Genomic DNA, 57,435 nt, shown 5'->3' on the forward strand with positions numbered 1-57,435 from the left:
GCACGGCCTCCTGCTTGAACTCCATCGTGTAGCGCGCCCTCGGCGCCGCCTTCGGCTTCGTCATTCCCACTCTCCTTGCTTGCATTGAATCACTCAGCAAGGGAGACGGTTTTCGGGGGCAAGGTCAGGCTTGGGGTGCTTCCTGAACTGCTCGTTGCGTTCAGCGAAGTACCTGTCGATTGCCACCTTTGCGTCATCCAGCGTGGCGTAGTTGCTGTTGTGAATGATCGCCCTGGACATGCCACTGAAGACGGACTCGATGACGTTCAAGAACTGAGAACTGGCTGGCAACGGAACAAGTTCTAGGCGCGGCGCTTCCGGCTTCTCGTCGTTGTGTTTCGCGATGTACTTCTTTAGTTCCTTTGAGTCATGCCACGACGCTGCGTCCCAGGATAGGTAAAGCACCCTCTTGGTGGCGTAGTCGGCCAGCAAGCGTTCGATGAGCTTCATCATCTCCGCGGTATTCTTGACCGATGAGTGGAAGTGGGTGACTTGGTTGCTGGACAGTTCAAGCGCCGCCGTGACGATGAGCCGGCCGCGCGACTTTTGCCATTGAGGAACCGTCGGCCGGTCGTCCGACGCTGACAGCCTGAGCCCTGGCATCGCCTTCACGGCGAACGGCCCGTACTCATCGATCGAGAAAAAGCACTCGGTCTTCTTCAAATTGCCCAACACCGTCTGCACCCGGTCTAGCTTCTCCTGATTGTTCGGATCGGAACTGGTCAGAACCGTGCGAGCTGCGCGCCATCTGAAGCCTGATTTCGCTATCGCTTCCCGCAGCACTGCTCGGCGACTGGGGTAGCCGCGCTTGTTCATCACCTCGACCAAGTCTGATATCCGCCAACTCGTCCGGTTGAAGCCCGACTGTGAAGGTGGCTCGTGGATGAGCTTGTACAACGCGGCTCGGTATTCGTCATCGTCGGCAACGCGGGCACGGCGCTTCTGGTGGAGCAGGGCCTCTACGCCGCCGTGCTCATAGAGCAGTCGACTGCGACGCACGGTGTTCAACGCCACTCCGAGGTGCTTGGCGATTGTCTTTAGCGAGAAGCCCTCTTCGGTAGCGAGCACCGCCAGCAAGCGCTTGCGAGCAGCGGCGCCATGCCGAGAAAGTTCATCACCGAACGGAGGAAACGCTAGTTCATCCTGCTCCAGCGCATAGATCCACTGCGACCACTGCAAGAGCTCGCGATCATCCGCGGCCAGCCTGTCGATGGGGATTAGCGAAGAGAACAGCGCGAGCCGCGGGTTGTCCTCGCGCCTGTACTTCGGCCGCTGGGTCAAGATCTCGGCTGTCGCCTCGACCGTCAGCGACTCCTGCATGGCTACCTGTTCGATGGTCTTGCCCTCGAGCAGTACTTTGCGTCGCACCCGGCGCCACTGAACGACATCGCAGCTCACCATGTCGCGCCCCTAATGTGGAAAATTTAGGCGAACACGGCATTGGCGCCAACTTCCTCGGTGAGCCGCTGCACGGAATGCAGCCAGCCACAACGGAGGAGATGGGAGGGCCGGGCGCTGCGCGCCCGGCTGAGTCCGTGGACAACGCGTTGCGTTGCCCACCGACAACTATTCATCTAGTCAAACCGCCCCATCTAGACAAATACGCACCAAATCGAGCCATGTGAACAAAGATGACTTTGTTGACGCTGGCCATGACGCTCGCCTGAATTCGATGGGGAAGGGGGCGAATTATGACGGCGGGGCGCCCGCATGGCATGGCCCGGCGGCCGGCCGGCGCACCCCGGTGGCCGCATCCCGCACCCTCGAGGCCGCACTTCGTCTCTCGGCGGGCCGCGGCGCGGGAAGCGCTCCATAAGATGAAGCCATGAACTCCCCCGGCCCCCGCCCCGCCCACCGCCGCGCCAACCGGCGCTTGTGGATGGCCTATGCCGGCGGCTGCGCGCTGGCCTGGTGCCTGTTCGTGCTGGCGGGCAGCGAGTTCGACCGCGGGCTGGATCCGTTCTGGCTGGCCGTCTACCAGGCCACCTCCATGCTCTGGGCGCCGATGCTGCTGGGCATTGCCGTGTGGCCCGTGGCGCGGCGCGTGCACGCCAGCGACGCCGGAACCTCGGCCACCGCGATGGCACACATCCTGGCGGCGGTGGCGTTTTCGGCGCTCTGGCAGGCGGGCGAGTTCACGGTGAACATGGTGTTGTTCGGCGCCGACCATGCCGGCGCCGTGCTGGTAGCCGGGCTGCTGTGGCGCTCCGTCTGGGGTTTCGTGCTGTATGCCGCCATCGTGACGGCGTTCACGGCAGTGCTGCAGTCGCGCGCGGCGCGCGCGGCGGCGGTGGCGGCGGCCCAGGCCGAGAGCGCGCTGGCCCGGGCCGAGCTGTCGGCCATCAGCGGCAAGCTGAACCCGCACTTCCTGTTCAACACGCTGAACACGTTGATCGCGCTGACCCGCAAGGACCCCGCCGGCGCCGAGGCGGCGCTGCTGAAGTTCGCGTCCATGCTGCGCTATGTGCTGGACACGAAGCGCGAGAGCGCGGGCCCGCACGCCCGGGCGCAGGGCCCCCGGGCGGACCGCGTGCTGCTGTCCGACGAGATCGAGTTCCTGCGCGACTACCTGGCGCTGGAGGCGCTGCGCCTGGGCAACCGGCTGCGCGTGGACTGGCAGCTCGAAGACGACGTGCTGGACGACGAACTGCCGCCGCTGACGCTGCAGCCGCTGGTGGAGAACGCCATCCTGCACGCCGTGGCGCCGCGCAAGGGCGGCGGCTGCGTGACCATCATGGCGCGGCGCAACGCGCTCAACGACGGGCTGGACCTGGCCGTGGCCGACGACGGCCCCGGTTGCGAGCCCGCCGCGCTGGAGCCCCAGCCTGGCCAGCGGCGCGGCGTGGGCCTGGCCGCGCTGCGCAAGCGCTTCTCGCTGGACTACGACGGCCGCGCCCGGCTGCGCATCCACACCGCCCCCGGCGCGGGCTTTCGTGTCGACCTGTTCATCCCGCAGGCATGACGGCGCATGAGAGCCCCCCCGGCAGCGGCCTGTACCGACCCCATCAAGAAATCCTGGAGTGTCCTGGCATGAGTGCAACCACCGTCCTGATCGCCGAAGACGAACCGCTGGCCGCTGAAGCGCTGGCCGACTGGGTGAGGGCCACGCCGGGCCTGCGGCTCGTGGCCGTCTGCAGCGACGGCGACGAGGCGCTGGCGCAGGTGCGCGCGCTCAGGCCGGCGCTGGTGCTGACCGACATCCAGATGCCCGGGCTCACCGGCCTGCAGGTCGTGCGCGAGCTCCAGCACGACGCCCACCAGCCGCGCATCATCTTCACGACGGCCTACGATGAGCACGCGCTGACGGCCTTCGAGCTGCACGCGGTGGACTATCTGCTCAAGCCCTTCTCGCGGGAGCGTTTCGACGAGGCCGTGGCCCACGCCCTGCGCGACGCCGGGCCCAGCGCGGCCGACGTGACGCAGGCCCTGGGCGCGCCGGCCGACGCGCCGCTGACGCGATTGCTGGTGCGTGACCAGGGCAAGATCTTCCCGCTGCAGGTGGCCGACATCGAGAGCCTGCGCTCCGACAACAAATACACCGCGCTGACGAGCAAGGGCCGCAGCTTCCTCGTGCGGCTGCCCATCGCCAGCTTCGAGACGCGGCTGGACCCGGCGCGCTTCCTGCGCGTGCAGCGCGGCTGCATCGTCAACCTGGATTTCGTCGACAGCATGAGCCCGGACGAGAACTCGCAACTCGTCGTGCACCTGCGCGACGGCACGCGCATCACGGCCAACCGCGAGGTCTCCAAGATGCTGCGGGAGCAGTCGCTATGAAGACGTTCGCTCTTTCGCTGCTGCTTTCGGCCGGCCTGGCCGCAGCGCAACCCGGCCCGGCACCCCAACCGCAGCCCGCGCCGCAGCCTCAGCCGATGCCCCAGCCCGCACCGCTCGCCAGCCCGGCGGCCCCAGCGGCTCCGGCGCTGCCGGCCCCACCGGCCTTGCCGGCCGGCCCCGGGAAGGTCTACACGCCCGGTGCCTTCGACCGCGTGGAGCTGGCCGGCGCGGCGCGCGTCGTGCTCGTGCAGGGCGAGCGCGACCAGGTGTTCGTTGCTGGCGACGACGAGGCGCAGCGCGGCGTCCAGGTCGACCTGGCCGGCAAGCAGCTCATCGTCCACCCCGCCGGCGGCTGGAAGTTCTGGAACAGCGACAAGCTCTTCGTGCAGGTCGAGGTCCGCGAGCTGCGCCAGCTGTCGGTGTCCGGTGCCAGCGATGTGCAGGTGCCCGGCCCGCTGCGTGTCGACCGGCTGCGGCTGACCATCAGTGGTGCCGCGGTCGTGCGCATGGACCAGCTGCAGGCCCGCGAGCTCACGTTCGGCATCAGCGGCGCCGGCGACGGCCAGCTTGGCGGCCGTGTGGACGACCTGGTGCTGCAGATCTCCGGCAAGGGCAAGGTCGTCGCCGACGGGCTGCAGGCGCGCAAGGCGCGCGTCAACGTCAGCGGCATCGGCAGCGTGCTGCTGTGGGTCACTGACGACCTGACGGCCCACATCTCCGGTGTCGGCTCGGTGGACTATTTCGGCTCGCCATCGGTGCAGCGCTCGATCTCGGGCATGGGGTCGATCTCCAGCAAGGGCGACAAGCGCTGATTTCAGGCCCAATACGGGCATGGACGCCGACCTGCAGACCCTGGAACAACGCATCACCGACCTCGAGATCAAGGCCAGCTTCGCCGAGGACACCGTCGAGCAGCTCAACGCCGTTGTCGTGCGCCAGCAGGCCCAGATCGAACGGCTGATCCGCGAGCTGGTGGAGCTGCGTGACCGGACCTCGGCGGAGCCCGGTGCCGCGCGCACCTTGCGTGACGAGTTGCCGCCGCACTACTGAGCCTGGGCTGATCGGCCGCGGCCGATTGCGACTTCCTGCACACCGGCCCGGGGCGAGGCTGCCCCATGGGCCGGGGCATCGGCCTACGCTGACCGTCAGCGCGCTGGCCGAGCCGACACCGCCGAGCAAGTCCCGCCGCCCGCGCGTTTCAGGGAGCCGATGCTTTCGAGGAGTGCAGCATGGACACCCCGATCCCCGCCCGCCCGGATCTCCCGGACCCGTCCGACCCCGCGCTGCGCCGCCAGCGCGACGACCTGCAGTGGCAGCAGCGCCGCTCGGGCTCGGAGCTGATGCGCGTGAAAGGCGCGTACCGCAACCCCTACGCGCGTGACCGTGCCCGCGTCATGCACAGCCAGAGCTTTCGCCAGCTGCAGGGCAAGCAGCTGCTCGGCGGGCTGGACGATGGCGAGGTGTTCCGCACCCGCTCGACGCTGGCGCACGAGGTGGCGCAGCTGTCGCGCGGCCTGCTGCGCTCGCTGCAGCATCTGCATTCGCCCAGCGCGCCGTGGCTGGCGCTGCTGCCCGAGCCCAACCTCATCGAGGCCATCGCCTTCGGCCGCCAGCTCGGCCACCCGCCGTTTGGCGAAGGCGGCGAGGTGGCGCTGAACGACTGGCTGCACGAAAGCGGCGGCTACGCGGCCACCGCGCAGACCCTGCGCCTGCTGGCCCGCCAGGAGCCCTATGCCGACGCCTTCGGGCTGGACCCGTCGCGCCGCGTGCTGCTGGGCTGCCTGTCGCACCCGGCGCCGCGCCGGCTGGTCTTCAGCGCCAGCGGTGCCGGCCGCGACGACAAGCGCTGCCCGCCGGGTTGCTTCTACGACGCCGACCACGACATCGTCGACTGGCTGTTGCTGCCCGCCAGCAGCAGCGACAGCCATGCCTTCATGCTGCCGTCGGCGCTGCCGCGCGAGGGCCAGCACGGTGCGGCGGGTTGGGGCGGGTTCGACGCCAGCCTGATCGGGCTGGCCGAGCGCATCGCGATGGGCGTGCATGTGCTGGAGGACGGCATCCGGCTGGGCCGTGTGACGGCTGAACACTGGCTGCGTCTCAAGCCCGATCTCGGCTGGGCCGGTGCCGTCGAGCTGGGCAGCCCGACGGAGATGGCGCGCACGCTGTTCGGCCCGTCGGAGCCGGCGCGGCGCCGCACGGTGGGTTCGCTGGTGAATGCCTTCATCGTCTCCGCCGAGGTGGCCGAGCGTGACGATCTCGAGGAACCCCTGCTGCGTTACCGCGTGAGCCTGCTGACCGAGGCCGATGCCTTCCTGACGCAACTGCACCACCTGGTGCAGGAGACGCTGCTTGCCGCGCCTGCCGTGGCGGCCTGCGAGCGGCGGGGCGGGCGCATGTTGCGGGCCGTGGCCGAAACGCTGTGGGACGACCCGCGCCGCCTGCTGCCCGAGCCGCAGCGCCTGGCGCACGAGATGGCGGCCGGGCCGGCCGATCAGCGCCGGCTCATCGCCGACTGGCTGGCCGGCATGAGCGACCAGCGCTTGCTGCGCTGGCACGCGCAGCTGGTGGCGGCTTGACGGTGGTCCGACGGCGGCCTGACGCGCGGCGCCGCCGTCAGGGCTCGCCGTCCCAGTAGTCCAGCGTGTTCTCCAGCCGCTGGCGCAGCCGCCAGCCGCTGGGGCCGGGCATGGCGCTGACCTTGCCCGAGTCCGGGTACTCGCACACGTCGGGCCATGTCTGGGTGCCGATGCTGAGGTAGTGCAGCGGCGCGTCGGACGTGTTGAGCAGATGGTGCGGGTACTCGGGCCCCGGCGGGATGCTGATCACGTCGCCCGCGCGCACCGGCAGCAGCTCGCCCGCCACGCGCAGCGTGCCCTCGCCCTGCAGGATGACGAACATCTCCTCCTGCGCATGGTGCAAGTGGTAGGGGCAGCTCTGCTTGCCGGGCGCGACGATGTCGAAGGTGGCGCCGAGCTTGCGGGCGGCGGTGCCGTCGGTCAGCGAGCGGGATTGCGTGTCGTAGCGCGGCGGGCGCTCCAGCCGCTCGAGCGGGCCGTCATGGAAGTTGCGGATCAGCCGCTGGCGCAGGTCTTCGGGCGTGGGCATGGGGGTTGGGCGGGCAGGTGGCGGTGAGCCATCATGCTCCCGCCGGGCGCGCGCGGCGATGCAGGGACAATGGCGGCTTGCCCGCTGTTGCACCGCATGCCGCCTTCCGCTCCCCCTCACGCCGATGACGCGTTGCGCGTCCTGTCCGATGTCTTCGGCTACACCGCCTTCCGCGGCCAGCAGGCGGACATCGTCGAGCAGGTCGCCGACGGGGGCGACGCGCTGGTCCTGATGCCCACGGGCGGGGGCAAGAGCCTGTGCTACCAGGTGCCCGCCATCCTGCGCCACGGGCGCGGGCAGGGCGTGGCCATCGTCGTCAGCCCGCTGATCGCGCTGATGCACGACCAGGTCGGCGCGCTGGAGGAAGCCGGCGTGCATGCGGCCTTCCTGAACAGCAGCCTGACGGGTGAGGAGGCCAGCCGCGTCGAGCGCGAGATGATGAGCGGGCGCCTCACGCTGCTGTACGCGGCGCCCGAGCGGCTCACGACGCCGCGCTTCCTGGGGCAGCTGGAAAGCCTGCGCGAACGCGGGCTGCTGAGCATGTTCGCCATCGACGAGGCGCACTGCGTCAGCCAGTGGGGCCACGACTTCCGCTCGGAGTACCTGCAGCTCAGCCTGCTGCACGAGCGCTTCCCGGAGGTGCCGCGTATCGCGCTGACGGCGACGGCCGACGAGCTGACGCGGCGCGACATCATCGAGCGGCTGCAGCTGCAGGACGCGCGCGTCTTCATCAGCAGCTTCGACCGGCCCAACATCCGCTACCTCATCGTCGAGAAGAACAGCTCGCCGCGCGAGCAGCTGCTGCGCTTCGTGCGCGACGAGCACGAGGGCGAGGCCGGCGTCGTCTATTGCCAGAGCCGCAAGAAGGTGGAGGAAACCGCCGAGTGGCTGCAGAGCGAAGGCATCAACGCGCTGCCCTACCACGCGGGCCTGGACGCCGACCTGCGCCGCCGCCACCAGGACCGCTTCCTGCGCGAGGACGGCCTCGTCATGGTGGCGACCATCGCGTTCGGCATGGGCATCGACAAGCCCGACGTGCGCTTCGTCGCCCACCTGGACCTGCCCAAGAACATCGAGGCCTACTACCAGGAGACCGGCCGCGCCGGCCGCGACGGCGCACCCGCCGAGGCCTGGATGACCTACGGCCTGGCCGATGTCGTCAACCAGCGCCGCATGATCGACGAGAGCCCCGCCGACGAGGTCTTCAAGCAGGGCCAGCGCGGCAAGCTCGATGCACTGCTGGCGCTGTGCGAGGCGACGGACTGCCGGCGCGTGCGGCTGCTGAGCTACTTCGGCGAGATGTCGACTGCCTGCGGAAACTGCGACAACTGCCTGAACCCGCCGGCCACCTGGGACGCGACCGAGGCGGCGCGCAAGCTGCTGTCCTGCATCTACCGCTTTCACCAGCGCGGCCAGAGCTTCGGCGCCGGCCACCTCATCGACGTGCTGCGCGGCAAGGTGACCGACAAGACGCGGCAGCACGGCCACGACAAGCTGTCGACCTGGGGCGTGGGCGCCGACCTGTCCGAGCAGCAGTGGCGCGCCGTGCTGCGCCAGCTGATCGCGCTGGGCCATGTGGCGGCCGAGGGCGAGTTCAACACGCTGGCGCTGCAGGACAGCGCGCGGGCCGTGCTCAAGGGCGAGGTGGAAGTGCGCCTGCGCGAGGCCGAGGAAAAGAAACCCCGCAGCCGGATGGCGCGCGGCAGCGGCGGCGCGCGGCCCAAGGCCGACCCCGCGTTGGGGCTGGACGCCGAGGCCCAGGAGCGCTTCGAGGCGCTCAAGGCCTGGCGCTCGGAGGTGGCACGCGAGCACGGGCTGCCGGCCTATGTGATCTTCCAGAACACCACGCTGGCCGAGATGGCGCGCGTGATGCCGGGCGATCTGTCGGAGCTGGGCGAGGTCAGCGGCGTGGGCGCCAAGAAGCTGGAAGCCTATGGCCGCGAGATCCTGCGGGTGCTGGGCCGATGAGACGGACGACCCGCGCGTCGCGCCACTGACCCATGCAGCAGCCGATCACGGGTTTCCATGTCGATGACGAGGGCCATTGGGTCGCGCAGCTGGCCTGTGGCCACAACCAGCACGTGCGGCACGACCCGCCCTGGCAGAACCGTCCGTGGACACAGTCGGCCCAGGGCCGCAACGGCGTGCTGGGCCAGCCCCTGAATTGCGTCAAGTGCGACCAGGGGGCGCCGCGCGATCGGCCTTAGCTCGGCCTTCGCTCGAGCTTTAGCGCGCGCTGGCCACTTGCACGCCGTCGGCGCCCGGGTCGCGCTTGCCGACGATGACGACGCGCGGCAGCTGCTTCACCTCGGCCACGGGCCGGTCGGCGCGGTGGCCGTGGATGACGACCCGTTCCAGTTGAACGACGGGGGTCTCGTCGCTCGGGCCGGTCCAGCTCATCCACGCGGTGCTGCTCAGCGCGATGGCGCCGACGAGGGCGGCAGCGGCGGCGGCCTGCAGGCGGCCGAGGCGGGCGGTGGTGGTGGTGATGCGGTTCATGCGGCTCTCCCGTGTTGGTGAGGCTGACTGTGCGCGCCCAGGGTTTGCCCGTCTGCGGGTTTGCGATAGGCCGCAGGTTTGGGCGGATGAATTGCAACCGGCGGGGTTCCGGGTTCCTAATCGAGCCTGTGCGTGGCATGGGGCGAGTCGTCACGACTCGGCCCGCATACTGCGCGCGCTCAATAACTAGGGAGAAGAACCACATGGCACGCGGCAACGACGTCCAACTGGGCGGCATCACCGATCTGAACTTGCTAGCCGACATCAAGCGCGGCTTCGTCGACGCGCTGGAGGTCGTGACCTACGTCGACCGGCTGCGCAAGGTCTTGCGCACGCTCAACAGCCTGCGGCTGGGCTCGCGCGAATCCAGCGCGCCCGCGTCGCCTTACACCGACATCGTGGCGCGCTGGCGCATCGTCCACTCGTTCCGCTGGAGCATCGTGGACGGCCGTGACGGCGCGCCGGACCGGCTGCTGCTGTCGGTCAACTTCGATGGCGGCTGGGAGCCGTACATGCGGGTCATCTGGGACCAGCTGGGCTCCACGCTGGACCTGATGCTGTGCCATACCGAGGGCTACACGCTGTCGCGGGAGTGCAGCTTCGAGACCTATGCCCGCTGGGTGCGCGAGCACGAGGTGTCGGCGGACTTCCTGTTCATCGAGTCCGGCCGCACCGTCGGCGACGCCGAGTACCTCGCCCGGCTGGAAGCCGCCCAGCGCGGCCGCGCCAACGAGCTGGCGTTCAACCGCCTGCGCGCGCCGGCTTCGGGCGAGACGGCGACGCTGCCCACCGGCGACAAAGACCGTTTCGCCATGGCCGCGCGCGGCCTGGTGCCGCTGGCCGGGCTGTTCACGCTGCAGCGCTTCTTCGGTGCCAGCGCGCCCGACCGCGCCTGCGTGCTGCGGGCCACGCACGACATCCTGTTCGAGCTGCGCGAGCTCGGCACGGCGCAGCAGTTCCCCAACGACGGCGGCAAGACGCCCGGCGGCCAGCTGCGCCTGCGGCACCACGAGATGCTCGCCTGGTTCGAGCAGCCGCTGCCGGAGCCGCTGGGCCAGGCGCGCGAGCTGACGCTCAAGCCCGGCGACCTGCAGGCCTGCATCCTGACCAAGCCGCCCGGCAACCGCGGTGGGCTGGTGCTGCTGCGCGTGGCCCAGCCGTCCCAGGCCGTGGCCTGGCTGAGCACGGCCCCCGTCCAGCGCGACAACGACGACACCGCGCATGTCACCGTCTGGCGCCAGGTCGCGCTGACGCTGGCCGGCCTGAAGGCGCTGGGCCTGCCGGCCGCGCGGCTGGACCGCTTCCCCCAGGCCTTCAAGGAAGGCATGGCGGCGCGCGCCGGCCTGCTGGGCGACGTGCGCCACAACCACCCCTCGCATTGGGCGCTGGCGCGGCACGTCAACGGCGTGGACCGCATCGCGCCGGCCGACGCCCATGTGCTGGTGCAGCTGCGCTTCCCGGCGGCCGAGCCGGGTGAGGCGTTCTCGGCCGCCGACGGCAAGCGGCTGCGCGAGCTGGCCGATGCACTGACCGTCAACACCGGCCTGGCGCTGATGGCCATCGAGCCCATGCGCAGCAACGCGGCGGACAAGGAGCACTTCGGCTTCAAGGACGGCATCAGCCAGCCGCAGCTGGCTGCCCCTCATGCCGGCCAGCCGCAGCTCGCCGGCACCGCCGCGCCGGGCCAGGCCTGGGACGACACGGTCAAGACCGGCGAGCTGCTGCAGGGCTTCCCGACCGAGCGCGACAAGGGCTATGCCGTGCCTGAGCAGCCCGACCCGCTGCTGGACCGCGGCAGCTTCCTCGTCGTGCGCAAGCTGCGCCAGTACACGGGCCGCTTCAGCCGGCGCATCTACCAGGAGGCGCGCAAGATCAACCTGGAGCACGAGCTCGTGCTCGCCAAGCTCATGGGCCGCTGGCAGGACGGCCGCCCGCTGGCCGCGCCCGAGGCCGGCACCAACGGCAACGACTTCAACTACGCCAAGGACCCGCAAGGCGCCGCCTGCCCCTTCCACGCCCACATCCGCCGCACCAACCCGCGCGACCTGGGCGGCACGGCGTTCTCGAAAAACCGCATGCCGCGCATCCTGCGCCGTGGCATGAGCTACGGCGCGCCGGTGCATGCCGACGCGCCCGACGACGAGGACCGCGGCCTCGTCTTCATGGCCTACAACGCCCACCTGGCCGAGCAGTTCGAGGTCGTGCAGCGCTGGGTGGCCGGCGGCAATGCCAGCGGCGGCTACTCGGCGCAGAGCGACCCGCTGCTGGGCGTCGTCGACGGCAGCGGCGGGCCGCGGCTGTTCCCGTTCGAGCATGGCGGCAAGGCCTACGAGATCGACTTGGGGCCCGAGCCCTTCGTCACGCTGCAGTGGGGCGCCTACTTCTTCGTGCCGTCCATTGCCGCCCTGAAGGCGCTGCCGGGCCTCGTCGAACTGCCCCTGCCGCTGCCTGCCGCCACGCCGGTGCCCGAGCGCGTGCCCGACCTGCGTGACCACGCCGCCATGCAGCTGTGGCTGGAAGACACCACCACGCGCGACCAGGCCTGGGCCTGGGTGCGTGCCCAGCCCGGCGGCGTGGTGGACACGGCCTACGGCGTGCTGGTGGGCGCGGCCGAGCGCGTCTGCGACGTGCTGCGCAACGTGCCCGACCGCTACTCCGTCAGCGGCTACGGCGAGCGCATGCACGACTCCATCGGCGTGGGCTACCTGGGCCTGGACGACGACACCGGCCACCGCGAGCAGGCCCCGGCCATCAACGCCGCCATCGAGGCCTACAGCGAAGCCCAGTGCTACGCCACCGCCTACCAGGTCGCCAAGGCGGGCCTCGCGCAGCTCAAGGCCGAGGCCCAGGCGCTGCTGGCCGCCTTCCCCGACAGCCAGAAGCCCAAGGACCTGCCCACCGACACCCCGCTGGACTTCGAGCGCCTCAGCGAAGGCGTGCTCGCCAAGCTGTGCCAGCTGTGGTTCGGCCAGCCCGACGGCCGCCACATCTGGGGCACGGAATTCCATGCCGATGCCCAGGCGGGCGGCAGCGTGGCGCCGCGCTGCCCGCGCGACCTGTTCAAGGTGTCGCGCCATGTGTTCGGCCCCTACCCGACCGACGCCGTCAAGGCCGAGGGCCGCGCCGCCGGCCAGCGCTTCACCGCAGCGGTGCAGGCCTGGCTGGACGAGCCCGGCACGCAACTGCCGCCGTTGGGCGCCAAGATCGTGGCGGCCGCCAAGGCGGTGCCGGGCGCCACGCCCGACCTGCCGGCGCGCACGCTGGCCGGCATCATGCTGGGCTTCCCACCCACCACGCATGCCAACCTGCTGACCGTGCTGGCCGGCTGGGTGCAGACGCGCAAGCTGTGGGACCTGCAGCCGCTGTGGAGCGAGGTCTCGCCCGATGCGCAGACCGGCCTGCGCCCCTACGCCGAGGCGGTGGCGCGGCTGCGCCCGACGATGGTGGCCACGCTGAACGTGCGGCCCACGCCGTTCCAGATCTGGCGCAAGGCGCGCGTGGCGCACAAGCTGGGCCAGGTGGACGTCGAACCGGGCCGTGTGCTCGTCGTCGGCCTGGGCTCCGCCACGCAGCAAGACCCGCTGCGCCACCACGTCGCCTTCGGCGGCGACCGCGCCGACCCCGCCGGCCCGCCGCCGCACGCCTGCTCGGGCTACGGCATGGGCATGGGCGTCATGCTGGGCGTTGTGGCGGCCGTGCTGGATGCAGGGGTGCTGCGCTCCACGGGCTCGCCGACGGTGGTGGCGATGGGGGTTTGAGCCGCATGCCCGAGGTGAATGCCTCTGTACAAGAACTGCATCAGGGGAGGCACCATGTCGCTGAAGGACCTTTTGCTGAAGCTGCTCGTCGGCTCCCCGCCTGCGGCACCTGGGCCCGCTGCTCCCCGGTCGACAGTGGCACCGATTCCTTGCAGGCAACGAGCATCGGGGCCCCGCGACTCCCGCCTGTCGAGCGGTGTGCTCTCCGTTGATTCGCTGAGGTTCGTCGGCCAAGCCTCGCAGTCGCCGAACAAACGCTGGGTCGTGGGGAGCACGGACCGCCTACCCGGCATGAACTCTCGACTGGACCACCGTGATGGCTCAGTTGTTCTGCTCGACTACCAGGCTGACGCGGTCGTACTGCGCATCGCAGACCTCTACCGGCCGATGGAATCCGACGTCGCAGATACGGGAGCGTTCGTGGTGTGCGACGCGAACTTCGGAAACCGCCTGAGCTCGGAGGTGCTGGGGTTCGACGCCACGCAAAGGAAGGTGCTCCACCGGAGCTACTCAGCAAATGTCTACAACCTGGCCATCTCCAAATGCGGTCGCTACGCGGTCGTTCAGACGGCCAACGCGCCAGGCGACGACGGGAACATCCTTGAGCTGTTTGACCTGCAGGCAGGGACGAAGCTCTTCTCGGAATCGCCTTCTACGGGCTGGGCTGATGACTATGCGTTCACGGTCGGCGAGGACGGCGCGCTGAAGAAGCTGTCTGTCATCCACAAGGACACCGGGCGCTTCAACTATTCGCCCTCCGGGGAGTTCCTGGACCAAGGAACGTATCGCAAGGCGCGCCTCTCCAAGGGCTCTGCGGAGTCACGTATCTACGGCGCGAGGGATGCGCTGAAGGCAGAACCGGCGAACGTCACCGTGGTAGCGGAAGTGCTGACCTCGCTGGACGCGGCATTGAAGGAGCTGGATCGCTCGCGCGTCGACTACGTTTCCATGGGACTGCGCACGAAGGGCGAGGCACTTGAGCTCCTGGGCCGCTTGCCAGAGGCGGTGAGCGCGTACGAGGAGGCTCTTCAGGCCAACCCAAAGGTGGGTGTGGCCACGCGCGTCGCGAAGCTGAAGAAGAGGCTGGCAGCTGGGTAGGCCTGCCGACGGTGCCGCATCCGGTCACTCCACAGTCCGGCCCTGCCTTCGCTCCTCGTCGGCTACATGTTTCGGGATGAGCCACCAGCTGCCCTTTTTTGGAGGGACGAGTCTCTCGATGGACAGCGATTCCAGGTCGTCTGAAGGCATTTCTGCAACCTCGGGCGCTGTCGCAGCCTCCTGGAATCCGCGCAAGTGGGCCAGCAGCTTGTCGTGGGCTTCAGGGGGAACGGCCGTCTCCTGCTCCTCCGGCTTTTGGAGTTCAAAGCCGTGACGGTGCCAGAGGGAGGGAACCAGGTTGCCTACGTCTCCTGGTGGCCGCGGCGCGAACTTGTGTAGGCCCTGCAGGCGCTCGGCCTCGCTCGCGCCTGAGAGCTCGACATTTATCCGGGACAGATCAGCCTTGAGGTCGGGACCCCAGGCGAAGTCTTGGTCCTTCCTCAGGAAGGGCTGCACGCACCTCCGATGCAGTTTGTCGGCGGAAACGAAGACGTTGCAAAACGGCAGGTAGAACAGGTAGGCGATGTCGGCTCGGTTGGAGGCGCGCTCGGCAGCGATGAGCTTTGCCGCGAGCGCAATCTGAAAGAAGAGCTCGACCTTGAGGACGTGCGCCGCGTACGGCGCGAACTGGGCCAGAGGCGGGAAGCCAGCTTCCCGCCAACGCTCATGAATCGCGCGCTGAAACCGACCGGGCACGTCCACGAATGTGAACATCAAGCGGAGCTGCTGTTCGGGTGCCGCCTCCGTGTGGACGAGTGAAGAGGCTATGCCGTGGGCTTCCTCGATGGTCTTGCAGTTCTGAGGGGTGATTCCCAGGGCTTGCATGCCCCGGCCAACTGCCTGGAGGTCCAGCTCGGAGAGCATCCGGCGCCAGTCAGCAGCTGCGCCACGCTCGACCTCCAGGAACTGCCCGCGTTGCCAGCGAGCGAATGCCTCAGCCTCCGGCGAGTTCTTGAAAACCACGCCCGGCTTGCCTTCCGGATTGCGCACTGGACGTCCACCAGCCATTGGAATTTGCCCAGGATGCGGCGCGAACGTCCCCATCAGGCTGCCGACGCAGAGCTCGCCGTGGTGCACGCAGGGCATGCCGCTGAGAACAGGCGTCTTATCAGCGACGATGCGGACCTCGTCCTCGGCCGTTCGCAGACTCCCCTCCTTCATCTCCTTGGCCAGGTCGGCCAGCGTCTCAACGAAGAAAAGCGGGCAGACGACGGGGACGAAGAAGTGGTCGAACCAGACCGATTCGTCGACCGACAGAGACTGGAGGAACGATTTGTCGAAGAGGGTGAAGGGGCCCATTTAGCTCACCGTGTTGAAGGAGTGCGGGCAGATGCTGGCACGGATGGTGGGCTAGATGTACGGGCTTGCGGGAGCGCCGAAGCTGGCCAGGGCGCGTGGCGGCTGCGGCATCTCAGCCACGCCGCGCTACTGGCTCGCCTGAAGCTCAACGGTGGCGGCGCAAATCGCTACGTGTTGCGTCCCATGTGATCATGTTCCCGTTCGCAGCTGGGCTTTGTTCAAAGCCAGGGAGGTGCTGCGAGAGTTGATCCGAACCCTCAAGGCCGAGCAGTCGGTCGTCAAAGTCGCATGAGCCGAATCCACGCCCGCGAATTCGCGAATTCGGGGTCAGGTCTTAAAAATCAAGTCCCTGCGCCGCCGATCCGCCGGACGGCGAATGCACCAAAGCCTCCCTGAGCAGGGCAAGCCCGGTAGGTGTTGGGGTGAGCGCAGCTCACCCCAACACCTCGGCAGCATCCAGCGTTGGGGTCTTGCGGCCCCAACCTACAGCGTCAGCAGCTGACCTTCGCCAGGCCCGTTCCCGCGCCCGCTGCCGCCGGCAGCTTCTGCTTCACGCACGACGGTGCCTGCAGCGTGTAGCTGTAGGGAATGCCCAGCGGGAATGTGGCCGTGCTCGTCCAGTCCGTGGCGTCGCGTGATGGCGATGAACCGCTGGCGACCCAGGTGATGCCGTAGGTCGCGAAGTCGGCGGGGCTGGCGATGTTGTTGCCGCGCAGCTGCCAGTAGCCGATGGCCGAGCTGTCGCGCGAGGTCACCGGGTTCTGCGCGTTTTCGAACCAGTTGTTCTCGATCAGCGAGTAGCCGCCCATGCGGATGTTGGCACCTGAGGTCATCACGCCCGAGTACAGGTTGTTGTACAGGTGGGTGTAGCCCGCGCGCTGCAGCGGCAGGCGGGAGTTCACGTTCTGGTAGTAGTTGTGGTGGAAGGTGATGAAACGGTCGCTGGCGTCGCTGTCGCTGGAGCCGATCAGGCCGACCTTCTGATGGTCGTGGATGTGGTTGTACGAGTAGGTGATGTGATGGGCGCCGGCCTTGCTGTCGATCAGGCCGTCGAACTCCAGGTCACCCGCGCCGCTGCATTCCTTCAGGCTGCTGAACAGCGTGTTGTGGTCGACCCAGATGTAGCCCGGGTACTTGCCACTCTGGCCTTCGATGCCGATGGCATCGATGGAGCCCGGCAGCAGGCCAATGGTCATGTTGCGGATGATGATGTTCTGCGCATCCGCCTTGATGGCCAGTCCGAAGTTGGCCGCCGAGCCGTTGGCGCCTTCGATGGTGATGTTGTCCTTGTTCTTGATTTCGACGATGGTGCCGGCGGGCCGCTGCCACTGCGTGCAGGCATCCGTGATGCTGCCGAAGTTGAAGGTGCCGGTGTAGCGCAGCGTGAGGCCCGAGCTGCCGTCGTAGGCGTCGAGGGCCGCCTGCATCGCCGCCGCAGTGGCGACCGTCTGTACGGAGGCGCTGCCGCCACCGGTCACGGTGCCCGCGTAACCGCCGCTGGCACCGGCGGGGGCAGGCGCTGGCGTCGGTGCCGGGGTGGGCGCTGGCGTGGGGGCGGGTGTTGGTGCCGGCGTGGGTGCCGGCGTCGGGGCTGGTGTTGGGGCTGGCGTGGGCGAGGCCGCCGGGCCCAGGGCGCACTTCTTCGTGATGCCGGGATTCGGGTCGGTGCCGAAGGTGCTGGTCGTGCAGGCGATGTTGCCGGTGAGGTTCTTGATGACCCATTTGTCCTTGATGCCGTAGGACACGGCGCGCGTGCCGGTGCCGACCTTGCAGGTCTCGCCTTCGTCGGCGCACTTGGAATAGCCCGACGGCCAGTCCACGGCCTGGGCGCCGGTGGCGGCCAGAAGCAGCGACACGGCGGTGCCGGCGGTGCGCACGACCGGGCGCGGCGGGGGGGTGATCTTCTTCATGACTTTGTCTCCTGTCGTGGCGGTGCGGTGCCGTCCAGGCCCGCGCCGCCTGTCTCCGTCGGCTGGCCCGGTGGGCCCCGGCGTGAACGTGGTGGGGTGGAAGGGAACCGGTACCGACGTCAGGTCGCTGCCGGTCGATCCGCGCGCGGCGGCGCGGCGACGTCAGGTCGGCGTGGCCTGCTCGCCACACATCGCAAATCAACTATGAAACAGCGTTCTGATTTTTTGATACGCGGTTTCATGAAGCCCGTGCCGGTGACGGCGGCGTCAGAGGGGGAGGGGGCATTCGGCGCGATGGAAGGGGCGCCCCAAAGCGCCGCCGCGTCATCCGGCCGTGATTTGCCTTGCCGGCGATCGGCATCCGCGTGAGGCCGCGCCGGGGCGAAGACCGCAGGTTTCGCCGAAGGCAGATCCCGGCGCGATGCAAGGGGTCATGCGGGTTGTCGTCAAGACGTCCCAAACCGGGCGTCACGCCAGCACCTCGGCCGCGTCACCGCCATCTCCTTCGGCACACTGATCACAGCGTCCGTCGTGAGCCGCTGGCTGGCAGCGCGTCGAAGCGCTGCGGATCGGGCGCGTTCAGTGCGCCGCGCTGGCGGCTGCCTGGCGGGCGCTGAGCTCGCGCAGCGCGGCGACCTCGCCGACGCGCGCCACTTCGGTCAGGTGCTGCTGCCAGGTCTGCACCGCGTCGCAGGCCATGGGCTGGCCCTGCCGGCGCCACCAGGTGGGCGAGACGCGGGCGAGGCGCTCGGCTTCGTCGCGCAGGCGCTGCTGGCGGTCGGCCGGCCAGCCGGCGGCCTGGGCGAGCGCGGTGGCGTTGCCCAGCGTGTGCAGCGCATCGCTGCGTTCGGACAGCAGCCGCGCCAGCGCGCCGCATTCCTCGGCGCGGCCGTGCTGCTGGCAGCGCTCCTGCATGAAAGCCTCGCCGCCCCCCGATGGGGCCGGCGCGCGCAAGCGCATCTCGGCGCCCAGCGCCAGGCGCAGATAGCCCGGCAGGCTGTCGGGCAGCGCGGCCTGCGCGGCCAGCAGCAGCGACTGCGGGCGCTCCTGCCAGCGGCGCGACTGCAGCAGGCCGCGCCAGGCCTCCTCTGAGGCCTTGGGATCGGCATCGGCCAGCGCGGCCCAGTGGGCGGCGTTGTCGGGCTCCAGCTTCAGCCGCGCACGGATCAGGCCGAGGTGGCAGGCCATGGGGTCGGGCTGTATCGCGCAGGCGCCCTCGGCCCATGCCAGGACCTCTGGCTGACCACTGCTTTGCGCCAGCTGCAGCAGCTGGCGTGACCAGGCCTGCTCGGCAGCGGGGTCGTCCCCGTCGGGTGGCGACATCAGCAACGCGGCCGCGCGCGCGCGCGCGTCGCCCTGGCGCAACTGGGCCAGCAGCGTCGCGCGGGCGGCGGCCAGCGGCTCGCGGCCCACCGGGCCCGGCAGGGACTCCAGATCCAGGGGCTCCTCGTCGTCGTCAGCGGGTGTCGCTGCGGGGAAGCGGCCCAGGCCGCACAAGTCCACGACGGTCATCTTGGGGCTCGCAGGCAGCACCGGCTTCGCGGCGGCGGGCTTGACTGGCGGCGCCGAGCCGGCTGACGCAGCGGGCAGCGCCAGCGCCTGCGTGGGGGCCGACGCCGCAGCGGTCGGCGCGGCCGTCTCGGCGCTGGGCCTGGCCAGCATCGCGACGAGCACCACGACAGCAATGACGGCGGCGGCGGTCCAGGCGGGGCTTGGTTTCATGGGCACCTCGGGGTGGCGGGCCGCGCGGGCGACGGCAGTCGCCGCGTCGGCCCTGCAAGTTTCAGTTCTGCCGGGTCAGCGCTGGGCGCAACCCCTGGATCGGAAGCAGCGTCCCCCAGGCAGACTGCGGCGATCTCAGGCCTTTCGGTGGCCTGGCCGCACGATGGCGACACGGCCCGGCTCTGCCGCGTCACGACTGGCGTGGTGCGGCAGAACCAGGTCGAGCGTGCCTCAGCTCAGGTCGCAGCCGCTCGGGGTGGCCCAGGTCGTCGTCGGCTTCATCGCCTTGACGGTGGCGGTGGCGCTGATCCCCACGTTGGCCGCGCCAATCTTGGTCTCCAGTTCGCTGATGGAGACGATGTAGCTGTTCAGCGAGCTCAGGCTGGCCTTGTTCGGGATGTACCAGCTGATCGCCTTGGTCGCGCCGGTCGTGGCGTCGGTGGTGATGATGGTCTTCCAGAAGTAGTCCGGCGTCTTGATGCCGTGCGAGGCCACGAAGTAATCGTTGCTCGTGTCGTTGTAGACCAGGCCGCCGTAGACGTAGACCGTTGCCAGGTCACGGTAGCACTCGGCCACGTTCTCGGCCTGCACCCAGATGCCCTGGTTGAAGGTCGAGACCTGCGGCACGATGTTGCTCATGTAGTTCGCACGCTTGATGTAGGTCGTGCTGGCGTCCATGTGGTTGCTGGTGACCAGGTGGCCGCGGTCCCAGCCGGTGACGACGCTGGCGTAGGAGGCGGTGGACAGCTGGCCCAGGCAGCCCGACGGCAGATCGGGGTCCAGGTAGAAGCTGGACGGACGCGCGGCGCTGCCGGTGTCCTTGGTCAGCGTGTACTCGTAACGGGTGGCCGCGCGGTTGGTGCAGTCGTAGGTCAGCTTGAAGCCGCCCTTGTCCAGCGTGACGACGGCGGCCTGGGCATCGAGGCCCAGCACGGCAAAGAACAGGGTGACGATCAGTTGTCGAGTCATGTCAGATCCTCTTGGTGTTTGGAAAGGAGAGAGATGACACGTCCCTGCACGGCATACGGCGCGGCCTCATCTCAGCCCGATCGGGCCGAGCACACGCCATCCGGCCGCCCCCGCTCTTGGCAGGCATCGGTCGGATGCGGTTTGCTAACGCTACTTCCCAACGCGCCCCGTATCGCAGCACCCGAAACGGTGCGGTCAGCACCGATTTACGGCATCTCCGGGCTGCAGGGTCATGAAGTCAAACGGTTTTGTTTGACTCACTAGTAAGTAAGCAATATTCGTGTGACGCGGCCGCGTCGTGAGCCCTGGGACTTTCCCGGGGGCGCATCTTACTTCTTGGTTGCTGGCACCCGGACGCCGGGGCATCCGAGACTCGCCAGGGCGGTGGCCACCGGCCCTGGCGTTATGCCGACTGCGGCGACTTTGCCCTCCAGGCGCCAGCGTCAGCGTGACGGCGTGGGCGAGGGGCAGGTCATGACAGGGCCTGGGTGCGCTGGAGGAAGCCGGTCATGCCCATGCGGGAGAACTCGGCGCGCGCGAAATGCAGGGCCGTGGCCCAGCCGGCGTCCAGCCGCAGTTCGGCCTCGACCAGCGCCGTGACGGCGGCCTCGTGGTCGGAGTTGCGCAGTTCGCCCGCACCGCGGGCCAGCGACAGGTAGCGCCGCGCCTGGGCGGTGTCTCCCACTTTCGCCGCGAGCCGGGCGGCCGCGCGATAGGCCATGGCGCCACCGATCCAGTCCTGCTGGCGGCCGCGGCGCAGTGCCATCGCGACATGGTGCCGCGCCGCGCCAACTTGCCCCTGCGTGGACAGGATGTCGGCCAGCCAGCCGTGGTTGAAGCTGTTGTAGAGGCCACCGCCCCGTGGGGCGAGCCAGGCGGTGGCGTCCAGCACGCGTTGCAGCGCGCTCGGGTCGGCCGCCGCCATCCAGGCGCCGTAGGCGCCCGCCGCCTGCCCCATCGCGCAGGTGAACATGCTGCGCACCTGCGCGCCGACGCGGTGGGCCACGGCCGCCGAGGCGCTGGCTTCGGCCCAGCGGCCTTGCCACAGGAACACGGCGGCGCGCCAGCCCTGGATGCTGGCTTCCACCGCATGGCCGCTGCCATCGAACGGGGCCAGCGCCTCTGCGAAGACTTCATGGGCCTGCTCGAAGTGGCCCTGGTCACCCAGCACATAGGCGCGGCAGCACAGCGAGAACGACAGGCCGATGCGGTTCACGGCGCTCTTGCTGGCGCGCGTGCGCTGGCGGGCGATGGCCAGGTCCAGCATCGGCAGCGCCTCCGCGTAGTTGGCGGCGGCGGCCTGGAGCTGCCCGACGGTGCCGGGCAGCTGGGCCAGCAGCGCATGGTCGCCGCAGGCCTGGGCGGTTTCGACGGCGGCGCGGGCGTGGCGCAGGCTGTCGCGCGTCTCGCCCAGCGCGTAGCCGACATAGGACAGCCAGTATTCGGTGCGGGCGACGAGGGCGGGGTCGCCGTCGGCGTGGGCCAGCACGGCGGCGTGCTTGAGCACGCGCAGGTCGTCCTTCGAGGCGTCGAACACGCAGGCCATGCCCAGGCGCTGCGCGACGGCGATCCAGCGTCGGCGCCGGCCGCGGCCCTGGTCTTCGCCGTCGGGCAGGAATTCCAGCGCAGCCAGTGCGGCGCGGAACTGCCTCTTGGCGCGGTCCAGTGCGGAGGCGGCCAGGGCCTGGTCGCCGGCGGCTTCGGCGTGTAGGCCGGCGGCGGGCCAGTCGTTGGCGGCGGCCGCGTGATAGGCCAGCTGTTCGTGCAGCTGCCCTTCGGGGCCGCCGCGCGCGGCCAGCTCGGTGCTGATGCGCCGGTGCAGGGCCTGGCGCTCGTGCAGGCCGGTGGCTTCGTAGATGATGTCGCGCGTGATGCCGTGCTTGAAGCGCAGATGGCCGGGGGACTGGTCGGGGAAGATGAAGTCCTGCCCGGCGAGCGCGCGCACGGCGGGGTGCTGCTCACCGCAGCCCGACAGCGCCTCCAGCAGCCACACGGGGATGACGTTGCCGATGACGGCGGCCAGCCGCACGAGGCGGGCCTGGTCGGGCGGCAGCCGGCCCACGCGCGACTCGACCAGCGCGGCCAGCCACGCGGCGCTGCTCTGGCCTTCGACGAGCTGCTCGCCCGCGTCGGCCGCGGCGTGGCAGAGCTCCTCGATGAACAGCGGGTTGCCGCCGGCGTGGCGGCGAACCTCGGCGGCGATGAAGGGGTCTACCTGCGGGGCGAGCTGCTGCACGGCGCGGGCCGACTCGCCTTCGCTCAAGGGCGGCAGTTCGATGATCTCGGCGCCGTCGTCATGCGCGCGGGGCAGCTCGGTGAGCGGCAGCGGCCGGCTGGCACTGAGCAGCAGCAGCGGCAGCCCTTCGCGGGTGCAGGCGGCGCGCAGCCGGTGCAGCAGGTGCAGCGAGGCGTCGTCGGCCCATTGCAGATCGTCGATGAAGATCAGTTGCGGCGTGCGCCGCGCCAGCACCAGCAGCAGTGCCAGCAGCGCCTCGGCGCGCCCGGCGGGAGCGCTCTGCTGTGCGGCGAGCAGCTCGGGCGGCGCCTCGGGCATGCCCTCCATGGACCGCAGCATCTGCAGGAAGGGCTGCAGCGGCTCGGCGCTGAGGTAACTCTCGCAATAGCCACGGTGGATGTGGCAGGGGCGGTCGGCGTGGTCCTCGGCGTGGCGCAGGAACTCTTCGCTCAGGCGGGTCTTGCCCACGCCAGCGCCGGCGCGCAGCCCCACCCACAGGGTCTGGCCGCCCAGCGCACGCGCCAGAGCGGCCTGGAGCATGAGCATTTCGCTCTCCCGGCCGACAAAAGGTGATAAGCCTCGTCGCACGCTGGCGTCGAAGCGCCGCCCGACCTGCGCGCGGCCGACGACACGGTAGGCCGCCAGCGGGGTGGCGCGGCCGCGCAGCTGCAGGTTGAAGCGCGGCCCGGTCTCGAAGAACTGGCTCTGCAGGCCCAGGCTCTCTTCGCTGGCCAGGACCTCGTCGGCACGGGCCGCCTCGGACAGCCGGGCGGCGATGTTGGGCGCGTTGCCCAGCAGCTCGAAGCGGCCGCGCATCTGGTCGCCGTCGTTGACGAGCACGATGCCGGCGTGGATGCCGCTGTGCAGCGTCAGGCCGCGGAAGTCGGCGGGCAGGGGGCCGGGCGGGCGCAGTCCGCGCACGGCGGCGTGCAGCTCCAGCGCGGCCTCGGTGGCGCGGCGGCCATCGTCTTCGCGCACGTCGGGGTGGCCGAAGACGGCCAGCATGCCGTCACCCTGGATGCGCGCAATCACGCCCCCATGGTGCGGCACGATGCGCTCGTAGAGGTCGCGCAGGCCGGCCAGCATGGCGGCGTAATGCTCGGCCTCCATCCACTCGGCCATGGCGGTGGAACCGCTCAGGTCGACGAACAGCAGGGTCAGCAGCCGGCGCTGGCCGGTGGCATTGGGAAGGGCGGGGGCAGGGGACTCGGTCACAACGCCCACATCCTAGTGCCGTGGGCGTGGTCTCCCGTTGCTCGCGGTCAAGCCTGCAGCGGCTGGAAGTCGGTATCGGCCACCGTGCGCGGGGCGCCGGGAGGCAGGTCTTCCTCGCGCAGGCCCAGGTAGATGGGCTCGCCGTTGCGCCGGTGGATGTTGATCTTGGCGTTGTAGACGCGGTGGATCAGACCGTGCTTGTCGGCCACCTGGTACTCGCTGATTCCCCACAGGCCGGTGTCGTCGCGCCGGCCGGTCAGGTAGCAGGCGATCTCATCCACCTCGGAGCCGGCCAGCTTCAGCCCGTTGAGGCTGCGCAGCGGCGCACGGGTGCGCTCGACGAAGTCCAGGCTGTCGATGCGCACGTCGCCGCCGGTGCTTTCGTCGTGCATCAGCGTGTTGAACTTGCCGACGAGGATCTGGCCGGGCTCGGCGCTTTCGATCATGCGCGCCAGCTCGATCGTGACCTGGCCCACCAAGTAGCTGAAGGACGTGGGGTTCAGCCCTTCGGACTGATAGAACTCGTAGTGCGAGCCGACATGGAAGCACGCGCGCAGCCGGGGCACCGATTCCGGGCGCGTGGCGCGCTCGTGGGCCAGCGCGTTGTCGGCCAGGATGAACTGCATCAGCTGGTACAGCTCCACATTGGCCGCCACGCCGCGCATGCGGTTCCAGATGTAGAAGCCGTCGCCCGTCGTCGTGCGGGCGAAGTTGATGTTGATTTCCTGGTCCAGCAGCTTGGCGTAGGCGGCATTGACGGAGCAGGACAGGCTGTTGAGCTGCACCACCTGCTGCAGCGGCGTGAGCAGCGAGAAGCCGACGGCGTCGAACAGGATGACGGCCCGGTCCTCGACGAGGCGCACGCCGTAGCGCGCGGCGATGGCCGCGATCAGGGGCAGGCCCAAGCCCTTCGCGGGCGCGAACGGCAGCTCGATCAGACGCGGCGCCACGCCCAGCGCGGCGCAGACGGTGTCAAAGGCATCGGCGTCGAGGTGGCCCTGGTTGGACAGCAGCCGGTCCAGCAGGCGGGCGCGGCGCGTGAGCTCCGAAGGCGGCAGGTTGCCGTCGCCCAGCGCGAACTCCGTCAGCATCGGGTGGGGCGCCACCAGCACGCGCATGCCGCGCGCCTCGGGCGTCCACGAAAAGAGCAGGTTGTGACCCAGGTTCCACAGCGCGTACAGCGCCTGGTCCAGCAGGATGATGTTTTCGCGCAGCTGGGTTTCGCTCAGTCCGGCAGGGGCCGGATATGCCATGAAGCCATCCAGCCAGGAACGGCGTTTGCGCAGCTCTTCTTTCACAAGCAGGCTCCGTTAAGAAACCCGATTGTCGGTCACAGTTGTGACATTTTTCCCAAATTCAAGCCGAATCGTTGCAGCACCGCCCATAGATGCGGGGGCTGCGGCAGCGATTCGGCTCGAGAAACGGCGGGCGTCAACCGCATCGGCGGCTCAGACGCGACGTGCGGTGACGACGACCCGGGGCAGTTGCTGGATCTGCGCGACCTCGCGGGTGGCCGTGCCGGTGATGACGACGCGCGGCAGCTGGGCGATGTCGCGCTGGGCCTTGCCCGTGATGACGACGCGGGGCAGCTTCTCGATGACCTGCGGCGCGGCCTGGGCGGCAATGGCGGTGAAGGCAAAGGCGGCGACAGCGGCGGCCTGGATCAGCACGGTGGTCTTCATGGGGCTTCCTTTCGGGGTTGTCACAGCGGAATTGCTGTGTCGATGGAAGCAGTTTCGGCACGTCGGCGCCCTGTTGCGACGCCGCTGCGACGAATCGCCAACCGCACGCCCTGGGCCGCAGGTTGCGCGGATGAGCCGTTCCCACAGCGCCGCCAACGGCTTGTCGCGGCCTCGCGGCTATTGCCAAGCTGGATGAGCATGCGGCGGTCGGGACCCTCGCTGCGTTGGGCGCTGCCAGGTGGCGGCCTATCATGTCCGGTTCGCTCGTGAAAACTCCCATGTCGTCCCCAGAGTCGAAATTCATCCGCGTGCGCGGCGCGCGCACCCACAACCTGAAGAACATCGACGTCGATCTGCCGCGGCATGCGCTCGTCGTCATCACGGGGCTGTCGGGTTCGGGCAAGTCGTCGCTGGCCTTCGATACGCTGTATGCCGAAGGGCAGCGGCGTTATGTCGAGAGTCTGTCCAGCTACGCGCGGCAGTTCCTCCAGCTGATGGACAAGCCCGACGTGGACGTCATCGAGGGGCTGTCGCCGGCCATCTCCATCGAGCAGAAGGCCACCAGCCACAACCCGCGCTCCACGGTGGGCACGGTCACCGAGATCCACGATTACCTGCGCCTGCTGTACGCCCGCGCCGGCACGCCGTTCTGCCCGGACCATCATCTGCCGCTGGAGGCGCAGTCCGTCAGCCAGATGGTGGACGCCGTGCTGGCCCTGCCCGACGAGAGCAGGCTGATGTTGCTGGCGCCCGTCGTGCGTGACCGCAAGGGCGAGTTCGTCGAGCTGTTCCAGGACATGCAGGCCCAGGGTTATGTGCGCTTCCGCGTGGACGGCGTGACGGTGGAGGTGCCCGATCTTCCGGCGCTGAAGAAGGCCGAGAAGCACGACATCGACGTCGTCATCGACCGCATCAAGCTGCGCGCCGATTCTCACGACGCCTTGCGCCAGCGTCTGGCCGAGAGCTTCGAGGCCGCCCTGCGCCTGGCCGACGGCCGCGCGCTGGTGCTGGACATGGATGCCGGCACCACGACGCTGTTTTCCAGCAAGTTCGCCTGCCCGGTCTGCTCCTACTCGCTGCCCGAGCTGGAGCCGCGGCTGTTCTCGTTCAACTCGCCGGTGGGTGCCTGCCCCAGTTGTGAGGGCCTGGGGCAGGTCACGGTGTTCGACGCCGACCGCGTCGTCGCCTTCCCCTCGCTGAGCCTGGCCAGTGGCGCCGTGAAGGGCTGGGACCGCCGCAACCCCTACACCTTCTCGCTGCTGGAGGCAGTGGCCGCGCATTACAAGTTCGATGTCGAAGCGCCGTGGGAGGAGTTGCCTGTCGCCACGCAGCAGGTGCTGCTGGAAGGCTCGGGCAGCGAGGACATCAGCTTCACCTACCAGGCCGAGACGGCCTCGGGCAAGAAGCGCTCGGTCAAGCGCAGCCATCCGTTCGAAGGCATCCTGCCCAACCTGCAGCGCCGCTACAAGGAGACCGATTCCGCCGCCGTGCGCGAGGACCTGGCGCGCTACATGGCCGCCAAACCCTGCCCGGCCTGCGAGGGCTCGCGGCTGCGGCGCGAGGCGCGCCACGTCGTGCTGCAGCCGGCGGATGCCGCGCCGGGCGAGAAGGGCCGGCCGATCTACGAGGTCGAGCATTCGACGCTGCGCGAATGCCTGGACTACTTCGAAGGCCTGAAGCTCAAGGGCAACAAGGCCGAGATCGGCGACAAGGTGGTGCGCGAGATCGCCTCGCGGCTGCGCTTCCTGAATGACGTGGGCCTGAACTACCTGAGCCTGGACCGATCGGCCGACACGCTCTCGGGCGGCGAGGCGCAGCGCATCCGGCTCGCGTCGCAGATCGGCTCGGGGCTGACCGGCGTCATGTATGTGCTGGACGAGCCCAGCATCGGCCTGCACCAGCGCGACAACGACCGGCTGATCGCCACGCTGCGGCGGCTGCGCGACCTGGGCAATTCGGTGCTGGTGGTGGAGCACGACGAGGACGCCATCCGCGCCGCCGACTGGGTGCTGGACCTGGGCCCCGGCGCCGGCGTGCACGGCGGGCGCGTGATGTCGCAGGGCACGCCCGACCAGGTGGCCGCCGACCCGAACTCGCCCACCGGGCGTTACCTGAGCGGCGCGGCGCGCATCGAGGTGCCGGCGACGCGTCACCCGGCCGTGGGCGGCCAGATGCTGCGCATCGTCAATGCACGCGGCAACAACCTCAAGGGCGCGACGGTCGAGATCCCGGTCGGCGTGCTGACCTGCGTGACCGGCGTGTCCGGCTCGGGCAAGAGCACACTGGTCAACGACACGCTGTACGCCGCCGTCGCCAAGAAGCTCTACCAGAGCCATGCCGACCCGGCCACGCACGACGAGATCGAGGGCCTGGACGCGTTCGACAAGGTCATCAACGTCGACCAGTCACCCATCGGCCGCACGCCGCGCTCCAACCCGGCGACCTACACGGGCCTGTTCACGCCCATCCGCGAGCTGTTCGCCGAGATGCCCACCGCCCGCGAGCGCGGCTACGGCCCGGGGCGCTTCAGCTTCAACGTGGCCGGTGGCCGCTGCGAGGCCTGCCAGGGCGACGGCGTGCTGAAGGTGGAGATGCACTTCCTGCCCGATGTCTATGTGCCTTGCGACGTCTGCCAGGGCCGGCGCTACAACCGCGAGACGCTGGAGGTGCTCTACAAGGGCAAGAACATCACCGACGTGCTGAACATGACGGTAGAGGACGCTCACCAGCTGTTCAACGCCGTGCCGGCGCTCGCGCGCAAGCTGCAGACGCTCCTGGACGTGGGCCTGGGCTATGTGAAGCTAGGCCAGAGCGCGACGACGCTGTCCGGCGGCGAGGCCCAGCGCGTGAAGCTGGCGCTGGAGCTGAGCAAGCGCGACACCGGCCGCACCCTCTACATCCTCGACGAGCCCACCACCGGCCTGCACTTCGCCGACATCGCGCTGCTGCTCAAGGTGCTGCACCAGCTGCGCGACGCGGGCAACACCATCGTCGTCATCGAGCACAACCTGGACGTCATCAAGACGGCCGACTGGCTCGTCGACATGGGCCCGGAGGGCGGCGCGGGCGGCGGCAGGCTGCTGGTGGCCGGCACGCCGGAAGACGTGGCCGCCTGCGAGGCCAGCCACACGGGGCGCTACCTCGCGCCGCTGCTCAAGCGCCGCTGAGCGACGCCCAGCCGGTCAGCGCCGGCTGCGATGCCGACGCGCGCGGCACGCCACCACCAGCAGCCCTGCGGCCGCCATGGCCCAGGTCTGCGGTTCCGGCACGACCGTCACCACGGCGGGCGGCAGGGCTGGCATGCCGGTGCTCACGATGGTCGGGAAGCCGGTGCCACCGCCCGTGACCGGCGTCTGCGCCGGTGTGCTGCCGAGCGTCGCCAGGCTGCTCGCCGTCGGCTGCGACGGTGTCTCGGTGAGGCTGGGCATGCCGGCGCCCTGGGCAAAGCTCTCGGCCGGCGTGCTGGCCATCGGGCCGGCGGACGGGGCTTCGAACTCCAGCGGCGCGGTGTTCTCGGCCTCGCGCGTCGACGACGCCACGTTCATCGCGCTGGACGGGGCAACAGCCGTGGGGCGAGCCTCCAGGCGGCGGATGCGGCTGACGTTGCGGCACACCGTGGGCACGAGGATGCACTGGCCGTCTTCGCAGTAGACGAGGCCGCGCTCCTGGGTCTTGGCGGTCCACTTCGTGCGCGTGACGGTGCGGCAGATGGCGCCCGGGCCGAAGTGCATGTCGCGGATCTCCGGCCCGTAGTTCGCCTGGCCCTTGATGGCATCTCGCTCGATGACGGCGACGTCGTCGTAGCGGCGCGCCTTCATGCGCGCCTTGAGCTTGTCGCGGGTGGCGGCCGGGATGTCCTGGTAGCGGTCGACCGCGGCAACGACGTCGCCCATGAACGGATTGACACCCGGGCGGTCCCAGCTGCATTCGGGCAGCGTCGAGCCGGCTGAAACGGCGAGGGCAAGGGTGGCAATGAACGACATGGGACGGCCCGAGGCAAAAGAAAGCGCCCGGTGAGGACGCGTCGGGGCCTAGTATTAGGGATGTGTTGCATCTGTAAGTAGACGTAGCCCCTAAAGAGGGGGTGTGATAGCGGTGAGATAAGTCACGCAAATCCGGGGGAATGGGTGTTTCGTGCCCCGCCTTGCTCGGGTCTGTCGCGTGGCTTGCTATCGTGCCGACCGCTCCGTCCAGCCTGCCCTGCCATGCCCGATCGCCCAGCACCGCTGGTGCTCTATGTCGAAGACGATCGCATCCATCTGATCCTGATGGAGGAAGTGTTCCGGCTCCTCCCGGGCTGGGAGCTGCGTTGCGCCGAGACCGGGGCGGAGGCGCTGACATTGATGTCGGGCTGCCAGCCTGACGTGTTGCTGGTCGACATGCATCTGCCCGACATGACGGGGCTGGACCTGCGCACCCGTGTCGCTGCGGACGAGACGCTCGCCGCCAGGCTCGACCACGCGCGATGGGTGGCGATTTCGGCAGACAACCCGGGGGAGCTCGTGCGTGCGGCCCGCGCGGCGGGTTTCGATGATTACTGGCTCAAGCCCATCGAGCTGGCGCAGATGCAGGCCCGCCTGCAGGCGCTGTTGCCGACCCGCGCCGAGGAATTCGTCCAGTAGTCACCGCCGCGCGGGCGCGGCGTGCCTGGCTCGTCAGGCGGTGGCCCGCTTCAGGGACAGCAGCCGCTGCACGGCGCAGAACACGAACAGCAGCGCGCCGATGACGATCTTGGTCCACCAGGAGCTGAGCGTGCCGTCGAAGGCGATCAGCGTCTGGATGAGCCCGAGCACCAGCACGCCCGACAGCGCCCCGGCCACGTAGCCGTAGCCGCCCGTCAGCACGGTGCCGCCGATGACCACCGCGGCAATCGCGTCCAGCTCCACGCCCTGCGCATGCTGGCCGTAGCCACTGAGCATGTAGAACGCGAACAGCAGGCCGGCCAGCGCGGCGCAGAAACCGCTGAGTGCGTAGACGGCGATCTTGGTGCGGCCCACGGCCAGACCCATCATCAACGCCGAGGTCTCGTTGCCGCCCAGCGAATAGACGGTGCGGCCGAAAGCCGTGCAGTGCGCAACGTACAGGCCCGCGGCCAGCACGACCAGCGCGATGACCGCGCCCGGCGACAGGAAGGCGCCCGCGAACAGCGGGATTTGTGTCTGCGACAGCGTGACGAACAGCGGCGCGTCGATGGTGATGCTGTCCACGCTGATCAGGAAGCACAGGCCGCGCGCGAGGAACATGCCGGCCAGCGTGACGATGAAGGCCTGCAGCTTGAACAGGTGGATGACCACGCCCTGCAGCGCGCCGAACGCCGCACCGCCCAGCAGCGCGACGGCGATGACCAGCTCCGCCGGCCAGTGCGCCACCTGCAGCAGCCAGGCGGCGACCATGGTGGTGAGCGCCAGCACCGAGCCCACCGACAGGTCGATGCCGCCCGACAGGATGACGAAGCTCATGCCCACCGCGATGACGAGCAGGAAGGCGTTGTCGATGAACAGGTTCAGCACCACTTGCGCGGAGCCGAAGCCCCTGTAGCCGGTGGCGCCGGCGATGAACAGGATCACCATCAGCACGACGCTGACCCAGGCGGTGAACGACGGGGCGGAGAGCAGGCGCTTCATGCCGACCTCCGCGACCAGAACGACGACTGCGAGATGCAGACCGCGAACACGACGACGGCCTTGACGACCATCGTCACCTGCGGCGGCACGCCTAAAGCGTAGATGGTGGACGTCAGCGTCTGGATGATGAGCGCACCGATCAGGCTGCCCGTCAGGCTGAACTTGCCACCGCTCAACTGCCCGCCGCCCAGCGTGACGGCCAGGATGGCGTCCAGCTCCAGCAGCAGGCCGGCGTTGTTGGCATCGGCGCTCTTGATGTTGGACGAGATCATCAGCCCCGCCAGCCCCGCGCCGAGGCTGCAGTAGACGTAGACGAAGAACACGACGGCCGCCGTGCGCACGCCCGCCAGCCGCGCGGCGACCGGGTTGATGCCGACCGTCTGGATGAACAGGCCCAAAGCGGTGCGCTTCATCAACAGCGCGGTCAGGCCGCCGACGCTGGCGACGATGAACAGCGACACCGGCAGCCCCAGCAGCCAGCCGCCGCCCAGCCAGAAGAAGCTGGCGGGCTCGTAGACGGTGAGGATCTGGCCGTCGGTGAGCAGCTGCGCGAGGCCCCGGCCGGCGACCATCAGGATCAACGTCGCGATGATGGGCTGCAGGCCCAACGCGGACACGAGCAGGCCATTCCACAGACCGCACAGCAGCGCGGCACCGAGGGCCGCCAGCAGCGCCACGGCCAGCCCGTGCGAGCCCACCAGCAGGCAGGCGACGGTGCCGGCGATGGCGACGACGGCGCCCACCGACACGTCGATGCCGCGCGTGGCGATGACCAGCGTCATGCCCAGCGCCGCCAGCATCAAGGGTGCGGCGCGGTGCAGGATGTCGATGAGGCTGCCGTAGAGGTGGCCGTCCTTGATCTCCAGATGCAGGAAGCCAGGCACGAAGACGGCCGCGACGGCCAGCAGCAGCGCGAGCGCGGCGATGGGCCGTGCGAGAGGATGTTTCCAGACCCGCGCGACAGCGGCCGAGGCGCGGGGCGTTGACATGGCAAGACTCGGGGCGTTCATGCGGTGACGGGCTCCGCGGCAATGACTTCAAGCACGCTGCGTTCGTCCAGCTCGCCGCGGCGGTAGACGCCAGCGGCGCGGCGGTCGCGCAGCACGAGGACACGGTCACTGCAGTGCAGGACCTCGGGCAGCTCGGACGAGATGAAGAGGATGGACATGCCCGTGCCGTCCTCCTTGTGCGCGAGGGCACGCACCGCGTCCATCAGGTCTTCCTTGGCGCGCACGTCGATGCCGCGCGTGGGCTCGTCGAGGATCAACACCGCCGGCTCGGTCGCCAGCCAGCGCGCCAGCAAGGCCTTTTGCTGGTTGCCGCCGCTCAGCTGCCCGATGGGCGTGTCGGCGCTGGCCGTCTTGATGCCCAGGCGCTGGATGAAGTCGTCGGCCAGGGCCTGCTGCTGCTCAGGGCTCATGACGAGGCGCAGGCCATGGCGGGCCTGCAGCGCCAGCAGGATGTTGTCGCGCACGGAGAGGTCTGGAATGGCGCCCTCGTGCTTGCGGTCTTCGGAGCAGAACGCGATGCCTGCCGCGATGGCCTCGCGTGGCGAGCGCCAGCGGCCCGTGTGCGCTTCGGTCTGCACCTGGCCGCCGTCGGCCACGTCCGCACCGAACAGCAGCCGCGCCGCCTCGGTGCGGCCGGAGCCCAGCAGGCCGGCCAGGCCCAGCACCTCACCGCGCCTGAGTTCGAGGTCCAGCGGGTGCAGCGCGCCGCGTCGTGTCAGTCCCTGAGCGGTCAGCACGGTCGCGCCGGTAGCCGGCGCGCGGCTGTCCAGGCGGGCGGGTTGCTGGTCCGGCGGCGCGCCCACCATCTTGTTGACCAGGGCCAGGCGGCTGAGGTCGCTCGCCAGGTATTCGCCTTCGGTCTCGCCGTTGCGCATGACCGTGATGCGGTCGGCCAGCGCGTAGGTCTGGTCCAGGAAGTGGGTGACGAACAGGATGGCCAGGCCCTGGTCGCGCAGCCGGCGCAGCACGGTGAACAGCCGCTGCACGGCGGCGTCGTCGAGGCTGGACGTGGGCTCGTCGAGGATGAGCACGCGCGCCGAGACGCGCAGCGCGCGGGCGATGGCGACCATCTGCTGGATGGACAGCGAGTTGCGCGACAGCGGCGCGGTGACGTCGATGTCCAGGTCCATCTGCGCCAGCACGCGGGTCGCTTCCGCGTTGACGGCGGCCCAGTCGATGCGGCCGCCACCCCACCAGGGTTGGCGGGGGAAACCGCCGGCGCAGATGTTCTCCGCCACGCTGAGGTTGGGGCAGAGGTTGACCTCTTGGTAGACGGTGCGGATGCCGTGTTGTTGGGCATCCTCGGTGCGCCGGGGGGCGATGGTTGCGCCGTTCAGCTGGATGACGCCGGCGTCGGGCTGGTAGAGGCCGGTCAGCACCTTGATGAGCGTGGACTTGCCGGCGCCGTTCTGGCCCATCAGCGCGTGGACTTCGCCGGGGAACAGGCGCAGGCTGACGTCGCTGAGCGCTTTGACGCCGGGGAAGGCTTTGTGGATGCCGGTGAGGGCCAGCACGGGTTGGGTTGTCATGGCGTACCTCTCGTTGCCGCGCGAGTGCGGTGCCGGGATTTCGCCCCGGCGGGCGACCTACTTTCTGGGCCGCCAGAAAGTAGGCAAAGAGCTCCCCCCGACCGCACCGCCCGCAGCGACGCTGCGGGTTCCCTGCGCTGCTCAGAGCTTGAGGGCCCGCGCAAAACTCCCTCCGCTGCGCTCCGGTCAAACAGTTGCGCGGAGTCAGTTCTTGAGGCGAGCTGCGCTCGCGCCCTCAAGCTCTTGCGCTGCTCGGCGGTGCTAAAGGGGGCATACCGAACAGCCGGCGCCAGCCGGCTTGCGGGTTTTGCATTGGTGTTCGGGGTTCCCCTTTGGAGGAGCCGAGAAGCGCAGGAGCCCGAGGCGCGAGCGAAGCTCGCTTCGTGAACTGACTCCGCGCAACTGTCTGACCGGAGTGAGCGCAGCGAACGCAGGGAGTTTTGCGCGGGCCTCGGGTTCCGAGCATCGCAGGGGACCCCTTCGCACAGCGAAGGGGCGACGGAACAGGGGCGCTTTCTTTGCCTACTTTCTTGCGCGCGCAAGAAAGTAGGTCGGCCGCCGGGACGAAATCCCGGCATGGTCCTCGCGCGGTAACCTGCGATCACAACCAGCGACGCCGACCGGCGAATCAATACTTCCGATTCGGCAACTCTTTCGCCGCCACCTCAGCCGGATAAACACCTTCATTGACGGTGATCCGCTTCTCCACCGGCTTCTTCGCCACCACGTCCTTCGCCAGCTGCATCAGCTGCGGCCCCAGCAGCGGGTTGCACTCCACCGTCACGTTCAGCTTGCCCGCCTTCATGGCTTCAAAAGCGCCCCGCACACCGTCGATCGAGATGATGACGATGTCCACGCCCGGCTTCAGCCCGGCCTCTTCGATCGCCTGAATCGCGCCGATGGCCATGTCGTCGTTGTGCGCGTAGAGCACATCGATCTTCTTGTCGCGCTGCTTCAGGAAGGACTCCATCACCTCCTTGCCCTTGGCGCGTGTGAACTCGCCCGACTGCGAGCGGATGATTTGCAGCTTGGGGTTGGTCTTGATGACCTCCTCGAAGCCCTTCTTGCGGTCGATGGCCGGTGCGGAGCCCACGGTGCCCTGCAGCTCGACGATGTTCAGCGCGGCATTGGGCGTCTTGGCGGCGCGCTCCAGCAGCCAGCGGCCGGCCTTGCGGCCTTCCTCGACGAAATCGGAGCCGATGAAGGTCACGTACAGCGTCGGGTCGGCCACCTTGACTGCGCGGTCGGTCAGGATGACCGGAATGCCCGCCGCCTTGGCCTCCTTCAGCACCGTGTCCCAGCCGCTCTCGACGACCGGCGAGAAGGCGATGACGTCCACCTTCTGCGCGATGTAGCTGCGCAACGCCTTGACCTGGTTCTCCTGCTTCTGCTGCGCATCGGCGAACTTCAGCGTGATGCCGGCTTCCTTCGCGGCGGCCTTGATCGATGCCGAATTGGCGGTGCGCCATTCGCTCTCGGCGCCGACCTGGGAAAAGCCCAGCGTCAGCGGTGCCGCAAGCGCCGCGGTGGCGGGCAGGGCCAGCAGGGTGGCCAGCAAGGTGCGGCGGGCAATCAGCTTCATCATTCGGTTGTCTCCTGGTTGTAGGGCTGAGTGGGTGGGAACGCCGGGAGGGGCTAACGCAACAGACGCAGGCCGTACAGCCCGCCCGCGATGCTGCCCGGCCGGGCGATGAACTTCACGTTGAGCCTGCCGCCAGCGGCGCGCACCAGCTCGGGCGGCAGCAGGAACTCGCGCGCATAGATCTCGTCGCCGCCGTCGGGGCGGGCCAGCTCGATCTCGGCGATGCGTTGGCCGTTGACGACCAGGTCGAACCGGCGGCCGGCGTCGCCCCGTGCAAAGCTGAGCCGCAAGGCCCGCGCCTGGGCCTGCGGGTCGGCGAGGTCGTAGCTGAACCATTGCCGCGCGTGGCGCCAGCGGCCGGCCGGTGCCACGCCGTTCTCGGCGCCCTCGCCCTGGAAGCCGTGGTCGCTCTCGGGCTGCTGCTCGCCGGGTGCAACCTGGTCGATGGTCTGCGCATCGAGCGCCAGGCGGGCCTCCTCGGCCTTGGCCAGCTCCAGGCGCAGCAGGCTCTGCTGGGCCGGCGTGCTGCGCGCCCAATAGAGCATGTAGCGCGCATCGTGCAGGCGGAAGAAGGGCATGAGCTGCAGCCGGTCGGCATCCGGGCGGCCCTGGATGAGGCCGGGCGCCGTGAAGGTCAGCGGCTGGCCGGGCACGGGCTTGAAGCGGCGGACGATGTCGGCCTCCTTCAGCGTCGGTGTGACGAACACCGGCGCCGCCTCCTGCGGACAGACGGCGCCATGCGCGATGTGGCCCATGCGCGAGCCATCGGCCTTGAAAGCCAGCGCCTCGCCCGGCTGCGGTGTCTTGGCGGCCAGCACGATGGGGCCGTGCAGCACGGCCACGTAGTTCTTCAACCCGGGCATGGGCTCCAGCGTCGTGCGCATGGGCAGCTCCACATCGACGACATCGCCCGCCGCCCACGCACGGCGCAGTTCGACATGGCCGCCGGGCCTGGCCGCCACCTTCACCGGCTTGCCGTTGAGCCGCACCTTCAGCGTGCCGGGCGCCACCCAGCCGGGGTAGCGGATCTTCAGCGCGAAGCTGCCGCCGCCGTCCACCGTCAGCCGCGTGCGTGGCTCGTCGGGAAAGCGCGTGCTTTGCGTGACGTGCACGCCGCGCTCGCGCCAGTCGAGCCGGGACGCGATGAAGAGGTTCACGTAGAGCGAGTCGCCATCGTGCGTGTAGATGAACTCGCCATGCCGCGCGTGGCTCTCGATGCCGGAACCCACGCAGCACCACATGCCTTCGTCCACCTGCGAGTAGACGCGGTAGTGCTGCGGCCGCATCGGCGTGAAGTAGACGAAGCCGCCGTCGCCCGGGTGCTGCGAGGCGAGGATGTGGTTGTAGAGCGTGCGCTCGTAGAAGTCCGTGTAGCGGCCCTGCTCCGGCTGCGCCTGCGACAGCAGCGCCGTCAGCTTGAGCATGTTGTAGCTGTTGCAGGTCTCGGGGCCCTCGACCTCACCCAGCATGGGCCGGAAGTCGTCGGCCGGGTGGAAGTGCTCCTTGACGCTGTTGCCGCCGATGGCCACGGAGCGCCTCTGCGTCACCGTCTGCCAGAAGAACTCGGCCGCGCGGTGGCCCTCGTCGTCGCCGGTCAGCTGCGCGATGCGCTGGAAGCCGATGACCTTGGGAATCTGTGTGTTGGCGTGCAGGCCGTTGAGCTTGTCCTGGCCTGCGGCCAGCGGCTGCAGCAGCGCCAGGTGCGAGAAGCGCCGCGCCAGCGCCAGGTAGCGCAGGTCGCCGGTGATCTCGGCCACGTCGGCCAGCACCTCGGCCATGCCGCCATGCTCGGCGCGCAGCATGTCCTGCATCTGTGCGTCGGTCAGCGGCGTGGTCAGGCGCAACGCCCAATCGCTCAACGCGACGAGCATGGCCTTGGCGTCCGCGTTGCCGGCGTGCACCCAGGCGTCGCGCAGGCCCGCGAACAGCTTGTGCAGGTTGTACCAGGGCACCCAGCGGCCGTTGACGGAGAAGCTGTCGACCTTGAGCTGGCCGGCGCCGACCTGGCCCCAGGCCTTGGCGCCATCGGGGATACCGCCGAGGTAGCCGGTGCCGAGCTTGTCCTGGCAGCGCTTCAGTTCGGTGATGACGTGGTCCAGCCGCTGCCGGACGACCGGGTCTCCGGTGGACGCCCACATCAGCGCCAGCGCCGAGAGGTAGTGGCCGCCCATGTGGCCGTCCAGCCCGCTGGACTCCCAGTTGCCATAGCTCGGTGCCGGCACGGGCAGCCCGGCCTCGCGGCGGAACGGCGCGAGCAGGCGCTCGGGGTCCAGCGCCAGCAGGTAGTGCAGGTCGGTGTTCTGCGCGTCGAGGAAGGGGCCGTCCTGCAGACGGACTCGGTCCAGCGGGAAGGCCTGCGCCGCCGCACCCGCAGCATGGGCGCACAGCGCGAGGGCACAGGCAGCGAGCAGGTGTTTCATCTCAGCGCGTCGCACCGGACTTCTCGGGCCGAGCGCCGGGCCGCTCCCTAGCCGGCCCGCCATGGCGATGTGCTTGTGGCTCGACGCCACAAGCATCGCCGTCCCCTCGGGGGACCGACTGGGAACGCCCGCGTTCAGCGTGGCAGAACCGGGCGAGGGGCTCATGCCGACACGCGCACGGCCCACAGCGCGACGCCCGTCGCCGCCGCCGTGGAGGCGGTCGACGACAGCGCACTGAAGCTGACGACGAAGGCGCTGGAGTTCGTATTCCACTGACGGGACAGTACGCCCTTGTAGGTCACGCCACCGCTCACGATCGTGATCTTGTTGCTGCCGTCGTGCGTCCACGTGCCGGTCATGCCGCCGCTGCCGGCCACCACGCCACCGCTGCCCAGCGTCACGAGGATGGAGGCCTTGCTCGTGGCGGTGATGTCCTTGCCGTGATTGACGAGCTTGTAGGTGCCGGTGGCGTCCGCCGCGGTGACGGTGGCGGCCTGCGCGGGGCTGGCCAGGCTCAACGGCGCATAGCGCAGTGCGGCGATGACGGGCCAGCCGTCGTCGTTGAAGTGCATCTCGTGCACGCGCACCTCATGGGCCTCGCCTTTGCCGGGAAAGCGCGTGTGGAACACCATGAAGTAGCGGTCCGTCGCCGCGTCGTGGTACGCCGAGTTGTGGCCCGGGGACACATAGCCCAGCGCGGTGCCGGTCTCGAAGGCAGCGTTGGCAAACTGGTGGCCGCCCATGAGCTTCATGCCGTAGTCCTGGATGCTGGGGCGATTGAAGGCCGAACTGGCCCGCACCGTGGCCATGTTCTTGCCGAAGCCGTCCACATACGGGCCCTCCGGCTTGGCCGAGCGGCAGACGCGCACGTTGTAGCCGCCGTCCGCCGCCAGCCCACCCCAGGACGTGAACAGGTAGTAGTACTTTGTCGCCGGGTTGTAGATGACGTAGGCGCCCTCGATCTCTGCGTGGTTGCCGCCCAGCAGGTGGGTGCCGTAGCCCTGGCCGGCCACGGGCAGGCCGGTCGCTGCGTCCAGCCGCAGGATGTAGATGCCGCCGGCGTAGGAGCCGTAGGTCATCCACAGCTGGCCTGCGGCATCCCGGAACACGGCGGGATCGACGGCGTTGGGGTGCCGGGTCGCGTCGTAGACGCTGCCGTCCTCGGACAGCGCGGGGCTGACCATGCCGGACTTCAGCAGGAGTTGCTGATGAACGTAGGGGCCCTCGATGCGCGTGGCGGTGGCGACACCCAGCGCCGACAGCGGCGAGTCGCCCTTGCAGGCGCAGTAGTACATGCGGTACTTGCCGTCGCTGAGCTTGATGACGTCAGGTGCCCACAGCGTCGTGGTCTGCGCCCACGACAGCGCGGCAGCGAGCTGGGTCGTGACCTGGTTGAACAGCGGATTGCTGTCCGTGACGAGATCGGCGAATTTGGTCCAGTTCATCAGGTCGGTCGTCCGCGCTGCTGCGAGGTGCGAGCCGAAGACGTAGTAGGTGCCGCCTTCCTTGACGATGGACGGGTCATGCACCGAGGCGTTGCCGAAGCTCAGTGCGGCCTGCACCGGATTGGGGTTGGAGGTCGTCGTGCCACCCGTATTGCCACCCGTATTGCCGCCCGTGCCGGCATCGCTGCTTCCGCCGCCGCAAGCGGTCAGGGCCAGCGCGGCAGAGCCGGTGAGGAAACGGCGTCGGTTCTGATGTGTCATGACGAGTCGGTCTGTGCATCGGCCGGCCCGGTCGCCGGGCCGGCGCGCCGGTCAGCCCTCGACCGCGACGACGACGATGGACTTGGCCGGCAGCTTCAGGGTTAGCTTGCCGCCCACGGCCTGCGCCTCGAAGGGCACGGGCACGACCTGGGCCGGCTTGCCCAGCTCGTTCTGCGCGTCCATCGCGCCAGCGGTCAACAACTGGCCCTTGACGGCCTTGGCGGCGTTCGCGCCGACCTGCAGCGCCAGCTCGGCGGCCTGCGTCGCGTTCGCGTTGACCAGGCCCACGTAGAGCTTGCCGTCCTTGGCGCGGCCAGCCGTCACGCTGAGCGAGGGCATCTCGGTCTTGCCCACCAGGTAGACCGGGTTGTTCTCGATGCTGGCGGGCAGCGAGGTGGCGTCCTGGAAGGGCACGTAGAGCTTGAACGCGTGGTAGGTGGGCGTCAGCGCCAGCTTGTCCTTGCTGGTGAGGATCATGGCCTGCAGCACGTTGACCATCTGTGCCACGTTGGTCATCTTCACGCGCTCGGCATTGGCATGGAAGACGTGGAAGTGCAGCGCCGCCAGCAGCGCGTCGCGCAGCGTGTTGCGCTGGACCAGGAATCCCGGGTTGCTGCCCGGCTCGGGGTCGTACCAGCTGCCCCATTCGTCGAAATAGAAGCCGACGCGCTTTTTGGGGTCGTGCTGGTCGAGGACGGCAGTGTTCTTGCGCACCCAGGCGTCGATGGTCTGGGTGTGGGCCAGCGTGGAGATCCACTGGTCCTCGCCGAAGCCGACGGCCGCGCCCTTGGTCTCCCACTTGCCGGTGGGCAGGGTGTAGCCGTGGTGCGAGATGGCGTCGAAGGGCACGCCCTTCAGGCCCTTGGCCAGCGTCTCGGTCCAGTCGGTGCGCGCGTCGTGGCCGCCGCTGGCGATGAACACCGGGCGGTTGTTCTGCGGCGTCTTCAGGAACGTGGCGGCCTGACGGTACAGATCCACGTAGTACTCGGGGCGCATGTTGCCGCCGCAGCCCCAGCTCTCGTTGCCGACGGCGAAGTAGTGCACGCGAAAAGGCTTGGCATGGCCGTTCTTGCGGCGCAGCTGGGCCAGCGTCGAGTTGCCGTCGGCCGTCATGTACTCCAGCCACTCGGCCATCTCCTGCGGGCTGCCGGTGCCGAGGTTGCCGTTGACGTAGGTCTCGGCGCCCAGCTGCTCGGCCAGGTCGAAGAACTCGTGCGTGCCGACGGCGTTGTTCTCGGCCACGCCGCCCCAGGTCGTGTTGACCTTGACCGGCCGCTGCGCGCGCGGGCCGATGCCTTCACGCCAGTGGTATTCGTCGGCGAAGCAGCCCCCCGGCCAGCGCACCAGGGGCACGTGCAGGTCTTTCAATGCCGCGACGACGTCCTTGCGCCAGCCGCGCACGTTGGGGATCTTGGACTCGGGGCCCACCCACATGCCTTCGTAGATGCCGGTGCCCAGGTGCTCGGCGAACTGGCCGTAGATGTTGCGGTGGATGACGGGGCCGGGCTGGTCGGCGTTGACGACGACCTTGATGTCGGCGGCCTGCGCGCCCGCGCCCACCATCAGCGCGGCCACGAGGGCCAGCAGTTGCTTCTTCATGTCTGTTGTCTCCTTGGTTATGTCTGTCAGGCCTCTTCGGGCCGAGCGGCGGGCCGCCCCAAGCCGGCCCGTCTGGCGATGTGCTTGCCGGTCGATCCGGCCTGCATCGCCGTTCCCTCGCGGAAGCGTCCAGGGCCAAGCCCTGGACGAGGGGCCTCAGTTCCGGGTCAACGCGCCGTCGCGGCGGCGCCAGACGCCGCGCTCGTTGGGCTCGCGCAGCACGGCGGGCAGCAGCGCGCGCGGCAGGTTCTGGTAGCTGACCGGGCGCAGGAAGCGCTGGATGGCGGCCGTGCCGACGGAGCTGCTGCGGCCGTCGCTGGTGGCCGGGAACGGGCCGCCGTGCACCATGGCCGTCGACACCTCCACGCCGGTCGGGAAGCCATTGGCCAGGATGCGGCCCACCTTGCGCTCCAGCACCGGCAGCAGCGCGCGGGCGGCGGCGAGGTCGCCCTCGTCGTCGTCCTGCAGTTGCAGCGTGGCCGTGAGCTGGCCCTCCAGCCCTTCGGTGACGGCCAGCAGCTCGGCCAGGTCCTGGCAGGCCACCAGCAGCGCGGTGGGGCCGAAGATCTCGGCCGACATCGCATGGCTGGCCAGGAAGGCCGCGCCGGTCGTGCGGAACAGACTGGGCGCGCCCTGGCAGCCCTGGCTCTGGCCGCGCAGCAGCGGCTCCACGTCGGCCTGCGCGGCCAGTGCCGCTTCACCGCGCTGGTAGGCGCCGGCGATGCCGGGCGTCAGCATCGTCGCGGCCGGCACGGGCTTCAGCGCCTCGGCGGCGGCAGCCGCGAAGCGGTCGAGGTCGGGGCCCGCCAGGCCCAGCACCAGGCCGGGGTTGGTGCAGAACTGGCCCACACCCATCGTCAGCGACGCCGCGAAGCCGGTGGCGATCTCGCCGCCCCGCTGCGCCAGCGCGCCAGGCAGCAGGAAGGTCGGGTTGATGCTGCTCATTTCGGCGTAGACCGGGATGGGCTGCGGGCGGGCCGCGGCCACGGCCATCAGCGCCAGGCCGCCGGCGCGCGAGCCGGTGAAGCCCACGGCCTGGATGGCCGGGTGGCGCACCAGCGCCGTGCCGATGTCGTTGCCCGGCCCGGGCAGCAGCGCGAACACGCCGGCCGGCAGGCCCGACAGCTTGACCGCCTCGGCGACCGCACGACCGACCAGTTCCGACGTGCCGGGGTGGGCCGGGTGGGCCTTGACGACGACCGGGCAGCCGGCGGCCAGCGCGGCGGCGGTGTCGCCACCGGCGACCGAGAACGCCAGCGGGAAGTTGCTGGCGCCGAACACCGCCACCGGGCCCACGCCGATGAAGCGCAGGCGCAGGTCCGGCCGGGGCGGTGTGCGCGTGGGCAGCGCGGTGTCGATGCGGGCGTCCTGCCAGCTGCCTTCGCGCAGCAGCTCGGCGAACAGCTTGAGCTGGTTGACCGTGCGGCCGCGTTCGCCCTCCAGCCGCGCGCGCGGCAGGCCGGTCTCGGCCATGGCGCGCACGATGAGGTCGTCACCCAGCGCGAGGATCTGCGCGGCGATCAGTTCCAGGAAGTCGGCGCGCTCGTGATCGGTCGTTGCGCGGAAGGCGTCGAACGCGGCGTTGGCCAGCTCGCAGGCCTGGTTCACCTGGGCGACGTCCACCGAGTGGAAGTCGGGGCCCAGGGCTTCGTTCTTGGCGGGGTCGAAGCCCTGGAAGGCAGCGCCACTGCCGCGCACGGCTTCGCCGCCGATCAGCGCCAGGCCTTGGAGGGTGTTGTTCATCGTGTCTTACCTCTTACGGTGTTTTCGGGCCGAGCGCCGGGCCGCCCCAAGCCGGCCCGGGTTGGCGATGTGCGCGCGGCTCGATGCCGCGCGCATCGCCGTCCCCCAGGGGGACCGACCAGACTCGCGCGCGTTCAGCGATGCGAGGGTGGGCGAGGGGCTGCATGTCAATGGGAGTGGCGCGGGACGGCAGAGCCGCGGCAGCCCCGCAGAAAGTCGAAGTCGCAGCCTTCGTCGGCCTGCAGCACGTGGCTCACGTAGAGGTGGCGGTAGCCGGTGGCGTCGGCCGGGTCCACGGTCTGCGCGGCCGCCCAGGCGTCCAGGCGCTTGGCAAGCTCGTCGTCGGGCACATCGAGGTGCAGGCGGCCGGCGGCGCAGTCCAGCTCGATGAAGTCGCCTTCCTGCACGACGGCCAGCGGGCCGCCCGCGCGCGCTTCGGGCGCCACGTGCAGCACGACGGTGCCGTAGGCGGTGCCGCTCATGCGTGCGTCGGAGATGCGCACCATGTCCTTCACGCCGGCGGCCAGCAGCTTGGGCGGCAGGCCCATGTTGCCGACCTCGGCCATGCCGGGGTAGCCCTTGGGGCCGCAGTTCTTCATGACGAGGATGCAGCTGGCGTCCACGTCCAGGTCGGGGTCGACGATGCGGGCCTTGTAGTCTTCGAGGTTCTCAAACACGACGGCGCGGCCGCGGTGCTTCATCAGCTCGGGCGTGGCCGCCGAGGGCTTGAGCACGGCGCCGCGCGGCGCCAGGTTGCCGCGCAGGATGCAGATGCCGCCGTCGGCGATCAACGGCTTGTCCAGCGGGCGGATGACCTCGTCGTCGTAGATGGGCGCGCCCACGCAGTTGTCCCACAGGCTCTTGCCGTTGACGGTCAGCGCGCCCGGGTTGGGCAGCAGGTTCGCTTCGCCCAGGCGACGGATGACGCCCGGCAGACCGCCGGCGTAATAGAACTCCTCCATCAGGAAGCGGCCCGAGGGCAGCAGGTCCACGACCGTGGGCGTGCCGCGGCCGATGCGGGTCCAGTCCTCCAGCTCCAGGTCCACGCCGATGCGGCCGGCAATGGCCTTCAGGTGGATGACGGCGTTGGTGGAGCCGCCGATGGCCGCGTTGACGCGGATGGCGTTCTCGAAGGCCTGCTTGGTCAGCACCTTGGACAGGCGCAGGTCTTCCCACACCATCTCGACGATGCGCATGCCCGACAGGTGGGCCAGCACATAACGGCGCGCGTCGACGGCGGGAATGGCGGCGTTGTGCGGGAGGGAGGTGCCCAGCGACTCGGCCATGCAGGCCATCGTGGACGCTGTGCCCATGGTGTTGCAGGTGCCGGCCGAGCGCGAGTGCCCGGCCTCGGCGGCCAGGAAGTCGTGCATCTGGATCTCGCCGGCCTTGACCTGCTCGTGCAGCTGCCACACGGCCGTGCCCGAGCCGATGTTCTTGCCGTTGAGCTTGCCGTTGAGCATCGGGCCGCCGGTCACGACGATGGCCGGCACGTCCACGCTGGCCGCGCCCATCAGCAGCGCGGGCGTGGTCTTGTCGCAGCCCACCAGCAGCACGACGGCGTCGATGGGGTTGCCGCGGATGCTTTCCTCGACGTCCATGCTGGCGAGGTTGCGCGTCAGCATGGCCGTGGGCCGCAGGTTGCTCTCACCGTTGGAGAACACCGGGAACTCGACGGGGAAGCCGCCAGCCTCCAGGATGCCCTTCTTCACATGCTCGGCGAGCTTGCGGAAGTGCGCGTTGCAGGGCGTCAGCTCGCTCCAGGTGTTGCAGATGCCGATGATGGGCTTGCCCTGGAATTCATGGTCGGGGATGCCCTGGTTCTTCATCCAGGAGCGGTACATGAAACCGTTCTTGTCCTGCGTGCCGAACCATTCGGCCGAGCGCAGCTTGACCTGGCCCTTGTTGTCCTCAGTCGTCATGTGTGTCTGTCTCTGGGGTTCGTTCTGGCAGCCCGCGCGGGCGCGCCATGCGGTCGGCATGCTAGGGGGCGGTGAGATTGCAATCCAATCAATTTCCGCATCACTTCGATATCCGTTTAGATATCAATCCCGACGCGAGGACTGCCCGAACAGCGGCAGGCCATCGGCGTTCCAGCGCAGCGGCTTCACGAAGGTGTGGCGGTCGGGGTTCCACAGCAGGCCCATCGCGTAGTTCTCGTCCGTGGCGCTGACTGAATAGCTGCTGAAGACGCGACCATGCCGCTGCGGCATCGACGGCCCCTCATTGACAAGGAAGCCGCGGCATTCCCAGTCGAACTCGGGGCGGCTGAGCATGACCGGCGCGCCGCCCAATTGCCAAGGGGGCGCAACCCGCGTGAGCACGTACAGCGCCCGAACGAGCATCAATGCCGCGTCACGGCGTCGGCCGCCGGCGCGGCGGTCAAAGTTTCCAGCGGAAGCCGAGCGAGAACGAGCGGCCGATCTGGAACGTGCCGAAGTTGGTCGTGTCCGGGCTGCCCGCGTTGCCGAAGTGGTAGTACTGCTGCTGCATTTCGTTCGTCAGGTTGACGCCGCTGAAGTCAACCGACATGTCCTTGCTGATGTTGTAGGTCAGCTGGAAGTCGATGCTCTTTTCCGGGCGACGCCAGATGCCGATCGGGTTGGCGAACAGCGCAGCCTCGTTGGAAGCCAGAAAGGCCGAGCGCCGGACATAAGACAGCCGCGCGCCGATCGGCCCCTTCTCGTAGGCCAGCGTCGCGTTCCACGACAGCTTGGACACGCCGAAGAACTCCGTCTCCTGCTGCGCGACGATCTGGCCGGCATCGTTGGCCGTCGGCACGTTCTGCGACGAAGTCAGCCGCGTCACGCTGCCCTGGAAGCCCAGCCCGTCGAGGAGCGACGGCAAGCCCTTGGGGAAGTAGATCGCGCCCAGCTCCAGGCCGCTGATCTTGCCGTCGGACGCATTGACCGGCGAGCTGATGACGTAGTCATAACCGTTGGTGTGATCGCCGCCCGACGTGGAATTGCGGAACGGATCGTCAGCCGCCGACAGGTGAATGCGGCGACGCAGCGGTACGACCAGGCCGTCGATCCTGCGCTGGAACAAGGTGCCGTACAGCGCGCTGTCCTTCTGGAAATACCACTCGCCCGTCAGGTCGAGGTTCTTGGAGCGGGTCGGCTCCAGGTCGGGGTTGCCGCCGCTGCCGCCACCGTAGCCGACCTTGGAGACGTCCTCGGTGGGGATCACGATGGGGTTCAGGTCACCGAACCCCGGACGGCGCAGCGTTTCGCCGTAATTGAAGCGCAGCAGGACATCCCTGACCGGCTCGTAGCGCAATGTCAGGCTGGGCAGGAACTTGCGGGCCGTCTTCTCGCCATTCGTCGGCGTCACCGCCTTGGTGGTGGCGTCGACCTTGTATGCCGTCATGCGGGTGTTGACCTGCACATAGCGCACACCGAAGTTGCCGCGCAGGCGATGGCCGAACAACTCGGTGTCGGTGTCCGCCATCACATACAGGTTCGCCGTCTTCTCGTCGACGTCGAAGGTCTTCTGCAGGTACAGCTGGTCCGTCGTCAGGAAGCCCGGACTGACGGCGGCGTACATCTTGCGCCATTCGTCGATGTTGTCGCGGACGGCGTAGCCATTGACGTCCATCCATGAACGCGGAACGCTCGAAATGTCGTTGCCGAAGCCCGAGTTGACGTACTGGTACTTCGCATCCAGCTCGGACAGGTTCTTGCCCAGAGACCCCGATTGCGTGCGGCTCGCTTCGGACGCCTTGCGGTCATCGAGGCGCGCGCCGAAATGGATCGTCTTCACCACGCCCCAGTCCACGTCGTACAGGCCCGACAGGCTGGCCGTCGCAGCGCTGCCCTCATTGCGGTTGGCGTTGTCGTAGAACTGCGCCACGTTCCACTGCGACGCTTGGGTCAGCTTGGCATCGTCGTCGAAATGGAACGACGAGTTGCCGCCGCCGGAATTGAAGTCGACGCTGATGGAGTCGGCCACGCGATCGATCCGGGTGGCGGTGAATTCCGAGTGGTACTTGCTGGTCTGGTAAGACACGTCACCTTCTAGGCGCAGCCGGTCGCTCAGGTTCCACTTGCCGTTCAGCGCGTAGACGAAGGAGTCGGTGGCCGAGGTGGTGTAGTCACCGCTGTTGAAGCCGTAGACCTTGGGGACCGTCCGCGTCTTCATGACGTTGGTACCCGGGTAGGTGGTGAACGTCGCGCTGGGGTTGCTGCCGATGTCGCCCCACCAGTCGACGAAGCTGAACAGCAGCTGGTTGAAGTACTTGTTGCGATACCCGTTGTACATCGCCTCGAACGTGTAGACGGCGCTGTCGCTCGGCTGCCACTGCAGGGCGACGTTGGCGGACGGGCGCTCGCGCTTGCCCTGGCCGTCGGCTTGGAAGATCGCGTCGCGCGACAGGTAGTAGGGGTAGGCCGTGCCGTTGAAGTTCAGCGTGGCACCGGCGGCCTGCGACAGGCCGGTGTAGGTGCCCGGCGTCCAGACGTTGGTGTCGAAGATGCGCTCCAACGGTACATAGCCCGCCGGAATCTGGCCGGCTGTGGCGCTGACGAACGGCACCATCGCGCCGGGCGTCACGCTCTCGTCGCGGTAGTTCGTCCGGTTGACCGACACGTTGACGAGCGCGCCGACGTCGCCGAAGCCGGTCTTCCAGCGATTGCTGGCCAGCACACTCAGCTGCGGGTTCGCCTTGTCGGCGGGCTGCAGATAGGTTTCCCGCACCGACAGCGAGAGCTTCGCACCCTTGAAATCGAATGGCCGCAGCGACTTCACGTCGATCTGGCCGGCAATGCCGTTTTCGAGCTGGCTGGCGTCGCGCGTCTTGAAGACGTCGATCTGGCGCACCAGCGTCGACGGGATGTCCTGCAGTTGCACCTGTGTGCCGGAGGCCGTGAAGATGTTGCGGCCGTTCCAGGTGGTGGCCACGTCGGGCATGCCACGGATGGACAGGGCGCCGACCTCGCCGCCGCCACGGTTGGTGACCTGAATGCCCGTCACGCGCTGCAGCGCCTCGACGACGTTGTTGTCGGGCAGCTTGCCGATGTCCTCGGCCACCACCGACTCCACCACCTGGTCGCTCGTACGCTTGATCGCCAGGCTCTTGGTCAGCGACGCCTTCACGCCGGTGACAGTCACCGTTTCCAGCTGGCTCTCGGGCTTGGCCTCCTGCGCGAGGGCCGTGGCGGACAACGCGGCGATGGCCGCTGCCGTCGTCAGGCGCAGAGCAAAGCGCGGCGTCACGGTGCCTGCGCGTGGCAGCACCAGGGCTGGTTTCTTCATCTTGTCTCCGGAATCGTTATGAGGACGAACGGCCAACCGCTGCAGCTTCTCAATGCCTCTGACGGGCCTGTGAGCTGGGGTTCATTTCATGCTATGGGGCCGACTGATCCGCGACTAATCACATTTTTGGCCCTGTCGATGCCGCTTTGGGCATCGGCGCCTCGGGAAAGCCCGTGAGCGCTCCGGGGTTAGGGCCCGATTGGCTGGATGCCCCTGCAGCGACGGGCGCAGGCAGGCACACGGCGCCGTTGTCGACGCCGTGCAACAGCACGTGTAGTGGGGCGCCGAGCGGCCGGCGCCGGGCGTTCAGCGGCCGTGCGGCCAGGTCGCCTTGGACGTCGGTCCCTTGACCGTCTTGCCCCGCGCGGCCCAGAGCTTGTAGGCGGCCGGTGTCAGCTCGCGCTTGAGCAGCGCGACCAGCTCGCCGTGGCCGATGCCGTGCTCGCGCAACACCTGGCCATAGGGCGGCTTGTCTTCCCAGGCCGTCGCGATGACGCGCTTGATCTCTTCGGGGCTGAGGCGGGGTGCGGACTTGGCCATGCCGGCATTGTCCCCCGGGAGGCTGCGCAGCGACACCGTTTGTCCTACAGCCGCTGTGGCGCCACGCTGGCACCGCCGGGCCAGGCGTGGCGCCAGCATCGACGCACCTTTCGACCCCTGCACGGCTCTGCCGCACGGCCATGACCTCCCCATCGTCACTCCCCCTGATCGCCCCGCCCGCCGCGCCGCACCGCCGGCCGGCGCTGTCGCTGCTGGCCACGGAGCCGGCGCGTGCCGTGCTGGAGGCGCTGCAGGCGTTGGCCCGATGGCGCACCGCGCCCGAGCCGCTCGGCGAGGGCCGCACGGTGGTGCTGTTCCCCGGCCTGGGCACCGACGGCGCGACGCTGTGGCCGCTGCGCCGTCACCTGGAGCGCGCCGGCTACCGTGCGCTGGACTGGGGCCAGGGGCTCAACTCCGGGCCCAAGGGCGATGTGGACGAATGGCTGGATCGCCTCGCCGAGGCCGTGCATGAGCGCGTGGCGCCGTCGCGCGAGGTCAGTCTCGTCGGCTGGAGCCTGGGCGGCTTCTACGCCCGCGAGCTGGCCAAGCGCTGGCCCGACCGCGTTCAGCACGTCATCACCATCGGCACGCCGTTCGCCGGCAGCGTGGACGACACCCATGTGGGCTGGCTGTTCCGCCTGCTCAACGGCCGCCGCGCGCAGGAGCATGCCGCGCTGCGCGAGCGCCTGGCCGAGCCGCCGCCGGTGCCGACGGTATCGCTCTACAGCCGCCGCGACGGCATCGTCGCCTGGCAGGCCTGCACGCATGACCGCGCATGGCCGTTGGCGCGCGACATCGAGGTGCAGGCCAGCCACATCGGCATGGGCTGGGCGCCCGAGGTGCTGGACCGCGTGACCCGCGTGCTGGCCTGCCGCCGTGGGGCGGGCGCATGAGCGCCGCCGCCACCTGGCCGGGCCGCGCCGGCCCGCGCGAAGACTCGCCCCGCCCCGCACCGCCGGCAGAACAGCTGCCGCCGCGCCAGCCCGTCACGCCGGCCCGCCTGCGCGGCACGCTGAAGCGGGTGTTCGGCCTGCGCACGCTGCGGCCGGGCCAGGGCGAGGTCATCGCCCGGGTGCTGCAGGGCCACAGCACGCTGGCCGTCATGCCCACCGGCGCCGGCAAGTCGCTGTGCTATCAGCTGCCTGCCGTGCTGGGCGACGCGCTGACGGTCGTCATCTCGCCGCTCATCGCACTGATGAAAGACCAATGCGACACGCTCAACGAGCGGGGCATTGCGGCCGTGCAGCTGCACTCGGCGCTGGACGCCAACCGCCGCCTAGAGAACGAGGCGCTGCTGACGCGCGGCGCCGTACGCATCGTGTTCACGACGCCCGAGCGCCTGGCCGACGCGCGCACGCTGGGCCTGCTGCAGGAGCAGCGCGTGAGCCTGCTGGTGGTGGACGAGGCGCACTGCATCTCGCAATGGGGGCACGACTTCCGCCCCGCGTTCGGCGCGCTGCGCGACGCCCGCCGCGCGCTCGGCCGCCCGCCCGTGCTGGCCCTGACGGCCACCGCGCCGCTGCCGGTGCAGCGCGACATTGCCCAGGCGCTGGGCATCCCGCGCGACGGCATCCTCAGCCACGGCGTCTACCGGCCCAACCTGCGGCTGGCGGTGGAGCTGCCGCAGACCGAGGCCGAGCGCCGCGCCTGCATCCAGCGGCATCTGCAGGGCCTGAGCGACCGGCCGGGCAGTGCCATCGTCTACTGCGCCACCGTGCGCGAGGCCACCGCGCTGCACCAGCAACTGCGCGGCGCCGACATCGCCGCGGGCCTGTACCACGGCAAGCTGCCGGCGGCCGAGCGCAGCGCGGCGCAAGAGGCCTTCATGCGCAACGAGCACCGCGTCATGGTGGCCACCAATGCGTTCGGCATGGGCATCGACAAGCCCGACATCCGCCTCGTGCTGCATGCGCAGATGCCGGCCAGCATCGAGGCCTATGTGCAGGAATGCGGCCGCGCGGGCCGCGATGGCGAGCCGGCCGACTGCGTGCTGCTGTTCCGCGAAGGCGACCGCGCGCTGCAGCAGTTCTTTGCGGGTGGCCAGGCGCCGACGCGCGAAGAGCTGGGCAGCGTCTGGCAGGCGCTCGTCAGCCACACGCCGCAGGGCGGTTGGTTGCCCGCCGCACTGGCCGAGTGGGCCCGGCTGCCGCAGCGCCGGCTGGATCAGGTGCTGGCCACGTTGCGCTCGGTGCGCGCCATCCGCGCCGTGGGTGGGCGCGACGCCACCGGCCTGCGCCCGGCCACGCGCCGCGGGGCCGATGCCGTCATCGACGCCGCCCAGGCCGCCGCGCAGCAGCGCCAGCAGCACGACCGCGATGGCCTCGCGGCCATGGTGCTCTATGCCAAGGCCGGCAGCTGCCGCTGGGCCGGCGTGCTCGCGCATTTCGGCGAGGCGCTGGACGACGGCGCTGCGCGCTGCGGCCATTGCGACAGCTGCGCCCGCTTCGAGCGGCTGCTGGCCCAAGACACGCAGCCCGCCGCGCCGGCCAGCCCGTTGTCCAAGGCGCAGGGGCCGGCGTTCGAGCCGGGCCAGCGCGTGCGCGTGCGGCGTTTCGGCTGGGGGCTGGTCATCGCCAGCGCGACGGACGCGGTGCGCATCGCGTTCCCGCGCCACGGCGAACGCGACATCCACCCCGACTTCGTGCTGGCCACGGGCCGGGGCTGAACCCGCGGCCCGCGCCGCGCCGTCACCAGACCTTGCAGTGCTGCCCGGCGGGCTTCACGAGCTTGGCGCCCGGCTTGCACGCGAAGGCCTGCTCGAACTCGGGCATGTTGACGACGACGCCGTTGATGCGCCAGCGGGCCGGCGAGTGCGGGTCCACCTTGGCCTGCACGCGCAGCGCCTCGGGGCGGGCATCGGCGCAGTCCCATTGCGCGAAGCCGACGAAGAAGCGCTGCTCCGGCGTCAGGCCGTCACGGCTCTCGCCCGGCTTGCCCTGCATGTGCGCCTTCCACGCCTCCCACGCGAGGATGAGGCCGCCCAGGTCCGCCAGGTCTTCGCCCAGCGTGAGGCGGGCGTTGATCTTGATGTCGTCGACGACGGTGTAGCCGGCGTACTGGTTCACGACGCAGGCCGCGCGCTTCTCGAACTCCTGGCCGTCCTTCTTCGTCCACCAGCTCTTCAGGTTGCCCTGCGCGTCGAACTGCCGGCCCTCGTCGTCGAAGCCGTGCGTGAGCTCATGGCCGATGGTGCCGCCCGTGTTGCCGTAGTTGGGCGCCTCGTCCATCTTCGTGTCGTACAGCGGTGGCTGCAGCACGCCGGCCGGGAAGTTGATGTCGTTCATCTGCGCGTCGTAGTAGGCGTTGACGGTCTGCGGCGTCATGCTCCACTCGCCGCGGTCCAGCGGTTGGCCGATCTTGGCCAGGCGGCGCCGCGCCTCGAATGCGTTGCCGCGCATGACGTTGCCGAGGAAGTCGCCACGGCGCACGTCGAAGGCCGTGTAGTCGCGCCAGCGCTCGGGGTAGCCGACCTTGTTGACGATAGCCTTGAGCTTCTCGTGCGCGCGCGCCTTGGTCGGCGGGCTCATCCACGCGAGGCTGTCGATGGAGCGCGCCATCGCGGCCTCGATCTCGTCGGTCATCTGCACCGTCGCGGCCTTGAGTTCGGGCGTGAAGTTGCGCGCCACGAACTCCTGGCCCAGCGCCTCGCCCAGCTGCACGTCGACCAGCTGCACGCAGCGCTTCCAGCGCGCCTTGAGCTGGGGCGTGCCGGTCAGCGTGCGGCCGTAGAAGTCGAAGTTGGCCTGCACGAAGCCGTCGTCCAGCGCGGGGCTCAGGCTGCTGGCGAGCTGCCAGCGCAGATAGGTCTTCACGTCGCTCAGGCTCATGGCCTGCAGGCGCTTGCCCAGCGCCTTGAAGAACGCCGGCTCGGTGACGTTGTAGCGCGCATGCCAGGGCGCGGTGCCCAGCGCCGCCTGATAGCCGGCCCAGTCGAAGCCGGGCATCAAGGCCTTGAGGCCTGCAGCGTCGACGACGTGGAAGGTCTTGTACGGGTCGCGCTTGTCGACCTTGCTGAGCGACGCCCGCGCCAGCGCCGTCTCCGTCGCCAGCACGTTGCGCGCGGCCGCGCGGGCTGCGGCGGGCGCGTCGCCCAGCAGCGTGAACAGCTGCGCCACATGCGCCTCATAGGCCGTGCGGATCTTCAGCGTCTTGGCGTCGCGCTTGAGGTAGTAGTCGCGGTCCGGCAGGCCCAGGCCGCCGGCGTAGGCAAAGGCGATCTGGCGCGTGGCGTCGGCGAAGTCCTGACCGGCGCTGAAGCCGAAGAACAGCCGCTCGTTGCCGGCGGCCAGCTGCAGCTCGGCCAGCAGCGCGGGCAGCTCGCGCTTGTCCTTGAGGGCGTCGATGTGCGCGAGCAGCGGCTGCAGCCCCTTCAGGCCGGCGGCCTGCGCGGCCCCCTCGTCCATGCAACTGGCGAAGTAGTCGCCCAGCTTGGCCTGCGTGGCGCTGCGCTCGCTGCCGGCGTCGCCGAGCTTGTTCAGCACGCCCCACAGGTAGCGCTGGTTCTCGTTGGCCATCTTGGCGTAGACGGACCAGCGGGACTGGTCGGCCGGGATGGGGTTGGACTTGCTCCACGCGCCGCAGGCGAAGCGGTAGAGGTCGTCGCAGGGGTCGGCGCTGCGGTCCATGGCCGCGACATCCAGGCTGGGCGTGTAGGGCAGTGCGTCGAGCGGGGTTTCGTCGGCCGCGTGCGCGAAGGTCGCGGCCAGCAGCAGGGGCAACAGGAGTCGTTTCATCAGAGGGACGAGCCAATTTGAAGTGGCGCGATTGTGGGCGCTCGGGCGGCCCCATCTCTTTCCGCACCCCGTTTCGGCGCGGGCCCCGTGGGTTCAGGGAAACAGCCGCTCGCCGCTGGCCGCCGCGGCCATCACCTGATCCAGCCGCTTCTCGCGCGTGACGTCCTGCTTGGCGGCCAGGCACCAGCGCAGCATCTTGCGTTTCCAGCCGGGCGGCTGGGTCTCGAACCAGGCCAGCGCGGCCTGGTCGGCCGTGAAGCGCCGCGCCATCGCCGGCGTCAGCTCGGGTTCGCCGCTCTGCTCGTGCGTGTAGACGGCCGTTCGTGCGGCCGTGCGCTGGCCGAAAGCGGCCAGGCCTTTCGGCTGCATGCGGCCGGCCTCGGTCAGCGCGGCCACCCGGGCGACGTTGACGGCGCTCCAGATGGAGCCGGCACGACGTGGCGTGAAACGGATGGTGTAGCGGTGCTCGTCGACGCGGCGGCGCACGCCGTCGATCCAGCCCACGCACAGTGCCTCGTCCACCGACTGCGGCCAGGTCATGCTGGGCACGCCGGAGCCCACCTTGTGATAGCCCACCAGCAGTTCTTTGGCGCTGTCGGCATGGTCGGCCAGCCAGGCGCGGAAGTCCTCGGGCGTCGCGAAGTAGGTGGGTTCGGCCATGATGGGCGCATTCTGTCCCTGACCTGCTCCCGCCATGCTCACGCTGTTGCTTCTGATCCCGATCGCCGCCGAACACAAACCCCTGCTGCTGGAACGCTTTCGCGTCATCGACGCGCCGGACCCGGCGACGCGCGCCGCCGCCATCGCCACGCGGGCCGATGAGATCGACCTGGTGCTGACCAATGGCACCGTGGGCTTTAAGGCCGACGAGATCGCCGCGCTGCCGCGCCTGCGCCTGCTGGCGGCGCTGGGTGTCGGCCATGAAAACCTCGACCTGGCCGCCGCCCGCGCGCGCGGCGTGGCCGTGTGCAACGGGGCCGGCACCAACGACGACTGCGTGGCCGACCACGCCCTCGCGCTGCTGCTGGCCAGCGTGCGCGCGCTGCCGCAGCAGGGCGCGGCGCTGCGCGCCGGCATCTGGCGCGACGCGCTGCCGCTCTTTCCGCACTTCAACCGCCGCCGGCTGGGCATCATCGGCCTGGGCGCCATCGGCCAGAAGATCGCCCGCCGCGCTGCCGCCTTCGGCATGGTCATCGGCTATCACAACCGCCAGCCGCGCGCCGATGCAGGCGAGGCGGTCTATTTCGACAGCGTGGCCCGCCTGGCCGCCTGGGCGGACGACCTCGTCGTCGCCACGCCCGGCGGCGCCGCCACGCGCCACATCGTCAACGCCGAGGTGCTGACGGCGCTGGGCAGTGGCGGCCATGTCGTCAACGTGGCCCGCGGTAGTTGCGTCGATACCGCCGCGCTGGCGGCGGCCTTGCGCGACGGCCGCATCGCTGGCGCGGCGCTGGACGTCTACGAAAGCGAACCCCGCCCCCCGGCCGAGCTGGTCGGGCTGGACAACGTCATCCTCACGCCGCACGTGGCCGGCTGGTCGCCCCAGTCCATCGAAGCCTCGGTCATGAACTTCGTGGCCAACGTCGAGGCGCTCGCCCGGGGCGAGCCGCTGCCCACGCCGCTCTGAGCGTTAGCCCTGGCCGCGCCGCTCAACGAGCCGCGTCTCCGCCATGGGCCCGTAGAACCCCCGGCCGCCGGCGTCCAGCGCGGCCTCGATGGCCCAGCGTGGCAGGGGCTGCGGCAAGCTGGGGTCGGCGGGCGCCGGCAGGCGATCCGGTGACGAGTTGGCGTCGGCGGCGTGGTCGGCCACGTGCGAGGCTGGCAGGAGGGCAGGGTGCAGGCGGCGGGGTGCGGGTGTCATGGCGACGCTCCGGGCAACAGGCTGCATCAACAGACGCCAGTCGCCGTTGGGCAGCGACAGGGCACGCGGGCCGGCAGGCCACCACAGCCAGGCCGCACCGTGGCGCCGCGACGTCGGAATAATTCATGCCTTGTGCCCGGCAGCCGGCGCTCGCTAGATTGGCGCCGTGCGCCACGACCACCACCTCCCGCCCCGCCTCGGCCGCTCAGGCGCCGACGTTCTCCGTCAACCTGACGAAGCTGCCATCAGACAGCTGCAACCGCACCCACCGCATGCGGCTGCGCTCGATGGGCATCTCCTGGTCGATGGCGGCCTCGGTGTCGAACTCCACGGCTGCCGGCCCGGGCTCGTACCAACCCAGCTCGTCCAGCCGCGCCTCATGCGCCACGATCTGCGGTGTGGCGTAGCACCACAGCGGGCGGCCGATCAGCGTCGAGCCTGGCACCCGGCACACCCGCTCGCGCGGGCGGGACAGCGCCAGCAGCCGGTGGCTGAAATCGCAGATCAGGTGCATGGGCGTGCCCGCGCCGGCCACCATGCGCGCCAGCGCGAAGTCGGCCGCACTGTCCAGGCGCGCCGCCAGCAGGGCGCGCAAGGCCTGCTGCTCGTGCAGCGACGGCGCCAGCTGCCCGCTCTCCCAGCGCGACACGGTCGTCTGCGACACGCCCACCATGGTCGCCACCGCCTCCTGCTTGAGGCGCCGCAGCGACCGCCACAGCCGCAGGCTGCGGCCGATCTGGCGGGTGTCGGGCAAGTGGGCGTGGTTCATCCGGGGCGGGCCGCATCATGACGGCGTGGCCGCGCATTTTCGTCTACTACCTGTGCGGTGTTTTCGCGGCCGCGCAGCTGGGCAAGCTCGCCGCGCTGGCGCCGCTGATCTCGCGTGACCTGCATCTCGGGCTGGCCGCCATGGCCGCGCTGACCTCGCTGCTGGAGGTGAGCGGGGCGCTGCTGGGGGGGGCGGCGGGCCGTCATCTGCCCCGGTTCGGCCTGCAGCGCGGGCTGGCGTTCGCGATGCTCGCCCTGGCGCTGGGCGCGGGCGGGGCCGCGCTGGCGCAAGGGGTGCCGCTGGTGACCGTGGCGCGGCTGTGCGAGAGCCTGGGCTACCTCGTCACGGTGGTCGCGGCGCCGGTGCTGATCGCCACGGCGGCCCCGCCGCAGCGGCAGGCGGCGGCCATGACGCTGTGGAGCACCTTCGTGCCGGTGGGCATGGCTTTCGGCGCGTTTGCCTATGCGCAGGCGGCCGGGCTCAGCAACTGGCGCTGGGCACAGGGCCTGAGCGTGGCGGTCGGGCTGGCGCTCGCCGCGGGTCTGCTGGCGATGCAGGCCCACACCGAGCGTGCAGCCCCGCAGCCGCCCGCAGGGCCCACACCTGCCCTGCGGCAGCGGACCGGGGCGCCGCTGTGGCTGCTGGTGGCGTCGTTCGGCGTCTACGCGCTCGCTGAAGTGGGGCTGCTGGCGCTCATGCCCAGCCTGCTCACGCGTGCCGGGCTGCCACTGGCTGAGGCGGGTGCCTGGACGGCTGCCGCCGCGCTGGCCAATGTGCCGGCCAGCGTCATCGGCGCACGGCTCACGCGGCGCCCGGGCTTCGTGCCGCGCGCGCTGGTGTTGAGTCTGCTGGTGTCGGGGGCGCTGTACCCGCTGGCTTTCGCGTTCGGCGCGCCACCCGTGCAACTGGCCGTCGCGGCCGTCCTGACGAATCTTGCGTCTGGCGTGTTTGCCAGCCTCGTCTTTGCACTGCTGCCGCGCGTGGCCGGCAGCCCCGATCGCCTCAGCCTGGCCAGCGGCCGGCTCACGCAGTTCGGCGCCTCCGGCGCGCTGCTCGGGCCGCCGCTGATCGGCAGCATCGTTGAACGTGCGGGTTGGCAGGCGGCGGGGGCCACCTGCCTCGCCCTGTCCGCCGTCGCGGCGGGCCTGGCCTGGTTCAGCTCGCGTCGCCCATCTGCGACTGCAGATAGTTCTGCTCGCCAACCGTGTTGACCAGCTCCAGCTGGGTCTCGAGGTGGTCGATGTGCTCCTCGGTGTCGTCCAGGATCTGCACGAACAGCTCGCGGGAGACGTAATCACGCACTTGCTCGCAGTAGGCGACGGCGTCCTTCAGGTGCTGGTGCGAGGCCTTCTCGATGATCAGGTCGCAGCGCATCGTCTCGACGGCGTTCTCGCCGATGTAGAGCTTGCCGAGGTCCTGCAGGTTGGGCAGCCCCTCCAGCGTCAGCACGCGCTCGATGAGCTTGTCGGCGTGCTTCATCTCCTCGATGGACTCCTCGTACTCGTGCTTGGCCATCTTCATCAGGCCCCAGTTCTTCAGCATGCGGGCGTGCAGGAAATACTGGTTGATGGCCGTCAGTTCCAGCTTGAGCTGCGCGTTCAGGTGGACGAGGACTTGTGGATCGCCTTGCATGGGAATTCCAGGTTCGTGAAGTTAGGCGCGAGTATCCCCAGCGAAAGCCCCTCAGCAAAACCGCTCTTTTTGCAAATGAGACAGATTCGCATTAGACTTCCGTCCCATGATTGTCTGTGTCTGCCACCGTATCTCCGATCGCGACATCGCGATTGCCGCGTCCAGCG

General features: G+C 69.5%; 44 protein-coding genes (1 of these 44 only partly in view). 16 read left to right on the forward strand and 28 right to left on the reverse strand.

The features are described from left to right. Positions 1-93: 93 nt before the first annotated feature. Positions 94-1,401, reverse strand: coding sequence for an IS630 family transposase (locus tag ACG00X_RS20750; protein WP_394491088.1), 1,308 nt, complete (start codon positions 1,399-1,401; stop codon positions 94-96). Positions 1,402-1,825: 424 nt separating this feature from the next. Here ACG00X_RS20750 and ACG00X_RS20755 point away from each other — a divergent pair, with 424 nt between their 5' ends. The 5 genes from ACG00X_RS20755 (at position 1,826) to dgt (ending at position 6,350) form a co-directional block, all read left to right on the forward strand. Next, the gene (locus ACG00X_RS20755; RefSeq protein ID WP_394491090.1) at positions 1,826-2,962 is read left to right on the forward strand and encodes a sensor histidine kinase; all 1,137 of its coding nucleotides are present in this window, start codon (positions 1,826-1,828) and stop codon (positions 2,960-2,962) included. Positions 2,963-3,030: 68 nt separating this feature from the next. Beyond that, positions 3,031-3,774, forward strand: a complete 744-nt coding sequence (locus ACG00X_RS20760) for a LytR/AlgR family response regulator transcription factor (protein ID WP_394491092.1) — start codon at positions 3,031-3,033, stop codon at positions 3,772-3,774. Continuing rightward, on the forward strand, positions 3,771-4,586 hold the full coding sequence (locus ACG00X_RS20765) for a head GIN domain-containing protein (protein ID WP_394491094.1): 816 nt from the start codon (positions 3,771-3,773) through the stop codon (positions 4,584-4,586). Before ACG00X_RS20760 ends, ACG00X_RS20765 begins: the two co-directional genes overlap by 4 nt. A 19-nt stretch (positions 4,587-4,605) precedes the next feature. After that, positions 4,606-4,824 (forward strand): SlyX family protein, encoded by a 219-nt coding sequence (locus ACG00X_RS20770; protein ID WP_394491096.1) that lies wholly within the window; start codon positions 4,606-4,608, stop codon positions 4,822-4,824. Between the two features lie 179 nt (positions 4,825-5,003). After that, positions 5,004-6,350 (forward strand): dGTP triphosphohydrolase, encoded by a 1,347-nt coding sequence (dgt, locus tag ACG00X_RS20775; protein WP_394491098.1) that lies wholly within the window; start codon positions 5,004-5,006, stop codon positions 6,348-6,350. A 37-nt stretch (positions 6,351-6,387) separates the two neighbouring features. Here the strand turns inward: dgt and ACG00X_RS20780 are convergent, their stop codons facing one another. After that, positions 6,388-6,879: a cupin domain-containing protein gene (locus ACG00X_RS20780; protein WP_394491100.1), complete on the reverse strand. Its 492-nt coding sequence runs from the start codon at positions 6,877-6,879 to the stop codon at positions 6,388-6,390. A 96-nt stretch (positions 6,880-6,975) separates the two neighbouring features. Here ACG00X_RS20780 and recQ point away from each other — a divergent pair, with 96 nt between their 5' ends. Then, positions 6,976-8,847, forward strand: coding sequence for a DNA helicase RecQ (gene recQ / locus ACG00X_RS20785; RefSeq protein WP_394491102.1), 1,872 nt, complete (start codon positions 6,976-6,978; stop codon positions 8,845-8,847). A gap of 32 nt (positions 8,848-8,879) precedes the next feature. Next, positions 8,880-9,086, forward strand: a complete 207-nt coding sequence (locus ACG00X_RS20790) for a DUF3565 domain-containing protein (RefSeq protein ID WP_394491104.1) — start codon at positions 8,880-8,882, stop codon at positions 9,084-9,086. 19 nt (positions 9,087-9,105) lie between these two features. Here ACG00X_RS20790 and ACG00X_RS20795 read toward each other — a convergent pair whose 3' ends face one another. Then, positions 9,106-9,378 (reverse strand): hypothetical protein, encoded by a 273-nt coding sequence (locus tag ACG00X_RS20795; protein ID WP_394491106.1) that lies wholly within the window; start codon positions 9,376-9,378, stop codon positions 9,106-9,108. A 203-nt stretch (positions 9,379-9,581) separates the two neighbouring features. Here ACG00X_RS20795 and ACG00X_RS20800 point away from each other — a divergent pair, with 203 nt between their 5' ends. Next, positions 9,582-13,136: a Dyp-type peroxidase gene (locus tag ACG00X_RS20800; protein ID WP_394491108.1), complete on the forward strand. Its 3,555-nt coding sequence runs from the start codon at positions 9,582-9,584 to the stop codon at positions 13,134-13,136. Positions 13,137-13,427: 291 nt separating this feature from the next. Continuing rightward, positions 13,428-14,234, forward strand: coding sequence for a YfgM family protein (locus ACG00X_RS20805; protein ID WP_394491110.1), 807 nt, complete (start codon positions 13,428-13,430; stop codon positions 14,232-14,234). A gap of 24 nt (positions 14,235-14,258) precedes the next feature. On the opposite strand, the gene ACG00X_RS20810 is transcribed toward ACG00X_RS20805, so the two are convergent. From ACG00X_RS20810 to ACG00X_RS20840, 7 genes are all read right to left on the reverse strand, one after another. Continuing rightward, the gene (locus ACG00X_RS20810; RefSeq protein WP_394491112.1) at positions 14,259-15,533 is read right to left on the reverse strand and encodes a hypothetical protein; all 1,275 of its coding nucleotides are present in this window, start codon (positions 15,531-15,533) and stop codon (positions 14,259-14,261) included. 491 nt (positions 15,534-16,024) lie between these two features. Further along, a complete protein-coding gene (locus ACG00X_RS20815; protein ID WP_394491114.1) occupies positions 16,025-17,443 on the reverse strand; it encodes a pectate lyase family protein in 1,419 nt (472 codons plus the stop codon). A gap of 579 nt (positions 17,444-18,022) precedes the next feature. Next, positions 18,023-19,165 carry a hypothetical protein gene (locus ACG00X_RS20820; RefSeq protein ID WP_394491116.1) on the reverse strand — a complete coding sequence of 381 codons (1,143 nt, stop codon included), beginning with the start codon at positions 19,163-19,165 and terminating at the stop codon, positions 18,023-18,025. A 231-nt stretch (positions 19,166-19,396) separates the two neighbouring features. Then, positions 19,397-20,134, reverse strand: coding sequence for a DNA/RNA non-specific endonuclease (locus tag ACG00X_RS20825; RefSeq protein ID WP_394491118.1), 738 nt, complete (start codon positions 20,132-20,134; stop codon positions 19,397-19,399). 472 nt (positions 20,135-20,606) lie between these two features. Beyond that, positions 20,607-23,585 (reverse strand): ATP-binding protein, encoded by a 2,979-nt coding sequence (locus tag ACG00X_RS20830; protein WP_394491120.1) that lies wholly within the window; start codon positions 23,583-23,585, stop codon positions 20,607-20,609. A gap of 47 nt (positions 23,586-23,632) precedes the next feature. Next, a complete protein-coding gene (locus tag ACG00X_RS20835) occupies positions 23,633-24,838 on the reverse strand; it encodes a hypothetical protein (RefSeq protein WP_394491122.1) in 1,206 nt (401 codons plus the stop codon). A 195-nt stretch (positions 24,839-25,033) separates the two neighbouring features. Further along, positions 25,034-25,267, reverse strand: coding sequence for a hypothetical protein (locus tag ACG00X_RS20840; protein WP_394491124.1), 234 nt, complete (start codon positions 25,265-25,267; stop codon positions 25,034-25,036). A gap of 278 nt (positions 25,268-25,545) precedes the next feature. Between ACG00X_RS20840 and uvrA the strand changes: the two genes are divergently transcribed. Next, positions 25,546-28,434, forward strand: a complete 2,889-nt coding sequence (uvrA, locus tag ACG00X_RS20845; RefSeq protein WP_394491126.1) for an excinuclease ABC subunit UvrA — start codon at positions 25,546-25,548, stop codon at positions 28,432-28,434. Positions 28,435-28,449: 15 nt separating this feature from the next. Here uvrA and ACG00X_RS20850 read toward each other — a convergent pair whose 3' ends face one another. After that, on the reverse strand, positions 28,450-29,250 hold the full coding sequence (locus ACG00X_RS20850; protein ID WP_394491128.1) for an MHFG family PEP-CTERM protein: 801 nt from the start codon (positions 29,248-29,250) through the stop codon (positions 28,450-28,452). Positions 29,251-29,472: 222 nt separating this feature from the next. Between ACG00X_RS20850 and ACG00X_RS20855 the strand changes: the two genes are divergently transcribed. Next, on the forward strand, positions 29,473-29,889 hold the full coding sequence (locus ACG00X_RS20855) for a response regulator (protein WP_394491130.1): 417 nt from the start codon (positions 29,473-29,475) through the stop codon (positions 29,887-29,889). A gap of 33 nt (positions 29,890-29,922) precedes the next feature. On the opposite strand, the gene yjfF is transcribed toward ACG00X_RS20855, so the two are convergent. The 12 genes from yjfF to ACG00X_RS20915 all read right to left on the reverse strand — a co-directional run bounded on the left by yjfF (position 29,923) and on the right by ACG00X_RS20915 (position 48,273). Beyond that, positions 29,923-30,891: a galactofuranose ABC transporter, permease protein YjfF gene (yjfF, locus tag ACG00X_RS20860; RefSeq protein ID WP_394491132.1), complete on the reverse strand. Its 969-nt coding sequence runs from the start codon at positions 30,889-30,891 to the stop codon at positions 29,923-29,925. Then, the gene (locus ACG00X_RS20865; RefSeq protein WP_394491134.1) at positions 30,888-31,880 is read right to left on the reverse strand and encodes an ABC transporter permease; all 993 of its coding nucleotides are present in this window, start codon (positions 31,878-31,880) and stop codon (positions 30,888-30,890) included. Before ACG00X_RS20865 ends, yjfF begins: the two co-directional genes overlap by 4 nt. 17 nt (positions 31,881-31,897) lie before the next feature. Then, on the reverse strand, positions 31,898-33,430 hold the full coding sequence (locus ACG00X_RS20870) for a sugar ABC transporter ATP-binding protein (RefSeq protein ID WP_394491136.1): 1,533 nt from the start codon (positions 33,428-33,430) through the stop codon (positions 31,898-31,900). Between the two features lie 628 nt (positions 33,431-34,058). Continuing rightward, positions 34,059-35,012, reverse strand: coding sequence for an ABC transporter substrate-binding protein (locus ACG00X_RS20875; protein WP_394491138.1), 954 nt, complete (start codon positions 35,010-35,012; stop codon positions 34,059-34,061). Positions 35,013-35,065: 53 nt separating this feature from the next. Then, a complete protein-coding gene (locus tag ACG00X_RS20880) occupies positions 35,066-37,432 on the reverse strand; it encodes a beta-L-arabinofuranosidase domain-containing protein (protein ID WP_394491140.1) in 2,367 nt (788 codons plus the stop codon). A gap of 161 nt (positions 37,433-37,593) precedes the next feature. Then, positions 37,594-39,138: a glycoside hydrolase family 43 protein gene (locus ACG00X_RS20885; RefSeq protein WP_394491142.1), complete on the reverse strand. Its 1,545-nt coding sequence runs from the start codon at positions 39,136-39,138 to the stop codon at positions 37,594-37,596. A gap of 51 nt (positions 39,139-39,189) precedes the next feature. Continuing rightward, on the reverse strand, positions 39,190-40,737 hold the full coding sequence (locus ACG00X_RS20890) for an alpha-N-arabinofuranosidase (RefSeq protein ID WP_394491144.1): 1,548 nt from the start codon (positions 40,735-40,737) through the stop codon (positions 39,190-39,192). A 156-nt stretch (positions 40,738-40,893) separates the two neighbouring features. Further along, the gene (locus ACG00X_RS20895) at positions 40,894-42,480 is read right to left on the reverse strand and encodes an aldehyde dehydrogenase (NADP(+)) (protein ID WP_394491146.1); all 1,587 of its coding nucleotides are present in this window, start codon (positions 42,478-42,480) and stop codon (positions 40,894-40,896) included. A gap of 167 nt (positions 42,481-42,647) precedes the next feature. Continuing rightward, positions 42,648-44,402, reverse strand: a complete 1,755-nt coding sequence (locus ACG00X_RS20900) for an IlvD/Edd family dehydratase (RefSeq protein WP_394491148.1) — start codon at positions 44,400-44,402, stop codon at positions 42,648-42,650. Positions 44,403-44,525: 123 nt separating this feature from the next. Continuing rightward, positions 44,526-44,756, reverse strand: coding sequence for a glycoside hydrolase family protein (locus ACG00X_RS20905; RefSeq protein WP_394491150.1), 231 nt, complete (start codon positions 44,754-44,756; stop codon positions 44,526-44,528). A gap of 106 nt (positions 44,757-44,862) precedes the next feature. After that, entirely contained in the window at positions 44,863-47,733 is a 2,871-nt protein-coding gene (locus tag ACG00X_RS20910) for a TonB-dependent receptor (protein ID WP_394491152.1), read from the reverse strand. A gap of 306 nt (positions 47,734-48,039) precedes the next feature. Beyond that, positions 48,040-48,273, reverse strand: coding sequence for a DUF2805 domain-containing protein (locus ACG00X_RS20915; protein WP_394491154.1), 234 nt, complete (start codon positions 48,271-48,273; stop codon positions 48,040-48,042). Between the two features lie 140 nt (positions 48,274-48,413). Here ACG00X_RS20915 and ACG00X_RS20920 point away from each other — a divergent pair, with 140 nt between their 5' ends. Continuing rightward, a complete protein-coding gene (locus ACG00X_RS20920; RefSeq protein WP_394491156.1) occupies positions 48,414-49,166 on the forward strand; it encodes an esterase/lipase family protein in 753 nt (250 codons plus the stop codon). Then, positions 49,163-50,938, forward strand: coding sequence for a RecQ family ATP-dependent DNA helicase (locus tag ACG00X_RS20925; protein WP_394491158.1), 1,776 nt, complete (start codon positions 49,163-49,165; stop codon positions 50,936-50,938). The genes ACG00X_RS20920 and ACG00X_RS20925 overlap by 4 nt, the downstream gene beginning before the upstream one ends. A 22-nt stretch (positions 50,939-50,960) precedes the next feature. On the opposite strand, the gene ACG00X_RS20930 is transcribed toward ACG00X_RS20925, so the two are convergent. Beyond that, on the reverse strand, positions 50,961-53,006 hold the full coding sequence (locus tag ACG00X_RS20930) for a M13 family metallopeptidase (RefSeq protein ID WP_394491160.1): 2,046 nt from the start codon (positions 53,004-53,006) through the stop codon (positions 50,961-50,963). Positions 53,007-53,099: 93 nt separating this feature from the next. Then, complete coding sequence (locus tag ACG00X_RS20935; protein WP_394491162.1) at positions 53,100-53,666, reverse strand: YdeI/OmpD-associated family protein; 567 nt, start codon at positions 53,664-53,666, stop codon at positions 53,100-53,102. Positions 53,667-53,700: 34 nt separating this feature from the next. Between ACG00X_RS20935 and ACG00X_RS20940 the strand changes: the two genes are divergently transcribed. Beyond that, positions 53,701-54,633: an NAD(P)-dependent oxidoreductase gene (locus tag ACG00X_RS20940; RefSeq protein WP_394491164.1), complete on the forward strand. Its 933-nt coding sequence runs from the start codon at positions 53,701-53,703 to the stop codon at positions 54,631-54,633. A 3-nt stretch (positions 54,634-54,636) separates the two neighbouring features. On the opposite strand, the gene ACG00X_RS20945 is transcribed toward ACG00X_RS20940, so the two are convergent. Together ACG00X_RS20945 and ACG00X_RS20950 are read right to left on the reverse strand one after the other, a co-directional pair. Further along, complete coding sequence (locus tag ACG00X_RS20945) at positions 54,637-54,867, reverse strand: hypothetical protein (RefSeq protein WP_394491166.1); 231 nt, start codon at positions 54,865-54,867, stop codon at positions 54,637-54,639. Between the two features lie 205 nt (positions 54,868-55,072). Further along, positions 55,073-55,636, reverse strand: a complete 564-nt coding sequence (locus tag ACG00X_RS20950; protein ID WP_394491168.1) for a helix-turn-helix transcriptional regulator — start codon at positions 55,634-55,636, stop codon at positions 55,073-55,075. Between the two features lie 17 nt (positions 55,637-55,653). Here ACG00X_RS20950 and ACG00X_RS20955 point away from each other — a divergent pair, with 17 nt between their 5' ends. Further along, on the forward strand, positions 55,654-56,847 hold the full coding sequence (locus tag ACG00X_RS20955; protein WP_394491170.1) for an MFS transporter: 1,194 nt from the start codon (positions 55,654-55,656) through the stop codon (positions 56,845-56,847). On the opposite strand, the gene bfr is transcribed toward ACG00X_RS20955, so the two are convergent. Beyond that, positions 56,792-57,268 (reverse strand): bacterioferritin, encoded by a 477-nt coding sequence (gene bfr / locus ACG00X_RS20960; RefSeq protein WP_394491172.1) that lies wholly within the window; start codon positions 57,266-57,268, stop codon positions 56,792-56,794. The genes ACG00X_RS20955 and bfr overlap by 56 nt on opposite strands. A gap of 106 nt (positions 57,269-57,374) precedes the next feature. Here bfr and ACG00X_RS20965 point away from each other — a divergent pair, with 106 nt between their 5' ends. Next, a protein-coding gene (locus tag ACG00X_RS20965) for a (2Fe-2S)-binding protein (protein WP_394491174.1) crosses the window boundary here: on the forward strand, positions 57,375-57,435 show its beginning. It continues 161 nt past the right edge of the window; only the first 61 of its 222 coding nucleotides appear in the window; its start codon is at positions 57,375-57,377; the stop codon falls past the right edge of the window.

It is taken from the genome of Pelomonas nitida (assembly GCF_043555975.1).
In the GTDB taxonomy this organism is placed as follows: Bacteria; Pseudomonadota; Gammaproteobacteria; order Burkholderiales; family Burkholderiaceae_C; genus Pelomonas; species Pelomonas nitida.

Bases quoted from the DNA above. Each gene is read 5' to 3' on its own strand.
- ACG00X_RS20760 (WP_394491092.1), top strand. From the start codon at position 3,031: ATGAGTGCAACCACCGTCCTGATCGCCGAAGACGAACCGCTGGCCGCT.
- ACG00X_RS20900 (WP_394491148.1), bottom strand. From the start codon at position 44,402: ATGACGACTGAGGACAACAAGGGCCAGGTCAAGCTGCGCTCGGCCGAA.
- ACG00X_RS20870 (WP_394491136.1), bottom strand. From the start codon at position 33,430: ATGACAACCCAACCCGTGCTGGCCCTCACCGGCATCCACAAAGCCTTC.
- ACG00X_RS20855 (WP_394491130.1), top strand. From the start codon at position 29,473: ATGCCCGATCGCCCAGCACCGCTGGTGCTCTATGTCGAAGACGATCGC.
- ACG00X_RS20935 (WP_394491162.1), bottom strand. From the start codon at position 53,666: ATGGCCGAACCCACCTACTTCGCGACGCCCGAGGACTTCCGCGCCTGG.
- ACG00X_RS20750 (WP_394491088.1), bottom strand. From the start codon at position 1,401: ATGGTGAGCTGCGATGTCGTTCAGTGGCGCCGGGTGCGACGCAAAGTA.
- ACG00X_RS20880 (WP_394491140.1), bottom strand. From the start codon at position 37,432: ATGAAACACCTGCTCGCTGCCTGTGCCCTCGCGCTGTGCGCCCATGCT.
- ACG00X_RS20790 (WP_394491104.1), top strand. From the start codon at position 8,880: ATGCAGCAGCCGATCACGGGTTTCCATGTCGATGACGAGGGCCATTGG.
- ACG00X_RS20835 (WP_394491122.1), bottom strand. From the start codon at position 24,838: ATGGCATATCCGGCCCCTGCCGGACTGAGCGAAACCCAGCTGCGCGAA.
- ACG00X_RS20910 (WP_394491152.1), bottom strand. From the start codon at position 47,733: ATGAAGAAACCAGCCCTGGTGCTGCCACGCGCAGGCACCGTGACGCCG.
- ACG00X_RS20945 (WP_394491166.1), bottom strand. From the start codon at position 54,867: ATGACACCCGCACCCCGCCGCCTGCACCCTGCCCTCCTGCCAGCCTCG.
- ACG00X_RS20875 (WP_394491138.1), bottom strand. From the start codon at position 35,012: ATGAAGCTGATTGCCCGCCGCACCTTGCTGGCCACCCTGCTGGCCCTG.
- recQ (WP_394491102.1), top strand. From the start codon at position 6,976: ATGCCGCCTTCCGCTCCCCCTCACGCCGATGACGCGTTGCGCGTCCTG.
- ACG00X_RS20795 (WP_394491106.1), bottom strand. From the start codon at position 9,378: ATGAACCGCATCACCACCACCACCGCCCGCCTCGGCCGCCTGCAGGCC.
- ACG00X_RS20780 (WP_394491100.1), bottom strand. From the start codon at position 6,879: ATGCCCACGCCCGAAGACCTGCGCCAGCGGCTGATCCGCAACTTCCAT.
- ACG00X_RS20925 (WP_394491158.1), top strand. From the start codon at position 49,163: ATGAGCGCCGCCGCCACCTGGCCGGGCCGCGCCGGCCCGCGCGAAGAC.
- ACG00X_RS20840 (WP_394491124.1), bottom strand. From the start codon at position 25,267: ATGAAGACCACCGTGCTGATCCAGGCCGCCGCTGTCGCCGCCTTTGCC.
- ACG00X_RS20800 (WP_394491108.1), top strand. From the start codon at position 9,582: ATGGCACGCGGCAACGACGTCCAACTGGGCGGCATCACCGATCTGAAC.
- ACG00X_RS20810 (WP_394491112.1), bottom strand. From the start codon at position 15,533: ATGGGCCCCTTCACCCTCTTCGACAAATCGTTCCTCCAGTCTCTGTCG.
- ACG00X_RS20905 (WP_394491150.1), bottom strand. From the start codon at position 44,756: ATGCTCAGCCGCCCCGAGTTCGACTGGGAATGCCGCGGCTTCCTTGTC.
- ACG00X_RS20940 (WP_394491164.1), top strand. From the start codon at position 53,701: ATGCTCACGCTGTTGCTTCTGATCCCGATCGCCGCCGAACACAAACCC.
- ACG00X_RS20885 (WP_394491142.1), bottom strand. From the start codon at position 39,138: ATGACACATCAGAACCGACGCCGTTTCCTCACCGGCTCTGCCGCGCTG.
- yjfF (WP_394491132.1), bottom strand. From the start codon at position 30,891: ATGAAGCGCCTGCTCTCCGCCCCGTCGTTCACCGCCTGGGTCAGCGTC.
- ACG00X_RS20770 (WP_394491096.1), top strand. From the start codon at position 4,606: ATGGACGCCGACCTGCAGACCCTGGAACAACGCATCACCGACCTCGAG.
- uvrA (WP_394491126.1), top strand. From the start codon at position 25,546: ATGTCGTCCCCAGAGTCGAAATTCATCCGCGTGCGCGGCGCGCGCACC.
- ACG00X_RS20955 (WP_394491170.1), top strand. From the start codon at position 55,654: ATGACGGCGTGGCCGCGCATTTTCGTCTACTACCTGTGCGGTGTTTTC.
- ACG00X_RS20920 (WP_394491156.1), top strand. From the start codon at position 48,414: ATGACCTCCCCATCGTCACTCCCCCTGATCGCCCCGCCCGCCGCGCCG.
- ACG00X_RS20820 (WP_394491116.1), bottom strand. From the start codon at position 19,165: ATGAAACCAAGCCCCGCCTGGACCGCCGCCGCCGTCATTGCTGTCGTG.
- ACG00X_RS20890 (WP_394491144.1), bottom strand. From the start codon at position 40,737: ATGAAGAAGCAACTGCTGGCCCTCGTGGCCGCGCTGATGGTGGGCGCG.
- ACG00X_RS20815 (WP_394491114.1), bottom strand. From the start codon at position 17,443: ATGAAGAAGATCACCCCCCCGCCGCGCCCGGTCGTGCGCACCGCCGGC.
- bfr (WP_394491172.1), bottom strand. From the start codon at position 57,268: ATGCAAGGCGATCCACAAGTCCTCGTCCACCTGAACGCGCAGCTCAAG.
- ACG00X_RS20915 (WP_394491154.1), bottom strand. From the start codon at position 48,273: ATGGCCAAGTCCGCACCCCGCCTCAGCCCCGAAGAGATCAAGCGCGTC.
- ACG00X_RS20805 (WP_394491110.1), top strand. From the start codon at position 13,428: ATGAACTCTCGACTGGACCACCGTGATGGCTCAGTTGTTCTGCTCGAC.
- ACG00X_RS20865 (WP_394491134.1), bottom strand. From the start codon at position 31,880: ATGTCAACGCCCCGCGCCTCGGCCGCTGTCGCGCGGGTCTGGAAACAT.
- dgt (WP_394491098.1), top strand. From the start codon at position 5,004: ATGGACACCCCGATCCCCGCCCGCCCGGATCTCCCGGACCCGTCCGAC.
- ACG00X_RS20930 (WP_394491160.1), bottom strand. From the start codon at position 53,006: ATGAAACGACTCCTGTTGCCCCTGCTGCTGGCCGCGACCTTCGCGCAC.
- ACG00X_RS20755 (WP_394491090.1), top strand. From the start codon at position 1,826: ATGAACTCCCCCGGCCCCCGCCCCGCCCACCGCCGCGCCAACCGGCGC.
- ACG00X_RS20850 (WP_394491128.1), bottom strand. From the start codon at position 29,250: ATGTCGTTCATTGCCACCCTTGCCCTCGCCGTTTCAGCCGGCTCGACG.
- ACG00X_RS20825 (WP_394491118.1), bottom strand. From the start codon at position 20,134: ATGACTCGACAACTGATCGTCACCCTGTTCTTTGCCGTGCTGGGCCTC.
- ACG00X_RS20765 (WP_394491094.1), top strand. From the start codon at position 3,771: ATGAAGACGTTCGCTCTTTCGCTGCTGCTTTCGGCCGGCCTGGCCGCA.
- ACG00X_RS20950 (WP_394491168.1), bottom strand. From the start codon at position 55,636: ATGAACCACGCCCACTTGCCCGACACCCGCCAGATCGGCCGCAGCCTG.
- ACG00X_RS20895 (WP_394491146.1), bottom strand. From the start codon at position 42,480: ATGAACAACACCCTCCAAGGCCTGGCGCTGATCGGCGGCGAAGCCGTG.